The 47,063-nt window shown below is 65.1% G+C and carries 43 protein-coding genes and 1 tRNA gene; 24 read left to right on the top strand and 20 right to left on the bottom strand.

Features of this window, described 5'->3' with window-relative positions; translation table 11 throughout:
- Positions 1 to 37: 37 nt before the first annotated feature.
- The 3 genes from D619_RS0112885 to D619_RS0112895 all read right to left on the bottom strand — a co-directional run bounded on the left by D619_RS0112885 (position 38) and on the right by D619_RS0112895 (position 2,908).
- Positions 38 to 490 carry a tRNA (cytidine(34)-2'-O)-methyltransferase gene (locus tag D619_RS0112885; protein ID WP_017669012.1) on the bottom strand — a complete coding sequence of 151 codons (453 nt, stop codon included), beginning with the start codon at positions 488 to 490 and terminating at the stop codon, positions 38 to 40.
- 164 nt (positions 491 to 654) lie between these two features.
- Positions 655 to 1,857 carry a pyridoxal phosphate-dependent aminotransferase gene (locus D619_RS0112890; protein WP_017669013.1) on the bottom strand — a complete coding sequence of 401 codons (1,203 nt, stop codon included), beginning with the start codon at positions 1,855 to 1,857 and terminating at the stop codon, positions 655 to 657.
- A gap of 136 nt (positions 1,858 to 1,993) precedes the next feature.
- A complete protein-coding gene (locus tag D619_RS0112895; protein WP_017669014.1) occupies positions 1,994 to 2,908 on the bottom strand; it encodes a hypothetical protein in 915 nt (304 codons plus the stop codon).
- 166 nt (positions 2,909 to 3,074) lie between these two features.
- Between D619_RS0112895 and ccoN the strand changes: the two genes are divergently transcribed.
- From ccoN to D619_RS0112940, 9 genes are read left to right on the top strand one after another with little or no spacing between them, the layout of a single operon-like run.
- On the top strand, positions 3,075 to 4,724 hold the full coding sequence (gene ccoN, locus D619_RS0112900) for a cytochrome-c oxidase, cbb3-type subunit I (RefSeq protein ID WP_017669015.1): 1,650 nt from the start codon (positions 3,075 to 3,077) through the stop codon (positions 4,722 to 4,724).
- A 15-nt stretch (positions 4,725 to 4,739) separates the two neighbouring features.
- On the top strand, positions 4,740 to 5,486 hold the full coding sequence (gene ccoO / locus D619_RS0112905) for a cytochrome-c oxidase, cbb3-type subunit II (protein ID WP_017669016.1): 747 nt from the start codon (positions 4,740 to 4,742) through the stop codon (positions 5,484 to 5,486).
- A complete protein-coding gene (locus D619_RS0112910) occupies positions 5,483 to 5,644 on the top strand; it encodes a CcoQ/FixQ family Cbb3-type cytochrome c oxidase assembly chaperone (protein WP_017669017.1) in 162 nt (53 codons plus the stop codon). Before ccoO ends, D619_RS0112910 begins: the two co-directional genes overlap by 4 nt.
- Complete coding sequence (gene ccoP / locus D619_RS0112915; RefSeq protein WP_017669018.1) at positions 5,637 to 6,551, top strand: cytochrome-c oxidase, cbb3-type subunit III; 915 nt, start codon at positions 5,637 to 5,639, stop codon at positions 6,549 to 6,551. Before D619_RS0112910 ends, ccoP begins: the two co-directional genes overlap by 8 nt.
- A complete protein-coding gene (gene ccoG, locus D619_RS0112920) occupies positions 6,538 to 8,010 on the top strand; it encodes a cytochrome c oxidase accessory protein CcoG (RefSeq protein WP_017669019.1) in 1,473 nt (490 codons plus the stop codon). Before ccoP ends, ccoG begins: the two co-directional genes overlap by 14 nt.
- A gap of 14 nt (positions 8,011 to 8,024) precedes the next feature.
- On the top strand, positions 8,025 to 8,483 hold the full coding sequence (locus D619_RS0112925; protein WP_017669020.1) for a FixH family protein: 459 nt from the start codon (positions 8,025 to 8,027) through the stop codon (positions 8,481 to 8,483).
- Between the two features lie 32 nt (positions 8,484 to 8,515).
- Complete coding sequence (locus D619_RS0112930; RefSeq protein WP_017669021.1) at positions 8,516 to 10,603, top strand: heavy metal translocating P-type ATPase; 2,088 nt, start codon at positions 8,516 to 8,518, stop codon at positions 10,601 to 10,603.
- Positions 10,600 to 10,761 carry a cbb3-type cytochrome oxidase assembly protein CcoS gene (gene ccoS, locus D619_RS0112935; protein ID WP_017669022.1) on the top strand — a complete coding sequence of 54 codons (162 nt, stop codon included), beginning with the start codon at positions 10,600 to 10,602 and terminating at the stop codon, positions 10,759 to 10,761. Before D619_RS0112930 ends, ccoS begins: the two co-directional genes overlap by 4 nt.
- The gene (locus D619_RS0112940; RefSeq protein ID WP_017669023.1) at positions 10,748 to 10,948 is read left to right on the top strand and encodes a hypothetical protein; all 201 of its coding nucleotides are present in this window, start codon (positions 10,748 to 10,750) and stop codon (positions 10,946 to 10,948) included. Before ccoS ends, D619_RS0112940 begins: the two co-directional genes overlap by 14 nt.
- On the opposite strand, the gene D619_RS0112945 is transcribed toward D619_RS0112940, so the two are convergent.
- From D619_RS0112945 to D619_RS0112955, 3 genes are read right to left on the bottom strand one after another with little or no spacing between them, the layout of a single operon-like run.
- Positions 10,934 to 11,581 (bottom strand): response regulator, encoded by a 648-nt coding sequence (locus D619_RS0112945; RefSeq protein WP_017669024.1) that lies wholly within the window; start codon positions 11,579 to 11,581, stop codon positions 10,934 to 10,936. The genes D619_RS0112940 and D619_RS0112945 overlap by 15 nt on opposite strands.
- Positions 11,574 to 12,740: a PAS domain S-box protein gene (locus D619_RS0112950; RefSeq protein ID WP_017669025.1), complete on the bottom strand. Its 1,167-nt coding sequence runs from the start codon at positions 12,738 to 12,740 to the stop codon at positions 11,574 to 11,576. The genes D619_RS0112945 and D619_RS0112950 overlap by 8 nt, the downstream gene beginning before the upstream one ends.
- A 55-nt stretch (positions 12,741 to 12,795) precedes the next feature.
- A complete protein-coding gene (locus D619_RS0112955; RefSeq protein ID WP_017669026.1) occupies positions 12,796 to 13,608 on the bottom strand; it encodes a universal stress protein in 813 nt (270 codons plus the stop codon).
- A gap of 152 nt (positions 13,609 to 13,760) precedes the next feature.
- Between D619_RS0112955 and pyrC the strand changes: the two genes are divergently transcribed.
- Positions 13,761 to 14,798 (top strand): dihydroorotase, encoded by a 1,038-nt coding sequence (gene pyrC / locus D619_RS0112960; RefSeq protein WP_017669027.1) that lies wholly within the window; start codon positions 13,761 to 13,763, stop codon positions 14,796 to 14,798.
- A complete protein-coding gene (locus tag D619_RS0112965; protein ID WP_017669028.1) occupies positions 14,791 to 15,612 on the top strand; it encodes a DUF6671 family protein in 822 nt (273 codons plus the stop codon). Before pyrC ends, D619_RS0112965 begins: the two co-directional genes overlap by 8 nt.
- A gap of 131 nt (positions 15,613 to 15,743) precedes the next feature.
- Here D619_RS0112965 and D619_RS0112970 read toward each other — a convergent pair whose 3' ends face one another.
- Together D619_RS0112970 and D619_RS0112975 are read right to left on the bottom strand one after the other, a co-directional pair.
- On the bottom strand, positions 15,744 to 16,916 hold the full coding sequence (locus tag D619_RS0112970; protein ID WP_017669029.1) for an acyl-CoA dehydrogenase family protein: 1,173 nt from the start codon (positions 16,914 to 16,916) through the stop codon (positions 15,744 to 15,746).
- 10 nt (positions 16,917 to 16,926) lie between these two features.
- The gene (locus D619_RS0112975) at positions 16,927 to 17,604 is read right to left on the bottom strand and encodes a nitroreductase family protein (protein WP_017669030.1); all 678 of its coding nucleotides are present in this window, start codon (positions 17,602 to 17,604) and stop codon (positions 16,927 to 16,929) included.
- A gap of 129 nt (positions 17,605 to 17,733) precedes the next feature.
- Between D619_RS0112975 and D619_RS0112980 the strand changes: the two genes are divergently transcribed.
- Both D619_RS0112980 and D619_RS0112985 read left to right on the top strand, forming a co-directional pair.
- Positions 17,734 to 19,764, top strand: a complete 2,031-nt coding sequence (locus D619_RS0112980; protein WP_017669031.1) for a S9 family peptidase — start codon at positions 17,734 to 17,736, stop codon at positions 19,762 to 19,764.
- A gap of 8 nt (positions 19,765 to 19,772) precedes the next feature.
- Complete coding sequence (locus tag D619_RS0112985) at positions 19,773 to 21,881, top strand: penicillin acylase family protein (RefSeq protein ID WP_017669032.1); 2,109 nt, start codon at positions 19,773 to 19,775, stop codon at positions 21,879 to 21,881.
- Positions 21,882 to 22,073: 192 nt separating this feature from the next.
- On the opposite strand, the gene D619_RS16660 is transcribed toward D619_RS0112985, so the two are convergent.
- Both D619_RS16660 and D619_RS0112995 read right to left on the bottom strand, forming a co-directional pair.
- On the bottom strand, positions 22,074 to 25,478 hold the full coding sequence (locus D619_RS16660) for a TonB-dependent receptor (protein ID WP_081587168.1): 3,405 nt from the start codon (positions 25,476 to 25,478) through the stop codon (positions 22,074 to 22,076).
- Positions 25,479 to 25,733: 255 nt separating this feature from the next.
- Positions 25,734 to 25,808 (bottom strand) — tRNA-Val (locus D619_RS0112995).
- A 58-nt stretch (positions 25,809 to 25,866) separates the two neighbouring features.
- On the opposite strand from D619_RS0112995, the gene D619_RS0113000 reads away from it, so the two are divergent.
- The 8 genes from D619_RS0113000 (at position 25,867) to D619_RS0113035 (ending at position 32,797) form a co-directional block, all read left to right on the top strand.
- Complete coding sequence (locus D619_RS0113000; RefSeq protein WP_017669034.1) at positions 25,867 to 27,324, top strand: sodium/solute symporter; 1,458 nt, start codon at positions 25,867 to 25,869, stop codon at positions 27,322 to 27,324.
- Between the two features lie 25 nt (positions 27,325 to 27,349).
- Positions 27,350 to 27,571: a DUF6356 family protein gene (locus D619_RS0113005; protein WP_017669035.1), complete on the top strand. Its 222-nt coding sequence runs from the start codon at positions 27,350 to 27,352 to the stop codon at positions 27,569 to 27,571.
- A 31-nt stretch (positions 27,572 to 27,602) separates the two neighbouring features.
- Entirely contained in the window at positions 27,603 to 28,817 is a 1,215-nt protein-coding gene (locus D619_RS0113010) for a serine hydrolase domain-containing protein (protein ID WP_017669036.1), read from the top strand.
- A 122-nt stretch (positions 28,818 to 28,939) separates the two neighbouring features.
- Complete coding sequence (locus tag D619_RS0113015) at positions 28,940 to 29,293, top strand: YciI family protein (protein ID WP_017669037.1); 354 nt, start codon at positions 28,940 to 28,942, stop codon at positions 29,291 to 29,293.
- 4 nt (positions 29,294 to 29,297) lie between these two features.
- Positions 29,298 to 30,518, top strand: coding sequence for a DUF6596 domain-containing protein (locus D619_RS0113020; RefSeq protein ID WP_020480487.1), 1,221 nt, complete (start codon positions 29,298 to 29,300; stop codon positions 30,516 to 30,518).
- 191 nt (positions 30,519 to 30,709) lie between these two features.
- Positions 30,710 to 31,570 carry a glutathione-dependent disulfide-bond oxidoreductase gene (yghU, locus tag D619_RS0113025; RefSeq protein ID WP_017669039.1) on the top strand — a complete coding sequence of 287 codons (861 nt, stop codon included), beginning with the start codon at positions 30,710 to 30,712 and terminating at the stop codon, positions 31,568 to 31,570.
- Positions 31,571 to 31,710: 140 nt separating this feature from the next.
- A complete protein-coding gene (locus tag D619_RS0113030; RefSeq protein ID WP_017669040.1) occupies positions 31,711 to 32,139 on the top strand; it encodes a PaaI family thioesterase in 429 nt (142 codons plus the stop codon).
- A 229-nt stretch (positions 32,140 to 32,368) separates the two neighbouring features.
- Positions 32,369 to 32,797: a hypothetical protein gene (locus D619_RS0113035; RefSeq protein WP_017669041.1), complete on the top strand. Its 429-nt coding sequence runs from the start codon at positions 32,369 to 32,371 to the stop codon at positions 32,795 to 32,797.
- Positions 32,798 to 32,843: 46 nt separating this feature from the next.
- On the opposite strand, the gene D619_RS0113040 is transcribed toward D619_RS0113035, so the two are convergent.
- From D619_RS0113040 to D619_RS0113060, 5 genes are read right to left on the bottom strand one after another with little or no spacing between them, the layout of a single operon-like run.
- Positions 32,844 to 33,584 (bottom strand): hypothetical protein, encoded by a 741-nt coding sequence (locus D619_RS0113040; protein WP_017669042.1) that lies wholly within the window; start codon positions 33,582 to 33,584, stop codon positions 32,844 to 32,846.
- 53 nt (positions 33,585 to 33,637) lie between these two features.
- Positions 33,638 to 36,382, bottom strand: a complete 2,745-nt coding sequence (metH, locus tag D619_RS0113045; RefSeq protein WP_081587169.1) for a methionine synthase — start codon at positions 36,380 to 36,382, stop codon at positions 33,638 to 33,640.
- Positions 36,372 to 37,418 (bottom strand): homocysteine S-methyltransferase family protein, encoded by a 1,047-nt coding sequence (locus D619_RS0113050; protein WP_017669044.1) that lies wholly within the window; start codon positions 37,416 to 37,418, stop codon positions 36,372 to 36,374. Before D619_RS0113050 ends, metH begins: the two co-directional genes overlap by 11 nt.
- Positions 37,415 to 38,359, bottom strand: a complete 945-nt coding sequence (gene metF / locus D619_RS0113055; protein WP_017669045.1) for a methylenetetrahydrofolate reductase [NAD(P)H] — start codon at positions 38,357 to 38,359, stop codon at positions 37,415 to 37,417. Before metF ends, D619_RS0113050 begins: the two co-directional genes overlap by 4 nt.
- Complete coding sequence (locus tag D619_RS0113060; protein ID WP_017669046.1) at positions 38,359 to 39,315, bottom strand: metalloregulator ArsR/SmtB family transcription factor; 957 nt, start codon at positions 39,313 to 39,315, stop codon at positions 38,359 to 38,361. Before D619_RS0113060 ends, metF begins: the two co-directional genes overlap by 1 nt.
- Before the next feature lie 94 nt (positions 39,316 to 39,409).
- Here D619_RS0113060 and D619_RS16665 point away from each other — a divergent pair, with 94 nt between their 5' ends.
- Positions 39,410 to 40,201 (top strand): VacJ family lipoprotein, encoded by a 792-nt coding sequence (locus tag D619_RS16665; protein ID WP_017669047.1) that lies wholly within the window; start codon positions 39,410 to 39,412, stop codon positions 40,199 to 40,201.
- Here the strand turns inward: D619_RS16665 and D619_RS0113070 are convergent.
- Positions 40,191 to 40,820 carry a class I SAM-dependent methyltransferase gene (locus D619_RS0113070; protein ID WP_017669048.1) on the bottom strand — a complete coding sequence of 210 codons (630 nt, stop codon included), beginning with the start codon at positions 40,818 to 40,820 and terminating at the stop codon, positions 40,191 to 40,193. The genes D619_RS16665 and D619_RS0113070 overlap by 11 nt on opposite strands.
- Positions 40,821 to 40,876: 56 nt before the next feature.
- On the opposite strand from D619_RS0113070, the gene D619_RS18155 reads away from it, so the two are divergent.
- Complete coding sequence (locus tag D619_RS18155) at positions 40,877 to 41,023, top strand: hypothetical protein (RefSeq protein ID WP_017669049.1); 147 nt, start codon at positions 40,877 to 40,879, stop codon at positions 41,021 to 41,023.
- Between the two features lie 3 nt (positions 41,024 to 41,026).
- On the opposite strand, the gene D619_RS18375 is transcribed toward D619_RS18155, so the two are convergent.
- The 3 genes from D619_RS18375 to groES form a co-directional block, all read right to left on the bottom strand.
- Entirely contained in the window at positions 41,027 to 41,965 is a 939-nt protein-coding gene (locus D619_RS18375) for a PEPxxWA-CTERM sorting domain-containing protein (RefSeq protein WP_017669050.1), read from the bottom strand.
- Positions 41,966 to 42,264: 299 nt separating this feature from the next.
- Positions 42,265 to 43,911 carry a chaperonin GroEL gene (gene groL, locus D619_RS0113085; RefSeq protein ID WP_017669051.1) on the bottom strand — a complete coding sequence of 549 codons (1,647 nt, stop codon included), beginning with the start codon at positions 43,909 to 43,911 and terminating at the stop codon, positions 42,265 to 42,267.
- 52 nt (positions 43,912 to 43,963) lie between these two features.
- A complete protein-coding gene (groES, locus tag D619_RS0113090; RefSeq protein ID WP_017669052.1) occupies positions 43,964 to 44,248 on the bottom strand; it encodes a co-chaperone GroES in 285 nt (94 codons plus the stop codon).
- A 201-nt stretch (positions 44,249 to 44,449) separates the two neighbouring features.
- On the opposite strand from groES, the gene D619_RS0113095 reads away from it, so the two are divergent.
- Entirely contained in the window at positions 44,450 to 45,895 is a 1,446-nt protein-coding gene (locus D619_RS0113095) for a S41 family peptidase (RefSeq protein ID WP_017669053.1), read from the top strand.
- Between the two features lie 44 nt (positions 45,896 to 45,939).
- On the opposite strand, the gene D619_RS0113100 is transcribed toward D619_RS0113095, so the two are convergent.
- Positions 45,940 to 46,950 (bottom strand): NADP-dependent oxidoreductase, encoded by a 1,011-nt coding sequence (locus D619_RS0113100; protein ID WP_017669054.1) that lies wholly within the window; start codon positions 46,948 to 46,950, stop codon positions 45,940 to 45,942.
- Positions 46,951 to 47,063 lie beyond the last annotated feature (113 nt).

A 47,063-nucleotide genomic window follows, 5' to 3' on the forward strand; every position in this document is an offset into this window, starting at 1 on the left:
GGCAGGGACTGCGTCCCTGCCCGCCGGAGGCCCCTACTTACTTCGGCAACCCACCGGTCTGCCGCAGTGCCTCGCCCACGGCCAACCCGGCCGACATGGCGAGGTTCAGGGAGCGCACCTCCGCTCGCATCGGCAGGCGGATGCGGCCTTCGCAGGCGGCGTGGACGTGGGGTGGGGCGCCGGCGCTTTCCTTGCCGAACAGCAGGATGTCGTTGGGGCGGAAGGTGAAATCATAGGCAGAGATGCTGCCCTTGGTGGTGAGCAGCACCAGCCGGGCCGGGCCGATGCTGGCGTGGAAGGCGGGCCAGTCGGCGTGGCGGGTGATGGAGACGTGATCGATATAGTCCATCGCGGTGCGGCGGACGCGGGCATCGTCCCACGCGAAGCCGAGCGGCTCGATCAGATCGACGGGCACGCCCAGGCAAGCGCCGAGCCGCAGCACCGCGCCGACATTGCCGGCGATTTCCGGTTCATAAAGGGCGATGCGCATGGGCAAACCTTGGGGCGGGCCTTTATTGCAGGTTCAGGTGCGGGCCTGTCCTACACCGGCAAAGCCTGTCAACATGGCACTGTCTGGACGGGTGGCCCGCTTGGGTTTTGGGACGGAAGGCGGCGTTGCAACCATGCGAAATGCGGAAAAACTGTCAAAACCGGTCAACGCAGATTGCCCACCGCGCGCTGGATGCGCTTGCAGGCTTCTTCCAATGCCGCGTCGGAGGTGGCGTAGCTGATGCGGAACGCCGGGGAGCCGCCGAACGCCGCGCCGTGGACGACGGCAACGCCTTCGGCTTCAAGGAGATAGGCGGCGACGGCTTCATCGTTGGTGAGCACGGTGCCGGTGGGGGTGGTCTTGCCGATCAGGCCGACGCAGTCGGGATAGACATAGAAGGCGCCTTCCGGGCGCGGGCAGATCAGGCCGGGCGTCTGGTTGAGCATGGAGACGACAAGATCGCGGCGGCGTTGGAAGGCGGCGTTGCGTTCCGCCAGGAAGCTCTGATCGCCATTCAGCGCGGCGACGGTGGCAGCCATGGAGATGGAGCAGGGGTTCGACGTGCTCTGCGATTGCAGCTTGGCCATGGCCTTGATGATCCACGCCGGCCCGCCGGCAAAGCCGATGCGCCAGCCGGTCATGGCATAGGCCTTGGAGGCACCGTTGACGGTGAGCGTGCGATCGTAGAGGCCGGGCTCGATCTCGGCCAGGGTGCCGAAATCGAAATCGTCATAGACGATATGTTCGTACATGTCGTCGGCCAGCACCAGCACCTGGGGGTGACGCATCAGCACGTCGGCCAGCGCTTTCAGTTCGGCGCGGGTGTAGGCGGCGCCGGTCGGGTTGGACGGCGAATTGAAGATGAACCAGCGGGTGCGCGGCGTGATGGCGGCTTCCAGCTGGGCCGGGGTGAGCTTGAAGCCCTGCGCCACGCCGCAGTTGATCACCACCGGGGTGGCGCCGGCGAGCAGGACGATATCGGGGTAGCTCACCCAGTAGGGCGCCGGGATGATGACTTCATCGCCCGGATCAAGCGTGGCCAGCAAGGCATTGAAGATGGTGTGCTTTCCGCCCGAATTGATGCTGATCTGGTCGAGGCCATAGCTCAGGTTGTTGTCGCGCTTGAACTTGGCCTGCACGGCGGCCTTGCATTCGGGCGTGCCGTCGACACCGGTATATTTGGTCTGGCCGGCGCGGATGGCGGCAATGGCGGCTTCCTTGACGAAATCCGGCGTATCGAAATCCGGTTCGCCGGCGCCCAGCCCGATGATGTCGCGTCCCTGACGCTTCAACTCGGCCGCCTTGTTGGTCACCGCGATGGTGGGCGACGGCTGGATGCGGTTGATGGCGGCAGAGGTGCGGTTCATGAGGGCGTTCCTTTCGCAGGGCAGCCCTTAAGGGGGCAACTGCTGCGGTGCAATAATGGAGTGCGCTCTGAACGGTGTTGGCAGGTGTTTTATTCCCAAGGCGCCAACGGACGGGCAATTTTCGCTCGCCGCCGCTTCACCCACCCATACGGCGAATATGGTGCCACAGCCGTTCGACCAGCCGATCGTGCGGATCCCAGCCCAGGACATCCATCGGATTTTCCACGAAGGGCGAAAGGCCGTTGATGTCGTGGAAACGCGGCGTGCCGCAGACATCGTCGATCATATACTCGATGCTGCACACCTCCATGCCGGATTCGCGGGCCAGCATTTCGGCGGCGGCAATCAGGTTGGGCGGCGGTTCGGCACGGCGGCGGCGACGCTGGGCCAGGCGCTGCAAGCGGTCATCAGGGCTGGCCAGCATCAGCGCATCCTCGGCAGCGGCGACATCGACGCCATAGAGATAGCGGCCACCCAGCACTTCGATCCGGGTCGTGGTGCCACCGCGCGGATTGACCAGCGCCTGGCACAGCCACACGCCATTGGCCGACGGCGGCAACGTGCCGGCTTCAGCGGCTGCGGCGAGCGACTGCCGGTCGTCAAAGCGGGTGACGCCGGAGCCGAAGCCCGACACATCGGCCTTTACCACCACCGGAAAACCGATGGTTGTGGCCGCTGCCAGCAGCGCCGCCGTATCGTGCACAACCCGGGTGGCGGGCGCCGCCAGGCCGAGCCGGTTGATCAGCGCCAACTGCCGGGCCTTGCTGGCATCAATGGCCATGGCATCGGCGCCGTTCAGCACCAACGCCCCCTGCCCGGCCCAGTGATCGAGCAGCGCCATGGCATAATAGACCGGGTGATGCACGCCGTGGCGGGCGGAACTCATGGCGATGCGGTTGAAGACCACCGGCGCCGGCGGCTGGCCACCGATCGGATCAAAGCCGTGGCCGGCGGTGTGGACCGGCAGATAATCGATCCCGGCCCGCGACAGCGCTGCAAACAGCGGCTGGAAGCCATCGGCGTGATCATGAACAATTGCCAGTTGATGCATGCAGGACCCCGGCCTGCTGCACTGCACAGGCCATTTGTTGTTTCGCTGCCAGACTGGGAAAAAACGCCCTCCGTTGCAATACCTAATAGGGCTTGCCCGTATTCCCGCAGCGCAACACGGCGCGCCAAAAGGGCCAAAGCTGCAATAACCATTAGGGGGCAAACATATGCCGGCGACCCTGGCAAAATCAGGCGGCCTGTTTCTGGCCATGATCATCGCGTTGTTTGGCATGGCCCAGGCACAGGATACCGCCTTTGCGGTGCACATGGGCATCATGGCGCTGGCGGCACTGATCGCGGCGCTGGCGGTGATGAAGGGCGCCGATGTCGCCGGCCAGATGGGCCACGATGAAAGCGTGTATGACGATGCACCGGTGCGCTGGGGCGTGATCGCCACCACTTTCTGGGGTGTCGTGGGCTTGGCTGCCGGGCTCTTCATCGCCCTGCAGCTGGCCTACCCGGTGCTCAACCTGGGCCTTGAATATACAAGCTTCGGGCGCTTGCGGCCGCTGCACACATCAGCGGTGATCTTCGCCTTTGGCGGCAACGCCCTGCTGTGCACCAGCTTCTTCGTCGTGCAGCGCACCTGCCGGGCGCGGCTGGCCTTCCCCGGCATGGCCCGCTTCGTCTTCTGGGGCTATCAATTGTTCATCGTGCTGGCGGCCACCGGCTATCTGCTGGGCGTCACCGAAGCCAAGGAATATGCCGAACCGGAATGGTATGTCGATCTGTGGCTCACCGTCGTGTGGGTTGCCTATCTGATCGTGTTTGGCGGCACCATCATCAAGCGGCGCGAACCGCATATCTATGTCGCCAACTGGTTCTATCTCGCCTTCATCATCACCGTGGCGATGCTGCACATCGTCAACAACCTGTCGCTGCCGGTCAGCCTCGCCGGCTCCAAGAGCTATTCGGCCTTTGCCGGCGTGCAGGATGCGCTGACCCAATGGTGGTATGGCCACAACGCGGTGGGCTTCTTCCTCACCGCCGGCTTCCTGGCCATGATGTATTACTTCGTGCCCAAGCAGGCGGAGCGGCCGGTCTACAGCTATCGCCTGTCGATCATCCACTTCTGGTCGCTGATCTTCCTCTACATCTGGGCCGGCCCGCACCACCTGCACTACACCTCGCTGCCCGATTGGGCGCAGAGCCTGGGCATGGTGTTCTCGGTGATGCTGTGGATGCCGTCGTGGGGCGGCATGATCAACGGCCTGATGACGCTCAATGGCGCCTGGGAGAAGATCCGCACTGATCCGATCATCCGCATGATGGTGCTGGCGCTGGCCTTCTACGGCATGAGCACCTTCGAAGGCCCGATGATGTCGATCAAGTCGGTCAACTCGCTGTCGCACTATACCGACTGGACGATCGGCCACGTGCATTCGGGCGCGCTCGGCTGGAACGGCATGATCACCTTTGCCTGCATGTACTATCTGGCGCCGCGCCTGTGGAACCGGCAGCGCCTGTACAGCCTGCGGCTGATCAACGCCCACTTCTGGCTCGCGACCGCCGGTATCGTCTTCTACACCGCCTCGATGTGGGTGGCCGGCCTGACCCAGGGCCTGATGTGGCGCGAATATGGCGCCGATGGCTATCTGGTGAACAGCTTCGCCGAAACGGTCGCCGCCATCCGCCCGATGTTCCTGCTGCGGGCCTTCGGTGGCGGCCTCTACCTGGCCGGCGCGCTGGTATTCGCCTGGAACATCGCAATGACCATCGCCGGGCGCATCCGGGCGGAAAAACCGATGACCGAAACCCCCTACAACCCCGCTGCAGACCGACCCCTGCCCGCCGGCAATCTGCAGCCGGCCGAATGAGAGGGAGCATCAATCATGGCTTCGCAACCCGAAAAAACCGGCTTCTCCCACCGCACGCTGGAGCGCAACATCACGCTGCTTGGCCTCTGCTCGCTGGTTGCCGTCGCCATCGGCGGCATCGTCGAAATCGCGCCCCTGTTCTGGGTGGACAGCACCATCGAGAAGGTGGAGGGCGTCCGCCCCTACACGCCGCTCGAACTGGCCGGGCGCAACATCTACATGCGCGAAGGCTGCTATGTCTGCCACAGCCAGATGGTGCGCCCGTTCAAGGACGAGGTGGAGCGTTACGGCCATTACAGCCTGGCGGCCGAGAGCATGTATGATCACCCCTTCCAGTGGGGATCAAAACGCACCGGCCCCGATCTCGCCCGCGTGGGTGGCCGCTATTCCGATGAATGGCATGTCGGCCATCTGAAGAACCCGCGCGAGGCAGTGCCGGAATCGATCATGCCGCCCTATGCCTTCCTGGCCGAAAAGCCGCTGAACGCTGGTGACATGGCCGCGCATCTGAAGGCGCTGCGCGCCGTGGGCGTGCCCTATACCGACAAGGACATCGAGCAGGCCAATGCCGATCTGGTCGCCCAGGCCACGCCCGATGCCGATATCGCGGATCTGCAGGCGCGTTACCCCAAGTCGCAAGGGCGCGATTACGACGGCAACCCGGCCGTGGTGACCGAGATGGATGCGCTGGTCGCCTATCTGCAGATGCTGGGCACGCTGGTCGACTTCAAGGCGGGCGAAGCGCAGGAGCAGCCGAAATGAGCCGCTATGAACTGCTGCGCCAGTTCGCCGACAGCTGGGCGCTGCTGGGCATGTGCCTGTTGTTCCTCGGCTTTGTCGGCTGGACGTTCCGGCCCGGCGCCCGCCGCCACCATGACGAAGCTGCACAGCTGATTTTTCGGAGTGACAGTGATGACTGATCACAACAAACGCGTTGATGAAGCCACCGGCACCAACCTGGTGGGCCATGAATGGGATGGCATCGAGGAACTGGACACGCCGCTGCCGCGCTGGTGGGTCTATATCTTTGCCGCCACCGTGGTGTTTGCTGCGGGGTATGTGGTGGCCTACCCGTCCTTCCCCGATGTTGGCGGCACCACCGGCTGGTCCAGCCGCGGTGAACTGGATGATGCGCTGAAGGCGCAGACCGCCGCGCGTGCGCCCGTGGTCAGCGCCATCGCCGCCACACCGATCGAGCAGTTGGCGGCCAACCCTGGGCTGATGCGCAGCGCCATCGAGGGCGGCCGCGCCGCCTTCAAGGTGAACTGCGTGCAGTGCCATGGTTCGGGCGCCGCTGGCTCCAAGGGCTATCCCAATCTGAATGACGACGACTGGCTGTGGGGCGGCGACATTGCCGCGATCCAGTACACGCTGCAGCACGGCATCCGCAGCCCCGGCTCCGAAGAGGCCCGTTTCAGCCAGATGCCGGCCTTTGCCGATATCCTGTCCAGGGGCCAGATCAACGCGATCGTGTCTCACGTGCGGGCCATCTCCGGCCAGGGCAAGCCCAGTGCCACCGGCGCCCAATTGTTCGCCGAAAACTGCGCCAGCTGCCACGGCCCGGAGGGCAAGGGCATGCGCGAACAGGGTGCCCCCAACCTGACAGACGGCATCTGGCTCTATGGCGGCGACCGCGCCAGCCTGACCCAGACCATCGCCAAGGCACGTTACGGGGTGATGCCGCACTGGGCCGGCCGGCTGGATGATGCCACCGTCAAGATGCTGGCCGCCTATGTCCATTCACTGGGCGGCGGTGAGGCCAATCCGGCACCGGCTGCACCCGTCACGGCAGATGCCGCAACTGGCGAGGCCAATGTCGGCTCTTGATCTCATCAACCCGACCAGCGGGCTGTATCGCAAGCGTGAGCCGGTCTTTCCCCGTGTGGTGAAAGGCCGTTTCCGCCAGCTCAAATGGGCGGTGATGCTGCTGTGCCTGGCGGTCTACTACATCACGCCATGGATCCGCTGGGATCGCGGCGCTTATGCCCCTGATCAGGCGGTGCTGGTCGATCTGGCCAACCGCCGCTTCTTCATGTTCGATATCGAGATCTGGCCGCAGGAATTCTATTATGTTGCCGGCCTCTTGATCATGGCCGGCATCGGGCTGTTCCTCGTCACCTCCGCGGTGGGCCGCGCCTGGTGCGGCTATGCCTGCCCGCAGACGGTGTGGACCGATCTGTTCCAACATGTCGAACGCTGGATCGATGGTGACCGCAACGCGCAGCTGAAGCTGAACAACGCGCCGTGGAGCGCTGCCAAGCTCGGCCGCCGCCTCACCAAGTGGAGCATCTGGCTCGTCATCGCGATGGCCACCGGCGGGGCGTGGATCTTCTATTTCGCTGATGCGCCGACGCTGGCCGGCCAGTTCCTCAGCGGTGATGCGCCGTTCGTCGCCTATTCGACCGTGGGCGTGCTCACCGCCACCACCTTCATTTTCGGCGGTTTCATGCGCGAGCAGGTGTGCATCTACATGTGCCCGTGGCCGCGCATCCAGACGGCGATGCTCGATGAAAAATCGCTGATCGTCACCTACCGCGACTGGCGCGGCGAACCGCGCACGCAGGGCGTGAAGAAGGCTGCTGCTGCCGGCGAGAAAGTTGGTGACTGCATTGATTGCAATGCCTGCGTCTCCGTCTGCCCCACCGGTGTGGACATTCGCCAGGGGCCACAACTGGGCTGCATCAACTGCGCGCTGTGCATCGATGCCTGCGACGAGGTGATGGGCAAGTTGAACCGCCCACGCGGGCTGATCGACTATCTCAACCTCGACGATGAAAAGCATGAACGTGCTGGCGGTGCGGCCCGTCCGATCCTGAAGACGCTGCTGCGCCCGCGCACCCTGATCTATTTCGCCATCTGGGCCAGCATCGGGCTCGCCATGCTGTTCACGTTGGGCGAACGCGCCCGGCTGACCATCGACAGCGCCCAGGATCGCAATCCGGTGGTGGTCACCATGTCGGACGGGCAGGTGCGCAACGGCTGGACAATCAAGCTGCGCAACATGGAAAGCCGCCCGCGCAGCGTGGAATTGACCATGGCCGGCCTGCCCCAGGGCCGGATGTGGACCGATGCGATGGACCGCAAGGATGCCGCACGCAGCGTGCGGCTCAATCTGGCCGCCGATGCCACCACCCGCCTCCACCTTTATGTGGCAGCACCAGCCGGGCCGGCGGGCGAAACGCCGTTCGCGCTGGTTGCCCGCCCGCTGGATGCCCCCCTGAACAACGCCTCCGGCACCAACGATGGCCGCGAGGCCGCGCGTGACATCAAGTTCATCCGCCAATGAGGAACCCTTCGGACATGAACGGCACCGCTGCGCCCAAGCCCGCCTTCACCGGCCGCATGTTCTTGTGGATCATGGTTGCCTTCTTCGGCGTGGTGGTGGCGGTGAACATCACCATGGCGCGGCTGGCCAGCGGTACCTTCGGCGGCACCGTGGTCGACAACAGCTATGTCGCCAGCCAGAAATACAACGGCTGGCTGGCCAAGGCACGGGCGCAGGATCAACTGGGCTGGGCCACGCCGGTCAGCCTCGATGCCGCACGCCGCGTGGTGATCGCCGTGCCGGGCGCGGCCTTTGGGGCAAAGGGCACCGCCCATCACCCGCTGGGCCGCACGGCTGATGTGACGCTGAAGTTCGTGGCCGATGGGCAGGGCCAACTGGTCTCCACCACGCCGCTGCCGGCCGGACGCTGGCAGGTGCGGATCGATGTCCGCAGCGGCCGCGATGTGAAGCGACTGCTCGAGGTGCTGGCATGAACAGCCCTTCACCTCTGCACACAGGCGAGGCAATGGCGGTATCGCGCTTTGCCGTACCCGGCATGCGCTGCGCCGGCTGCATTTCCAAGCTGGAAAACGGCCTCGCCGCTGTCCCCGGCATCGCGGCGGCGCGGGTGAACTTCACCGCCAAACAGGTACAGATCAGCCACGATCCAGCGCTCTCCGCCCCGGCGCTGGTCAAGGCCTTTGCCGGCCTCGGCTTCGATGCAAGCCCGCTCGGCGATGCACTCGCCGGCCCTGATGGCGAAGCCCGGCAGTTGGTCAAGGCGCTGGCCGTGGCCGGCTTTGCCGCCATGAACATCATGCTGCTGTCGGTCTCGGTCTGGTCCGGTGCCGGCGGGTTGACGCGCGATCTGTTCCACTGGCTCTCGGCCCTGATCGCCCTGCCCACGGTCGCCTATGCCGGCCAGCCCTTCTTCCGTTCGGCATGGCGTGCCCTGAAGGCCGGCCACACCAACATGGATGTGCCGATTTCCATTGGTGTCACGCTGGCCACGGCGCTGTCGCTGTTTGAAACCATCACCCACGGCGCCCACGCCTATTTCGACAGCGCGGTGATGCTGTTGTTCTTTCTGCTCGCCGGCCGTTGGCTGGATGCGGTGATGCGCGATCGCGCCCGCGACGGGGTGTCGGCGCTGCTGAAGCACATGGCCGCCGGTGCGCTGGTGATGGGCGATGATGGCCAGAGCCAATGGATGAAGGCCGCCGATATCCGCCCCGGCATGAAGATGCTGGTGGCCAGCGGTGAGCGCCTGGCCGCCGACGGCGTGATCGTCCAGGGCCGCAGCCATTTCGACCAGTCGCTGATCACCGGTGAAGCCATGCCGGTGACCGTGGGCGTTGGCGGCAAGGTTCTGGCCGGAACGCTCAACACCGGCGATGCGGTGGAAGTCGCTGTCACCGCGGCCGGCGCCGATACCAGCATCGCCGATATCGCCCGGCTGATGCAGGATGCCGCGCAGGGGCGCTCCCGCTATGTCCGCATCGCCGACAAGGCGGCGCGCCTCTATGCACCGGCCGTCCACACGCTGGCGCTGTGCAGCTTCATCGGCTGGATGCTGGCCGGCGCCGGCTGGCATGAAAGCCTGCTGATTGCCGTCGCCGTCCTCATCATCACCTGTCCGTGCGCGCTCGGCCTCGCCGTGCCCGCTGCCCAGATCGTCGCGACCGGCGCACTGATGAAGGCCGGCGTGCTGGTGAAGGACGGCAGCGCATTGGAACGCCTGGCCGAAGCCGATGCAGCCGTGTTCGACAAGACCGGCACGCTCACGTTGGGCTCACCTGAACCTGTTGACCTGTCGGTGCTGGATGCAACGCAAGCCGGCATCGCGCTGGCGCTGGCCCAGTGCAGCCGCCACCCGCTCTCCGAAGCCCTGCGCGCCGCCCTCACCGCTGCCGGCACCGTGCCGCAACGGGTGACATTGGTCACGGAAACGCCCGGTGAAGGCCTTTCCGGCCAGTGGCATGGTCAGGTCGTCCGCTTGGGCCGCCCCGCCAGCAACGATGGCGACCTGATGGCCGCCGCCCTTTCCATCGGCGCGGCGCCGGAAATCCTGCTGCGCTTTGCCGATCCGCAGCGCCCAGCCGCTGCGGCCACCATCGCCGAACTGGCCGAATTGGGCCTGCCCGCCCGCATCCTGTCGGGCGATCGGCCTGGCCCGGTTGCCGCCGTGGCAGCGGCGCTGGGCATCAACGGTCAGGGCGGTCTGTCACCAGCCGACAAGCTTGCCGCGATCAAGGCGCTCAGCGCCGAAGGCCGCAAGGTGCTGATGGTCGGCGATGGCCTAAATGACGGCCCGGCGCTGGCCGCTGGCCATGTCTCGATGGCGCCGGGTTCGGCCGCCGATGCCAGCCAGAATGCTGCCGATGCGGTGTTCCTCGGCAGCAGCCTTGCGCCAGTTGCCACGGCCATCCGCGCCGCGCGGGCGACGCAAGCCGTGGTCCGTCAGAATTTCGCGCTGGCCATCGGCTACAACATAATCGCCGTGCCGCTCGCCATCGCCGGCCTCGTCACCCCGCTGGTGGCGGCGCTGGCCATGTCGGGCTCGTCGATCATCGTGGTGGCCAATGCCCTGCGCCTGAAGGGCTCGACGCGATGAACGGCATATTGTTCCTGATCCCGGTGGCGCTCGGCCTGGGCCTGCTTGGGCTGTTCGCCTTTTTCTGGGCGGTGGGGCGCGGCCAGTTCGATGATCTGGACGGCGCTGCCCTGCGCATCTTCATCGACGATGAGGAGCCGCGCGATGCTCAGGACTGAGCCGCTGGCCTATCTGCCCGCGCTGCTGGCCCTGGCGCTGGCCGCCATGTCGGTGACGGCCCGTGCCGAAGCGCCACTGATCAGCCTGTGCAGCGGCAAAAATCTGCCCCGTGAACCCAGCCGCGAATGTGACCAGGCCTGCCACATCGGCTGCAGCCGCGAAAAGCGCGGTTCAGGCCGGCTCTGACGGCGCCGGCGCTGCCCCGGCCAGATCGGCCATGCGCGCCGTAAAGGCGATCTTCAACGCGTCTGAAAGCGAGCCAACCCCCAGTTTCGACATCAGATTGGCGCGGTGGATTTCCACGGTGCGCGGGGAAATGCCCAGATCATAGGCAATCACCTTGTTGGACTGGCCTTCCACCAACCCGTTCAGCACATCGCGCTCGCGCGGGGTGAGCCCGTTCAACTGCGCACGCGCCTGATCAGCCAGGCGATTGAGCTCGGCACGGCCATCATTGTGCCGCAGCGCCTGTTCCAGCGATGCAATCACCGCCGCTTTCTCGAACGGCTTTTCGAGGAAATCCACGGCACCGGCCTTCATCGCCCGCACCGCCAGGCCCACATCGCCATGGCCGGTAATGATGATCACCGGCAGCACAACGCCCTTGTCCTTCAGGGCCTGCTGCACGGCCAGCCCATCCATCGCGCCCAGCCGCACATCCAGCAGCACGCAGCCCGGCGGCAGGTGCGGCGCCGCCTTCAGGAAGGCCTCACCCGATTCAAAGCTTTCCACTTCATAGCCAGAGGTTTTCAGCATGAAGCCAACGGAGCGGCGCACCGCTGCTTCATCATCCACCAGGTAAACACGCTTCTCAGCCATCCTGCGGCTCCTCTGCCAGTTCCAGAGTGAAATGAAAGGCGGTGCCGCCAAAGTCCGACGGTTCCGCCCAGATGCGACCGCCATGGGCCTCGACAATCGTGCGGCAGATCGACAGGCCGAGCCCCATGCCCTTTTCCTTGGAGGTGTTGAACGGCTGGAACAGCACTGCCGCGACCTCCGGCGCCAGCCCGGACCCGGAATCGGACACCACCACCTCCACCAGGCCTCTGCCAGCCGGCCGGCTGCGGACTTCCAGATATTGCCGCACCGAACGCTGCATGGCTTCCACCGCGTTGCGGATCAGATTGAGCAGCACCTGCTGGATCTGGATCCGATCGCACAGCACCAGATCAACCGAAGGATCCAGCCTTATCTCGAAATCCATGCCCGTGTGGCCAGCGCCGGTCAGCGCCAGCGCGGCGGCCTCGGTCACCAGCCGACGGAGTCGTTCCACGCGCCGCTCGCTCTCACCGCGGCTGATGAATTCGCGCAAACGGCGCACGATCTGCCCGGCACGCAGCGCCTGCGCGCCGGCTTCCGTCAGGGCCTCGCGCACCATGTCGATATTGTCCTGCGTCGGTGTCCCTCTATCCCTCAGCAGCGCCAATGCGCCTTCAGTATAGCTGGCAATGGCGGTGAGCGGCTGGTTCAGTTCGTGGGCCAGCGCACTGGCCAGGCTGCCCATCGCCGACACCCGACTGATGTGCGAAAGTTCGCCCTGCAGATCGTTCAGCCGCCGCTCCGTGCGCTGCATTTCGGTCAGGTCGCGGATGAAGCCGGTGAACAGCCGGCCATGTTCGGTCTGCGCCTCGCCAATCGCCAGCTCGATTGGAAAACTGCTGCCATCACGCCGGCGCGCGGTCGTCACCCGGCCGATGCCGATGATATGGGCCACTCCCGTTTCCATATAGTGACGCATGTAATCATCGTGGCGATCGCGATCCGGATTGGGCATCAGGATCTTCACATTCTTGCCCACCACATCATCGTCATAGCCGAACATGCGGTGGGCGGCTTCGCTGAACAGCAGAATCGTGCCGGCCTCGTCGATCACGATCATGGCGTCGGGAACGGTGGCCAATATGGTGTTCTGCAGCGCCTCTGCGCTGTGCAGCAGGGCCGGGCTGGCTGGCGGCTGGTTGGTGATGAACGGGCACACAGGCAAAGATAGTGGCGCAAATGCCGGCAATTTCAACGCCCGATTGCGCCAGCGTTCAATGCGCCAGCAGCAGCGGCAGGTTGGCCGAGGCGATCAGTTCGCGCGTCACCCCGCCCAGCACGGTTTCGCGCAACCGGCTGTGGCCATAAGCACCCATCACCATGTAACGCGCCGACAATTCGGCCGCTGCATGCAGCAGGGCCACACTCACCCGCCGCCCCTTGGCCGGCCATTCATGCACATCTGCGGCTATACCATGGCGAGAAAGCCACTGCGCCGCCTCGCGCGCGGCCAGGCCAGGCACATCGTCGCTCACTTCCACCAGGTGCACCGCCCCCGCCCGCTTCAGCAGCGGCAGCGCCAGCCGCAGGGCGTGGGCGGCTTCTGCCGAACCATTCCAGGCCACCACCACTTGCCCGGCCAGATCAAGCTGCTCCACGCCGTGCGGCACCATCAGCACTGGGCAGCGCGTGTACATCACCACATCCCCCACGATGGCCTGCGGCTGGCGCAGTCCCCGGCGTTGCTGGGTGCTGGGTTGGCTGAGCACGACCAGATCAGCAAGCGACGATTGGTCGATCAGCGTTTCCACCGGATTGCCATCGTAACTGCGCCAATCCCACGGAACCCCGCTGCTGTTCAGCCGGGCTTCGATGGCAAGGCGCAGCGCCTTGTCCTGATCATGGATCGTGTCGATCAGGGCCGCCATGCCGAACATGCCGCCATAGGGATCGGCAGCATAGGCTTCCACCGGCGTCACCTGCACGCAGGTCAGATGCCCGCCGGTTTGTCGCGCCACATCCAGCGCCACCGCCAGCCGGCCGGACTGGGCATCATCATCATGGATGTTCAGCAGGATATTCTTCATGCGACGCCAATCCGAAAGGCCGATTGCCGGCCAGCCTCCATCCCTGCCTTGCTTTTACGCCGCAGCCCGCGCCAAGGCTTTACGCAACATTCCGGAGTGTCCCTGTTTCGAAGGGCTTTTCCGGGCGCAATGAACGGCGTAACAGGCCGGACATGAGCGCAACCCTGACCATCCGCCGCCCCGATGATTGGCACGTCCATCTGCGCGATGGGCCAATGCTGGCGGCCGTGGCCGATGCCACCGCCCGCCAGTTTGCACGCGCCATTGTCATGCCGAATCTGAAGCCGCCGGTGACGACGGCTGCTGCCGCCGCCGCCTATCGGGATCGCATACGCGCCGCGGTGTCGCCGGGCCTGACGTTCGAACCGCTGATGACCTGCTATCTGGTCGATGGCATCGATCCGGACGAGCTGGTGCGCGGCCACGTGGAAGGCATCTTCACCGCCGCCAAGCTCTACCCGGCGCACGCCACCACCAACAGTGCCCACGGCGTCACCGATGTGCGCCACATTTATCCGGCGCTGGAAGCCATGCAGCGGACAGCCATGCCGCTGCTGATCCATGGCGAGGTGACCGATCACTCGGTCGACATCTTCGACCGCGAGGCGGTGTTCATCGAAACCATCCTCAAAGCCGTGGTCGCCGATTTCCCGGCGCTGAAGATCGTGTTCGAACATATCACCACCAAGGATGCTGTGGATTTCGTGCGCGACAGCGGCCCCAACATCGCCGCCACCATCACGCCGCACCATCTCGCCATCAACCGCAACGCCATGTTCGAAGGCGGCATGCGCCCGCATTTCTATTGCCTGCCCGTCGCCAAGCGCGAACTGCACCGCCAGGCGCTGCGGGCGGCGGCCACCAGCGGCAATCCGAAATTCTTCCTGGGCACCGACAGCGCGCCGCATGCGGTGGAAACCAAGGAAAGCGATTGCGGTTGCGCCGGCATCTATTGCGCGCCCTTTGCCATCGAAGCCTATGCCAAGGTGTTCGACGAAGAAGGCGCATTGGGCCGACTGGAAGGCTTTGCCAGCGAACATGGCCCGCGTTTCTATGGCCTGCCGCTGAACGCCGATTTCATCACGCTGGAACGGGTGGCCACACCGGTGCCGGCGCGCATCCCGGCGGCGGGCAGCGAACTGGTGCCGTTCCACGCTGGCGAGGTGCTGGACTGGCGCTTCGTTGCCTGATCATCCCTATTCAGGCCTGCGCGTCTCACTGGCCACGCAGCATGGCAAGGCGCGCGCGCTGGCGCCGCCGCTGGCCCGCCGGCTGGGCCTGATCGTCGAGCCCGTCGCCATCGCCACCGATGCCTTCGGCACCTTCACTGGCACCACGCTGCGCGCCGGCACCGCGGCCGAGGCCGCACTGGCGAAGGCCCGCGCCGGCATGGCGGCATCCGGCCTTGATCTGGGCCTGGCCAGCGAGGGCAGTTTCGGGCCGCACCCGTGGCTGCCGTTCGGCGCCGGCGGGGTAGAAACCCTGGCCTTCGTCGACGCGCCGCGCGGCCTCGAACTCACCCTCTCCGCCGTTTCCCGCCGCACCAATTTCGCCCAGCACGAGGTGACGGATGGCGGCGACATCGCTCCCTTCCTCACCCGCATCGGCTTTCCCTCCCACGCGCTGGTGGTGAAGGGGCCCGATGGCGCCGTGCTGGCCACCGGCGTGCAGGACATGGCAACACTGTCGCCCCTGGCCTGGCCCGGCAACCGCCTCGAAACCGACATGCGCGCCCACATGAACCCCACCCGCATGGCCGCAATCCGCGCCTTGGCCGGCAGGCTCGCCGCGCGGCTGGGCACGCGCTGCCCGGCTTGCGGCGCCCCCGGCTGGGGTCAGGTCGATCTGTTGCGTGGCCTGCCCTGTTCGTCCTGCAATCAGCCAACGCAAGGCGTGCTGGCCATCATCGACGGTTGCGGCGTGTGTGCGCATCGCGGAAAGCGCCCCCGTCCCGACGGCGTGACGGCGGCGAGCCCGGCGAGCTGCGACTGGTGCAATCCCTGACCCCACCCCCGACCCCTCCCCTGAAGGGGAGGGGAGCAGAGTGCCGCTGCCTCTAACCTCTCCCCTCCCCTTCAGGGGAGGGGTCGGGGGTGGGGCCGTTCGACAGCACTACCCTCTGCTCCCCCTGCTTCTCACCCCAGCCCCATCTGCCGCCCGGCCAGATCGAGCATGATCTCTTCGGAACCACCGCCGATCGCGTTCACCCGCACTTCGCGGTAGATGCGCTCCACCTTCGATCCGGTGATGAAGCTGGCGCCGCCCAGCACCTGCGCCGCCTCACGCGCCACATGTTCCAGCATACGGGTCGCCTGCACCTTCAGCATGGCATAATCCGCCGGCACGCCCACGCCCTGCCGATGCTGGTGCGCGCACAGATCGACCCAGGCCTGCGTCGCCTGGATCTGCCGCGCGCAATCGGCCAGCTTGATGCGGATCGATTGATGCGCGCCCAATTTCTTGCCGAACGTCTCGCGCTGCTGCGCCCAGTCCATCGCTTCCTTCAACGCCACTCGCGCCATTGAACAGCAGCCGTGGGCCATGCCCAGCCGCTCGCTGTTGAAATTGCGCATGATGCCGATGAAGCCGCCATTTTCCGGCCCGATCATGTTTTCCGGCGGCACCTCGACATTGTCGAAATACACCGCCGCCGTGTCCGAACAGCGCCAGCCCATCTTGTCGAGCCGGGTGCGGCTCACGCCTGGCCGATCGGTTTCGATCAACATCAGCGAGATGCCTTTCATCCCCGGCCCGCCGGTGCGCACCGCCACCGTCATGTAATCGGCGCGCATGCCGGTGGTGATGAACATCTTCTGGCCGTTCACCACATATTTGTTGCCCACTTTCTCGGCGCGGGTCTTCAATTGCGCCACATCCGATCCGCCCGAAGGCTCGGTGATCGCCAGGCTGATCAATTTCTCGCCCGCCAGCACCGCCGGCGCGATGCGGCGCTTCATCTCGTCACTGCCCAGCGCCAGGATCGGCGGCAGGCCGATGCCGTGCGTCATCAGGCTGGCACCCAGCCCGCCAGCGCCGGCGGCGGCCAGTTCTTCCGACTGGGTCAGCCCGTGGAAGACATCAAAGCCTTCGCTGTGGCCGCCATATTCCTCCGGATAGCCAAGGCCCAATATGCCGGCGTCGGCCGCCTTCTTGTGGAGTTCGCGCGGCAGTTCGCCTGTCGCTTCCCACTGGTCGATATTGGGCAACACTTCTGCCGCCATGAAGCGGCGCACGCTGGCCGACACGGCTTCATGGGTTTCGTTGTAGAAGGGCGAACGCGCCCGCCATTCGTCGAAGCTGATGCTCATGTCCGGGTCCTCACAGGAATGCGGCGATATCGTCCAGCGGCTTCTTGATCAGCGCGTGGACAGGAACAGTGGCGGTGGCCGCCGGATAGCCGGCCACCAGCAGCAGCCAGGGTTTCTCATCATCCGGCCGCCCGCAGATGCGATTCAGGAATTGCATCGGGTTGGGCGTGTGGGTCAGCGTCGCCAGCCCGGCCTGGTGCAGCGCGGTGATCAACATGCCCGTGGCGATGCCCACGGATTCGTTGATGTAGTAATTCTTCTGCCTGTCGCCCGCCCTGGGCCCGCCGCGGCGCTGGGCAAAGATGGCGATCAGCCAGGGGGCGGTTTCCAGATAGGGCTTGTTGGCATCGGTGCCCAACGGGGCCAGCGCGGCCCGCCAATCCTCCGGCGCCTTGCCCTCGTCGTAAAAGCCGCGCTCTTCCACTTCGGCGGCGGCACGCACCTGCGCCTTCAGTTCGGGTGAGCTGATGGCAGCGAAAAACCATGGCTGGTGATTGGCGCCGCTGGGCGCCGTGCCTGCCGCCCGGATGCAATCGGCAATGATGGCCTGTGGCACAGGCGTATCGGCGAAATCGCGGCAGCTGTGGCGGCGGGCCATGAGCGCGTGGAAATCCCGCGCCCGCGCCCGCATTTCAGCCTCGGCCAGCGCCTCGAAATCGCGGAATGGCACCTGATCGTGCGGCTGCATGGTTCGCCTCCTCCCCCCGTTATGGCGCGGGAGCTTGGCCGCGACCAGCCTGTTGCAATTTGCGGGGGCAGCCCTTGCAGTTGCGTCGCGGCCCGACCAAGATTGGCGCTTCAATTGGGGGAACACACCATGCACCGCCTCATCGCCGCCGGCCTGTTGCTGGCCAGCACCGCCCTTCATGCCGCCAGCCCGGTGGAACCGGCCGATCTCTACCGCATCAGCATGACCGACGCCGTGAAGACGTCGCCCGATGGCAACCATGTGCTGTTCACCCGCATGCAGTTCGATATCCAGACCGACCGGCGCACCACCGAATGGTGGCTGGCGGCGGTGGGCAAGACCAGTCTCGACAAGCGCCTGCTGATCCCCGCCCAGACCGGTGCCTCGGGCGCGGTATGGGCGCCGGATGGCAAGCGCATTGCCTATGTGGCCAACTGGCTGGGCAAGCCGCAGATCTGGGTGATGGATGTGGCCGACGGCGTGGGCAAACCTATCACCAGCGGCAACATCGCGCCGCGCGGCCTGGCCTTCAGCCCGGATGGCCGTTCCATCGCCTTCACCGGCCGCGCCGAAGCGCCAGCGCCCAGGATTGCCGGTATGCCCGAGGCCCCGGCCGGCGCCAGCTGGGCCGCGCCGGCCCGCGTCATCACCGACTGGAGCTATCGCACCAACGATGGCGGCTACAACAAGCCCGGCGCGGATCAGCTTTACGTTGTGGCCAGCAGCGGCGGCGCACCCACCCAGCTGACCAAGGGCGACAGCGACCAGATCGAAGGCAGCGCCAATTGGGCCCCTGATGGCCAGAGCCTTGTCTATGCCGCCGCCGTGCGGCCCGGCAACGACCGGCTGGCCGGCGAATCCGATCTCTACCGGATCGCGGCCAGTGGCGGCGCGCCTGAACGACTCACCAGCATCGACGGCAGCGAGTCCAATCCCCGCCTCTCCCCCGATGGCCAGTGGCTGGCCTGGACCGGCTGCCCGAAAACCACGAAATTCTATTGCCAGCCCGGCCTGTGGCTGCGGCGGCTGAGCGGCGGCGATCCGGTGCAGCTGTCGGCAGCGCTCGATCGGCCGGTCGGCGCATTTGAATGGGCAAGGGACGGCAAGGCGCTCCACGTCGCCTATGGCGATGTCGGCATCGTCAGGGTGGCCGCCATTCCGGTAGGCGGCGGCGCGGCCAAGACCATCGTTCCGGCCATCGGCGGCACCCGCCTCTATCTCCCGTCGTCTGGCGGCGACTGGAGCAGCAATGGCGAGACCCATGCCTTCACCACGGTAGAGGCCGACCGCCCCGCCGCGCTGGGCGTGATGCGCGCCGGCAAGCTGATCGGCAAGATCGACTTCAACGAGAAATGGCGGGCCGAAAAGCAGATCGGCGCCATGGAACGGCTGACCTGGCAGGCGCCTGATGGCCTGACCATCGAAGGCTGGCTGCAATATCCGCCCAATTTTGATCCGACCAGGAAATACCCGGTCGCGCTGGAAATCCATGGCGGGCCGAACGGCGATTACGGCCCCTATTTTTCCATCACCCACCAGCTTTATGCGGCAGCTGGCTATGTCGTGCTGTGGTCCAACCCGCGCGGATCAACCGGTTATGGCGAAAAGTTCGCCAATGGCATCACGCCCGAATATGGCGGCGAATATCCCGGACCCGACCATGGCGACCTGATGGCCGGCATGGACGAAGTGCTGAAACGTCCCTGGGCCGATGCCCGCAACCAGTTCATCGGCGGCGGCTCCGGCGGCGGCGTGCTCACGACCTTTGCCATCGGCCAGACCGACCGCTTCAATGCGGCCGCCGCCCTGCGCCCGGTCACCGATTGGTCGATCCAGGCGCTCACCTCCGATCTGCCGGCGCTCACCCTGTCCAACTGGGTCGTCGGCAATCCGTGGGACAATCGCGACCTTTACTGGCGGCGCTCCACCTTCAGCCTTGTCGGCAAGGTCAAGACCCCCACCATCCTGATCACCGGCGAAGAGGATTATCGCACCCCCATCGCCCAGACCGAGGCCTATTATCAGGCGCTGCAGGTGCGCGGCATTCCGGCCATGATGGTACGCCTGCCAGGCGCCAACCACGGCATGGGCCGACCATCGCAATGGCTGCAGTCCAACCTGGCGGTGATCAACTGGTACAATCGGTTCAAGAAGAATTGAGGCCCGCCATGAAGCTTGCCGTGTTTGCCCTGCTGCTGGCCAGCGCCACCCCGGCCCTGGCTGATGAAGTGCTGTGGGATCGCTATGGCGTGCCCCACATCCATGCCGACAGTGAAGCCGGCGCCTTCAAGGGCTTTGGCTGGGCGCAGGCGGCCAGCCACGGCAATATCCTGCTCAGGATGTACGGCGAAAGCCGGGCGCGGGCGGCCGAATATTGGGGCGCGGACTATGCCGCCCTCGATCGCTACCTGATCGCCCACGACGCGCCGGAGCGCAGCAAGGCCTGGTACAAGGCGCAAACACCGCAGATGCGCGCCAATCTCGATGGCTTTGCCGCTGGCATCAACGCCTATCTCGCCGCCCACCCGGATCATGTGCCGGCCGAACTCAAACGCGTGCTGCCCATCACTGGGGTGGACGTGATGGCCCACGCCCATCGGCTGATGCAGTTCCTCTATGTTGCCCCCATGGGCCGCATGCTCACTCCGCCGGCGGATTTCAAGCCAACCGGTATCGGTGATGCCAACAATGGTGATGGTGGCGACGGTGATGCCGGCGGTTCCAACGGCTGGGCCGTTGCGCCGCAGCGGACGAGCGATGGCGCGGCGATGCTGCTGGCCAATCCACACCTGCCATGGGCGCCGTCGCTGCTCACCTACTACGAGGCGCAGATCACCGCGCCGGGCTACAGCGTCTATGGCGCGACGCAGGTCGGCCTGCCGGTGCTGCGCTTTGCCTTCAACAACAATCTGGGCTTCACCAACACCGTCAACAACATGCTGGGTGCGACGCGCTTTGCGCTGGAAGAAGCGCCCGGCGGCTACAGGCTCGACGGCAAGGTGATGGCCTATCGCCGCGTCACCAGATCGCTGCTGATCCGCCAGAGCGACGGCAGCCTGAAGCGCGAAAGCTTCATCCAGCGCCACAGCGTGCACGGCCCGGTGTTCGATGTGGACGGCAAGCCGATTGCCGTGCGCATCGCCGGCCTCGATCGCCCCGGCGTGCTGCAGGCCTATCTCGACATGGGCAAGGCGCAGGATTTCGCCGGCTTTGAAGCAGCGCTGAAGCGGGTGCAGATCCCCAGTTTCAACATCGTCTATGCCGATCGCGCCGGCCATGTGTTCCACATTTCAAACGGCATCCTGCCTCGCCACAAGACGGGCGGGACGCACGCCTTCTGGGCGGGCATCGTCCCCGGCAACCGCAGCGACCTGATCTCCACCGAGATCGAACCCTATGAAAGCCTGCCCAAGGCGCTCGATCCGCCGGGTGGCTTTGTCCAGAACGCCAACGACACGCCATGGGTCAACAGCCTGCCGCGCGTGATCGATCCCAGGGACTATCCCGCCTACGTCGCACCGCTTGCACCAACGAGTCTGCGGGCCCAGATGTCGGCCCGGCTGCTGGCTGGTTCCGACAAATTGTCCTTCGCCGAGTTCCAGCGCCGCAAGCTCACCACCACCAGCCTGATGGCGGAACGCATGAAACCCGCCCTGCTGGCCGCAGTCGCCAGCAACCCTGACCCGGACATTGCCGCCGCGCGCGACCTGCTGACAGGATGGGACAATCGGTTTGAACCAGACAGCCGCGCCGCCATCCTGTTCGAGGAATGGGCCACGCGCTTCGCCGGGCCCGATTTGAATGATCAGGCCAACTACGAACGCCGCTGGACCCTGGATGATCCGGTGAACACGCCATCCGGCATCAGGGACAATGCGGTCGCCACCGCCATGCTGAAAGCCGCCGCGCAGGCCGTGATGGCGCGGCACGGCCGGCTTGATCCCCGCTACGGAGACGTTTCGCGTTTCAGCGCAGGAGAAAGCATCACCTTCCCCGGCCATGGCGGTGCAGGCGGCCTCGGCCTGTTCCGCACCATCAGTTGGTGGCCCTGGAAGGACGGGAGCCGCACGCCACAAGCCGGCGAAACCTGGGTCAACCTGATCCAGTTCACCACGCCAATGAAGGCCATCGCCACCATGAGCTATGGCAACAGCAGCCAGCCGGGCTCCCCGCACCGGAGTGACCAGCTGGAGGCCTTGAGCGAAAAACGCTTCCGCCAATTATGGCTGACACGGGCGGATGTTGAATTGAATCTGGAGAAGCGGGAAGCATATTGAGAGCTGCCGAGTCCGCTGAGGATGCCGAAGGCAGAAGGAAGAAAGAGCGCGGCAAAGCTGCAATGCCCGCCCCGGACCTGATCCGGGGTCGGACAAATCAAAAAGGGCGGCCCTGAGGGGCCGCCCTTTTCATTTGCCGTCCGTGCTTGTCGGGCGCGCGGATAGCTGCGCTATCCGTGCGCCCGACGGCGCTTAGAACTCGACCCGTGCGCCAACCCGCAGCGTCCAGGCCGACTGCCGCTGGAAGGTTTCCAGCGCCGGCACGTTGAAGTTGGAGTAGCGGTAGGAGGCGCAACCCTGGGCAAGCGTACCCACGGCACCGGTCGAATTGATGCAGGCGACGTCGACGATACGCGCCTGCTGGGCGCGGCCCGACAGTTCGCGGAAGGCAAACTTGTCGCTGAGCAGGTTCAGGAAATTCTCCATGTCGGCAAACACGGTCAGCTTGCTGCTGCCCACGAACAGCGGCACCTGCTGCGAGACGTGCAGGTTCACCGTGTAGAAATCGGGGTTCTTGGCAATGCCGCGACGAGCGATCTGGCCCTGATAATCAGCCAGTTCGGTGCCCAGGATGAAATCCCGGAACGCCGTGAGCTGGGCCGGCGTGCCATTGAACTGCACGATGGAATCGATGGTGGTATTCACCGCCGCCGTGCCGGTCGGGATCGCCAGGTTGGCGACATTCGGCACATACAGCAGGTAACGGCTGCCACCGGTGGTGCCGAACACGCTGCCACGGCCCGCACCCGGATCGTTGAAGGTGTAGCTGTAGCGGCGACCCTGGCGATAGAGACCGAAGATCTGGATGTTGGTCTCGTTGTCACCAAAGAAGTTGTTGCGATAGTTCAGCGTCAGGCGAACCTGATTGCCGACCTGCAGCGTGGAGGTGGCCGCATCCGGCTGGTTGGGATCACGCACGACCACGTTGTACGAACCGGCGGCCGTGGTGCCGCCCGTGTCGGTCAGGAAATCGGTGATGCGCTGGCGCGTGTACGCCGCCTGGATGCTGAAGCCATTGGTCCATTCCTTGGCCACCGAGCCGGCGATCACGAACGCCTTGCCGCCGCTCACCGAGCGCAACTGCAGATCGTTGCCAGCGCTGCCCGCAATGCCCTGATAGCGCGGACGGCCATCCGGCAGGGTGCCGTTCGGGATCGCCCGCAGATCGATCATGGTATAGCTGTTGCGGTTCCAGGTGTGGGCCGCATCGACGCGGAACACCCACCCATCGCCGAGGAAGCCAAGATCGGCATTATATTCGGCGCTGAGGTTGGCGCGGACCACCGAATTCATCTTGAAATCAGGCGAGACGGTGTTGGTGGTGGCCTGCGCCAGCGAGGCGACGTTGGTGGCCAGATAGTTGTTGACCACCGGATTCTTCTGCAGACCGAAGCCATCGACATTGTTCAGCGCCGCCGCACCAGCCGCGTTGATCTGCGCCTGCACCAGCGGGTTGGTGGTCGCATTGTTGCGGTCGATGAAGTTGCCTGTCGCCACACCGTTCACGAACTGGCGTTCCAGATCGATGGTGTTGAGACGGGTGCCATCGTTGGCCAGGCTGTTGGAGAACAGCACCATCGGCACACCGCCGCTGAAGATGCCGACGCCGCCCGAAACGCGCACGCGCTCTTCCGGCTTCCAGTTGAACGCGAAGCGCGGCTGGAACACCGAAACACCGTTGATCGACGTGGTGTTGCGGAAGCCATAGCGGTTGACGAAATTCTGGTTGAAGGTGATCTGGCTGTCGTCGAACGAGAAGGCGTCGAAGCGCGCGCCGATCAGCGCGGTCAGCTCCGGCGTCACGCGCCATTCATCCTGGATACCAACGGCATAGGAATAAAGCGTGAAGCGGGCGGCGCCACCCGAATTGGGATCGCCGTTGATCGCGTTGGCAAAGGTCACGCGGTTGGCATTGCCGGCGTTGAAATCGGCGACGGAGTCGAAATAGAAGTTGCCGCGCGAGTTGGGCACGAAGATGTTGTTCACCTTCTGGCGGACACCTTCAACCTGGAACTTGATGCGGTGATCGCCCGCATTGTAGCGCATGTTGAACTGGAAATTCAGGTTGCTGGTCGCCAGCGAGTTCGAGTGACGGAACGAGTCCGTGCCGAAGGTCACGCGGGCGTTGGTGCCGCAGTTGATGTTGTTGTTGGTCGGGTTGCTGCCAGCCGCAATGCTGTTCGGATTGGTGCAGACCTGGAACTGGGCAAAGCCTTCATCGTTGTAGCCGACCTGGCCGCGCACATAGTCACGATAGCTGACACGCAGTTCGGTCGACAGCTTGTCACTCCAGGTCGAGTTCAGCTGACCGGTATAGACCTTGGTCGATTCCGTGCCTTCATAGCTGTTGGACTGCAGGCCAACGTTCGGCGCCGTGTTCGAGTTGCTCGAACCACCGCCCGGCAGCGGCACCGAGTTGAAGTGATCGATGTACGTGAACGAGAAGCGCTGACCGTCGGTGATGTTCCAGTCGATCTTGCCCGAAATCTTGCGGTCGCGTTCCGAAATCTGCTGGAACGTGTCCAGCGGATCATAGCGATAGCGGCTTTCGGTGGTGGCAATGATGCCGTTGACGATGGAACGGTCGTCGGACGTGGACGAGGAATCGCCGATGTTCGGAATGGCGTTGGCAAAGCCTTCGCCGGCGATACCCGACGAGATGATCTGGGCACCTTCGGTCAGCCGCTCATAGTTCAGGGCGACGAACAGCGTATCCTTGATGATCGGGCCCGAGGCGAAGAAGCCATAGTTGCGGAACGGCAGCGCCTGCGGGATGATGGCGCCGCGCACTTCGCGGCCGGTCAGGCCCTTGCCGCCGATGCTGCCATAGGCGACGGCGTGATAATCATTGGTGCCCGACTTGAGCACGGCGTCGATGGCGCCGCCGGTGAAATTGCCCTGGCCGACGTCGAACGGCGCCGACTTCACCGCCAGCTGGCCGATGGCTTCGAGCGAAACGATGCCGCGCAGCGACGGCAGACCGCCGAGGTTGAGGCCGAAATCATCCTGCACCGACACACCGTCGATGGTGAAGCGGTTGGCGCGGGCCGAAGCACCGGCGATCGACACGCCGCGCAGCACCGGATCGAAGCTGGTCAGCGGATCGCGGGCCGCGGCGTCGCGGATGTCGCGGTTCACCGAGGTGACGGAAGCGATTTCCTTGGCCGACAGCACGGTGGCCGAACCCGTGGTCACCACACCGGAACGGCGCAGCGAGCTGGCGGTGACGACGATGGTCTCTGCCGTGTCCGACGGCTCCAGCGCGGCGGTGACGCTGAAATTTTCACCGGAACCAACGGTGATGTCTTCGATGGTCTGGCCCTGGTAACCCGGCGCCTTCACGGTGACCGAGAACGGGCCGCCAACGCGCAGACCGGCGGCGGAGAACTGGCCGTTCGCACCCGACGTGACCGTGACGCGCGTGCCGGTCGGCGTGTGCAGGATTTCGATTTCAGCGCCGGCAACCGGGGCGCCATCCTTGCTCAACACGGTTCCGGAGATCGCGGAGCTGACTTCCTGGGCCTGCACGGCAGCCGGAATGAGAGCAGCCGGAACGGCAAGCGCGGCAAGCGCAACACCAAGACGAAGATGACGCATGTGAGGGGCCCCTTTAGAGAATGGGAATGCAATGACAGCGCAAATGGCGGGAATCACTTCCCGCACCTGAGACTGCGTTCGCCTCTGCCGGGGAAATGTGACGCTTCTGTTACAGCTTCATGGCCTGTTCATGACGGAGCAGCAGGGCGGCCAGTTCGCGGGCCGGTGTTGCAGTGCAGCAACACCGCATCGCCGGCAGCCAGCCCGGCCTTGCGCGAGTCCGCGCGAAGCACGCACGCTGGCCGGGCTGCGGCGTGGTGGGCGCTGAGGGTTTCGAACCCCCGACCCTCTCGGTGTAAACGAGATGCTCTACCACTGAGCTAAGCGCCCACGCCGCAGCCACTGCCGCCCCTAGCGGCGCGCAGCGGTTCGTGCAACCTAGGCGGCAATGGCCACGCTCGACACGACCCAGACTGCCGTCTTCATCGCGCTCACCCTTGCCATGGCACTTGCCACCATCTGGCAGGTGCGGCGCATGGGCCGCAAGCAGGGCAAGCGCTCTGCCGCGGCAGACAACCGCGAATATTTCCTCGCCGGCGGCGGGCTCACCTGGCCGTTCATTGCTGGCTCCATCACGCTCACCAATCTTTCGACCGATCAGCTTGTGGGCATGAATGGCCAGCAGATGCTTCTGCTGGCCTGGTGGGAGCTTTCGGCGGTGGCCGGCCTTGCCATCCTCGCGCTGGTCTTCCTGCCGGTCTATTACCGGGAAGGCTGCACCACCACGACCGAGCTGCTGCAGAAACGCTACAACTCGCCCGCCCTGCGCGCCCTGGTTTCGGCGCTGTTCCTGGCCGGCAATCTGCTGATCTATTTGCCGATCACCCTCTACACCGGCGCCCTGTTCCTGCGGACGGTTTCGGGCACCGATCTGCCGCTGCTGCCGCTGGCGGCCGTGCTGGGAGTCGCGGGCTCGCTCTATGCCATCCTCGGCGGCCTGCGCGCCGTTGCCGTTTACGATACGATCGCCGGGGTTGGCGTGCTCGGATCGGCACTGGCCATCGTCTGGCTGGCCCTGCAAGCCATCGGCTGGGATTTCTCCGGCATCCCCGCTGAGCGCCTGACCCTCGTCGGCGGGCCACAGAGTCCGATCCCCTGGCCCACCCTGCTCACCGGCATGATCTTCATCCAGACCTTCTACTGGTCCACCAACCAGAACATCACCCAGCGTGCCATGGCCGCGCCCAGCTTGCGCGAAGGCCAGAAAGGCGTGTTCGCCGCCGGGCTCATCCGCCTCGCCATCGTGCCGGCCATCGTCGTGCTGCCCGGCATCGCCAGCTACAAATTGTTCGGCCCGCTGGGAGACACCGCTTATGGCCGCATCGTCGCCGAGGTGATGCCCACCTGGGCTTCGGGCGCGTTTGCGGCCTTCATGGCGGCGGCCGTGCTCACCCACTATACCTCCATCCTCAACAGCACGACAACGCTGTGGGTGTGCGACATCCATGAAGCCTATATCAACCGCAACCCCAATGTCGGCCGGCTCAACACGTTCATCTCATTGGGGTTCGTGGCCATCTCCATCGCGCTGGTGCCACTCTACAGCGGGGCCGCTTCCATCATCAATCTGGTGCAGCAACTGAACGGCCTGCTCTCCATGCCGATCCTCGCCGCCTTCATCTGCGGGCTGCTGTTCAGCGGCATCCGCGCCGCCGCGGTGATGCTGGCGCTGCTCTTCGGTGTTGGCCTCTATGCCGTCTTCACCTGGATGTGGACGCCCGCCCACTATATCCACCTGATGCTGGTGACGCTGCTGGCCACGATCGCGGTGGCGCTGGCGATCAATCGCCTGATGGGCGGCACGGCACGGTTGCGGCATCGCGCGGCTGCGGCCAATATGGCCTGACTGATTCCCGGCTGACGAGGTCCGCATGTTCACCCGCCTGTTTCTCGAACACCCGCGCGTGGTCAACGAAAGCTATACCGAGCATATGGGCGCCGCCTTTGGCGTGGGTGGCCGCATGTTCGTCGCCAGCCTGAAATGCTTCGTCCACGGGCTGGTGCCCGGCCTCTACAAGACGGCCGGTTCCGATGCGATCTGCGAACTGCACCGCCAGGTCGCCCCGCGCAAATACGACCAGCCGACCTTCTGATCGGCCACAACAAACTGGGGGGATGCACGCGATGACCGATACCTTGGGGCTGTCGCCGGCCCGGCTTGCCCGCCTCGATGCGCATCTCGCCGAAAAATACATCGCCACCCGCCGCCTGCCCTGCACCCTGTCGCTGATTGCCCGCCATGGCGAGATTGCGCACAGCCACGCGCAGGGGCTGGCCGATGTCGAACGCGGCATTCCGTGCCGCGAAGACACGATCTTCCGCATCTATTCGATGACCAAGCCGATCACCTCGGTGGCGCTGATGATGCTGGTCGAACAGGGCAAGATCGCGCTGGATGATCCGGTCGCCCGCTATATCCCGGAATGGAAGAATCTCGGCGTGTTCGTCGCCGGCACGCACAAATTGGGTTTCCAGACGCGGCCCTGCACCCGCCCGATGCAGGTGGTCGATCTGTTCCGCCACACTGCTGGCCTCACCTATGGCTTCCAGCTGCGCACCAATGTCGATGAAGCCTATCGCCGCGAGAAGATCGGCGAGATCGAGAAGGCCGGCACGCTGGAGGGCATGATCCAGGCCCTGGCCAGGCTGCCGCTGGAATTCTCACCCGGCGACGCCTGGAACTATTCGGTGGCAACCGATGTGCTGGGCTGGCTGGTGCAGGTGGTTTCCGGCCAGAAATTCGAGGATTATCTCGCCGAACACATCTTCCAGCCGCTCGGCATGGTCGATACCGGCTTCCACGTCCGCGAAGGCCAGGCCCACCGCCTTGCCGCCTGCTATCAGCCCGACAAGACCGGCACCATCACCCTGCAGGACGATCCCGCCACCTCGTCCTACCTCAAGCCGCCCAGCTTCATTTCCGGCGGTGGCGGGCTGGTGTCCACGGCGCAGGATTATCTGCAATTCTGCCGGATGCTGCTCAATGGCGGCACGCTGAACGGCCACCGCATCATCAGCCGCAAGACGCTCGATCTGATGACCGCCAATCACCTGCCCGGCGGCGGCAGCATCGCCTCCCTGTCCAAATCCCTGTTCAGCGAAGCCGCCTATGATGGCGTCGGCTTCGGCCTCGGCTTTGCCACCACCATGAACGCCAGCCAGACGCTGATGCCCGGCAGCAACGGCGATTATTTCTGGGGCGGCGCCGCCAGCACCTTCTTCTGGATCGATCCCGAGGAAGACCTGATCGGCATCTTCATGACCCAGCTCATCCCGTCGAGCACCTGGCCGGTGCGCAAGGAAATGCGCACCATGGTCTATGCCGCGCTGGACGATTGAAAGGGCCGCGACGCAAGCCAACCCGGCCAAAAATATTTTGCGCCACTGTCGATTTGCGCGATGCTCACCGCTCATCATCCAGAACCCGCCATCCCGGCCCGGTTCGTTGATGGAGCCATGCCATGCAATTTGCCCTGATCTATTATCAGACCGCCGCCGATTTCGCCCGCGAGCAATCGGAACCTGAAGCCTATTGGGGCGCATGGAGCGCCTACATGGGTGCCATGGGTGCCGCAGGCATCATGCGCGGCGGCGCAGGCCTGATGCAGCCGCCAACCGCCACCACCCTGCGCATCAAGGCCGGCGAATGGCAGGTGGAAGACGGGCCCTTTGCCGACACCAAGGAAATGCTGGGCGGCATGGCGTTGATCGAGGTCGAGGATCTCGATGCCGCGCTGGCCTGGGCGGCACGCGCACCCTGCGTGGTCGATGGATCGGTGGAAGTGCGCCCGACCATTCCGCCCGATCTGGTCTGATCCCGTGAACAGCGCTGCCGCTTCCCCCGCTCACCGGGCGGCCGAAGTGGCGGCGCGCACGTCCTATGGCCGGTTGGTCGCGCTGCTTGCCCGCGACAGCCGCGACATTGCCGCCGCCGAAGACGCGCTGGCCGACGCGCTGGCCAGGGCGCTGGCGCATTGGCCGGATGATGGCGTGCCGGCCAATCCCGATGCCTGGCTGCTCACCGTCGCCCGCCGCCAATTGGGCCATGGCCGCGCCAGGGCTGCAACGTGCGTCGCTGCCACGCCGGCGCTGGCCCTGCTTGATGCGGAGCGCGCCGAAACGCCCGACACCGATCTGCCCGATGAGCGGCTGAAACTGCTGTTTGTCTGCACCCACCCCGCCATCACGCCGCGCGTGCAGGCGCCGTTGATGCTGCAGGCGGTGCTGGGGCTGGATGCGGCCCGGATCGCGGCGGCCTTTCTGGTGTCGCCGTCGGCCATGGCGCAGGCGCTGGTGCGGGCCAAGGCGCGCATCCGCGATGCCGGCATCGCCTTCACCGTGCCGCAACTGGTGGAGCGCCCGGCCCGTCTGGCCGCCATCCGCACCGCCATCTACGCGGCCTATGGCGCCGGCTGGGATCAGCTGGAAGGCGATTCCCCATCCGATCTTGCTGCCGAAGCCCTGTTCCTTGCCCGGCTGGTGGCTGGCCAGGCCCCGGATGATCCGGAAAACGCCGGCCTGCTGGCGCTGATCCTGCTGTGCGAGGCGCGGCGGCCAGCGCGGCGCGATGCCAGCGGCGGTTTCGTCCCGCTCGATCGGCAGGACTTCAACCTGTGGCACCGCGATCTGGTGCGCGAAGGCGAGGCAGCCCTGCGCCAGGCCGCCCAACATGGCCAGCCCGGCCGCTTCCAGCTGGAAGCCGCCATCCAGTCGCTTCACAATCAGCAGCGGCTGACCGGTGCCGATCTCTCCGCGCCGCTGATCGGCCTTTATGATCGCCTGCTCGACATTGCCCCCAGCATTGGCGCCCTGGTGGCGCGCGCGGCCGCCCTCACCGCTGCCGGTGCCGCCCCGGCGGCGCTGGCCGCGCTCGATGCGGTCGCGGCACGCTGCAGCGATCATCAGCCGTGGTGGGCGGTTCGCGCCGAGGCACTGGCGGCCCTGGGTGATCAGTCCGCTGCCCGCGCCGCCGCCCGCCGCGCCGCCGGCCTGACCAGCGATCCCGCCGTTCGCGCCTTCCTGCTGGCCGGTCGGGCCTGACCAGGGGATGAAGGCCCCGCCTGGGCTGTTCCGCCGCCCGGCGATCCCGCAATCGGCAGGAAACGTCAGAACGGGAAAAGCCAGTCCCACCCTTTGCCTTGCCGGCCCCCAAGATTTTCTCGCCAAGCTGATGGGTTGGCAAAGCCCCAGCCAGCCGCCACAACAGCGCCACCCCCGTCAGGAGACGTGACATGACTGACTATGTGCCGCCAAAAGTCTGGACGTGGGACAAGGAGAGCGGCGGGCGCTTTGCCGCTATCAACCGCCCCATCGCGGGCCCCACACATGACAAGGACCTGCCGGTCGGCAAACATCCGATCCAGCTCTACAGCCTGGGCACACCCAATGGCGTGAAGGTGACCGTCCTGCTGGAGGAGCTGCTGGCGCTGGGCCATGCAGGGGCGGAATATGATGCCTGGCTGATCAACATCGGCGCGGGTGACCAGTTCGGATCCGGCTTTGTGGCGATCAATCCCAACAGCAAGATCCCGGCGATGGTGGACCACAGCACCACCCCGGCCACCCGCATCTTCGAAAGCGGCGCCATGATGGTCTATCTGGCGGAAAAATTCGGTGCCTTCCTGCCCACCGCCCTGCCGGCCCGCACCGAGGCGTTGAGCTGGCTGTTCTGGCAGATGGGTTCCGCGCCGTTCCTAGGCGGCGGCTTCGGCCATTTCTATGCCTATGCCCCCACCAAGCAGGAATATCCGATCAACCGCTATGCCATGGAGGTGAAGCGGCAACTGGATGTGCTCGACCGGCATCTGGCCGAGCATGAGTATATGGCGGGCAGCGAATACAGCATTGCCGACATGGCGATCTGGCCCTGGTATGGCGCACTGGCGCTGGGCCTGCTTTATGACGCCGGCGAATTCCTCGATGTGGCGAGCTATGCCAATGTCATCCGCTGGACGAAGCAGATCGGCACGCGCCCGGCCGTGAAGCGCGGCCGCATGGTCAACCGCGCCTTTGGCGATCCGGCCAGCCAGCTGCACGAACGCCACGACGCCAGCGATTTCGAGACGAAAACGCAGGACAAGATTGGCAAATGAGCGAGACCCCTCTCCCGGGCCGCGCCGAGGGCGCGTCTCTCGACCTCTCCCCGGCGGGGAGAGGTGATGCCGCCTCTTCACCTCTCCCCACCGGGGAGAGGTCGACTCGCGGCGCAGCCGCGGCGGGAGAGGGGCTTGCCATGCCCCAACCGCCCGACACTGGCCCCGAAGGCTCCCTGCCCCACAGTCTCGCGCAGCGCCGCATCGTCCGCTTCGAACCCGGCCATGCGGTGATCGAATATGAAGTGCTGCCGGCCATCTGCCACAGCGGCGGCGTGGCGCAGGGCGGCTTTGTCGCCGGCTGGATCGATGCCGCCATGGCCCACGCCGTGATGGCAAAATTCGGCTTTGAACGCGTGCCGATCAGCCTGGAGATCAAGGTCAGCTATTTCGCGCCGGCCAATCCCGGCCGTGTGCTTGCCGAAGCCTGGATCGAACGGGCGGGTGGGCGGACATTATTTGCCGAAGGCCGGCTGACGACACTGGATGGCAAGGTGCTGGCCAAGGCCAGCAGCACCATCACGCTGATCGACGCCAACAAGGTGCAGCGATCGATGACCGGTGGCTGAAGCCGGTCCCGGCAATCTATTGGCATGCAAGCTGCTCATAAATAACTGTTAATTTTTTCGTTCGACAGGCCTGCCTGAACGGCCCACACTTTCCCTACTGCGAGTCCCCAATTTGGCTTTGGGAGCAATCCAGCCCCTTTATCCAAAAAGCAGACCCGCAGAAGAATGACAGCACATGAGTGACTGTCTTTGGGGGAGGAAAGCCATGAAAACACGAGTTTTCGGGATTATGTCGCTTGCCTTGTTGGCCAGCGCCAGTGTCGCCAGTGCGCAAAGCTTCACCTATGTTTCCACATCCAGCGCGCCCAGCACGCTCGTGGGCGGCGCCGGGCCTGATGGCCGGCCGTTCGGCGCAGCGGCCTGGTCTGGCACCAGTGAACTGATGATGGACGGCAAGAAGGTGATGTCGAACTTCACCTGCGTGTCCATGACTCAGCCGAACAATGCCAAGGTCTTTGATCAGCACATGATCTGCAATGGCGGTGATGCCGGCGGCACCTGGACCTCGACCTGGGGCTGCGCCGGCGCGCAGGCGACCGGCATGTCGTGCTGGGGCCATTTGCAGGGCCTGACCGGTGGCTATGCGAAACGCATCGGCGTCATCTCCGGTTCGGGCAAGGGCACGATGCAAACCGGTTCCGGACAGTGGAACCCGTGATGCAATCGGTTTGAGATGGTGGGGCCGGCGCGGTCGTGCCGGCCCCTCACTCGGTCGGCGAGATGTGGATCTTGATGCTCACCCACGTCCCCACCTGATAAACGCCGTTCACCCGCGGCGGCTTCACGCGGAACTGCCAGGCGGCCTCGTTCACCGCGTAGCCCATGCCGGAACCGGGCGATTCCCCGATCGGCCGGCAATCTTCCACCTTGAACCGCGGCGCGGTGCGGCAGGCGATCAGGCCATAGGCCCCCGGCCCGGAATAGCGCGCCTTCCTGATGTAGAAAGCGAGTTCCGCATCGGTGGGTTCGCGCTGCCATTCGGCGGCGTAGAGCTTTGACCCATCGGGCGCGACGCCCACCACCGCGCTGTCAGGCGGGCCGGCTTCGGCCATCTGGGCCGGCGCGCTGTCGGCCGGCGGCAACTTGCTGAGATCAAAATCCCTGAGCGCCGGATCACCAAAACTCCACTTGGCCGGCGGGGCATCGGGCACGGTCACCAGCGGTTTGGGCTGCGGATTGCTCGGCGCCTTCTCTGCCCGTTTCTGCTGCTGCGGCTTGGGCTGGGCACGCTGCGGCCTGGGCGCGGCGACATTCACCGCCACCATGCTGGTCACGCCCGGCTTGCCCTTGGGCAAGGGCGGCGCCAGCAGCAACAGCAGCAGGATAAGCAGGACATGCAGCGCGATGACGATGGCCAGCACCGGCACCCGCCGCCAATCCGGCAGCAGGCCGCGCTGGCGAGCCAGATAGCCGGCTGGAGCCGGGAAGGAGGCGGGGGCGTTCACAGGGCGGGCAAAGGGCAGGGACGCCTTCCCTACCTCGCGCAAGCCCTGCCCGGCTAGTCGAGATTTGGCCGCAGCAACTGGGTGGCCCGCTCGCGGCTTACCCCCAGCCGGGCGGCATAATCCTCCAGCTGGTCCGGCCCCACCCGCGCCACGCCAAAGTAGGCGCTTTCGGGATGGGCAAAATAGAAGCCCGAAACGGCGGCTGTCGGCCACATGGCGAAACTGTCGGTCAGCGTGATGCCGGCGCGCGCTTCCACGTTCATCAGGTCGAACAGATGGGTTTTCAGGCTGTGTTCCGGACAGGCCGGATAGCCCGGCGCCGGGCGGATGCCGGTGTAGCGCTCGCGGATCAGATCCTCGTTGGACTGTTTGTTGCCCTTTTCATGGCCCCAGATTTCACGGCGCACGCGCTCGTGCAGATATTCGGCAAAGGCTTCGGCCAGCCGGTCGGCCAGCGCTTTCAGCAGGATATCGTTGTAATCATCATGCCCGGCCTTGAAGCGGGCCAGTTGCACATCGATGCCCTCGCCCGCCTGCACCGCAAAGCCGCCCAGCCAGTCGGCTTCAGGGTGGATGAAGTCGGCCAGGCACATGTTGGCGCGGCCATCACGCTTGGCGATCTGCTGGCGCAGGAACGGCAGGCGCTTGACGGCGCTGCTGCGGCTTTCATCAGCGAACAGCACGACATCATCACCTTCGCGCCGGGCTGGCCAGATGGCGATCACGCCCTTGGGATGCAGCCAGTTTTCGGCCACGATGGTTTTCAGCATCACCTGCGCGTCGGCAAACAGGCTGGAGGCGCTGGCGCCCACCACCTCGTCGGTGAGGATCGCCGGATAATTGCCGTGCAGTTCCCAGGCGCGGAAGAAGGGCGTCCAGTCGATATAGGGGATCAGCATCTCCACCGTCACATCGTCGATGGTCATCGTGCCGACGAAATTGGGCTTCACCGGCGGGTGCGCGATGAAATCGGTGGGGAAGGCGTTTTCGCGGGCCTGCGCCAACGGCACCAGCGCCGATTGGCCGCCGCCAGCGCGCTGGATGCGGATCTTCTCATATTCGGCCGCCGTTTCAGCCACCAGCGCCGCTTTCAGCGTATCCGAAACCAGCGTGCCCGCCACACCCACGGCGCGGCTGGCGTCGAGCACATGCACCACGGGCCCCTCATAGGCCGGCGCAATGCGCAATGCCGTGTGCACGCGGCTGGTGGTCGCGCCGCCGATCAGCAGCGGCATGGTCATGCCCGCTCGGCTCATCTCGCTGGCCACATGCACCATCTCATCCAGGCTGGGCGTGATCAGGCCGGACAGGCCGATCATGTCGGCATCATGTTTCACCGCCGCGTCCAATATGGTCTGCGCCGGCACCATAACGCCCAGATCGATCACCTCGAAATTGTTGCACTGGAGGACAACGCCGACGATGTTCTTGCCGATATCGTGCACGTCGCCCTTCACGGTCGCCATGATGATGCGGCCCTTCGACGATGCGCCTTCGGTCTTTTCGGCTTCGATATAGGGCAGCAGGTGCGCCACCGCCTTCTTCATGACGCGGGCGGATTTCACCACCTGCGGCAGGAACATCTTGCCGCTGCCGAACAGATCACCCACCACGTTCATGCCGGCCATCAACGGGCCTTCGATCACCTCGATCGGCCGCGCCACGGTCAGCCGCGCTTCCTCGGTGTCCACTTCAACAAACGCGTCCATGCCTTTGACCAGCGCATGTTCCAGCCGCTTTTCCACCGGCCATGTCCGCCACAATTCGGCAGCCGGATCAGCCGCCTTCTGTGGGCCGCCCTTGAACTTGTCTGCCACCGCCAGCAGGCGATCGGTCGAATCCGCGCGGCGGTTGAGCACCACGTCCTCGACGAGCTCGCGCAGTTCCGGATCGATGGCGTCATACACATCAAGCTGGCCCGCGTTGACGATGCCCATGTCCATCCCCGCCGCGATGGCGTGATAGAGGAACACCGAGTGCATCGCCCGGCGCACCGGCTCGTTGCCGCGGAAGCTGAACGACAGGTTGGAGACACCGCCCGAGACATGCGCGTGCGGGCAGCGCTTGCGGATTTCGCGCGTCGCCTCGATGAAATCGACGCCGTAACCATTGTGCTCCTCGATCCCCGTGGCGACGGCAAAGATGTTGGGATCGAAGATGATGTCTTCCGGCGGGAAACCGATGCCGGTGAGCAATTTGTAGGCGCGTTCGCAGATTTCCACCTTGCGCTGCGCCGTGTCGGCCTGGCCCTGTTCGTCGAACGCCATCACCACCACGGCCGCGCCATAACGCAGGCACTTCCTCGCCTGAGCGAGGAACGGCGCTTCGCCTTCCTTCATGCTGATCGAATTGACGATGCCCTTGCCAACCAGGCACTTGAGGCCCGCTTCGATCACACTCCATTTCGATGAATCGACCATCACCGGCACCCGCGCGATGTCGGGCTCGGCCGCAATCAGGTTCAGATAGGTGACCATGGCCGCTTCGCTGTCGAGCAGGCCTTCGTCCATGTTCACGTCGATGATCTGCGCGCCATTTTCCACCTGCTGGCGCGCGACTTCCACGGCCGCGGTGTAATCGCCGTTCAGGATCAGCTTCTTGAATGCGGCCGAACCGGTGACATTGGTACGCTCACCGATGTTGATGAAGGAAGCGCTGGCCAGCCCCTCTCCCGGGCCGGCTGCGCCGTCGCTCGACCTCTCCCCGGCGGGGAGAGGTGAAGCACCATCACCGCTCCCCGCCGGGGAGAGGTCGACTCGCGACGAAGGCGCGGCGGGAGAGGGGTTCTCACGCTGCATAGCGGTGCGCCTCAAGGCCCGTCAGATACAGGGCCGTTTCGGGATGGGGAATGATGCGCGGCGGCAGGCCCGCCACTTGCCGCGCCATGGCGGCGATATGCTCCGGCGTGTTGCCGCAGCAGCCGCCAACGATGTTGACCAGGCCTTCGTCCGCCCAACCACGGATGAAGCCCGCCGTCGTTTCCGGCTGTTCGTCATAGGCGCCCAGATCGTTGGGCAGGCCGGCGTTGGGATAGGTCATGATCAGTGTATCGGCCTGCCGGGCCAGCGCCTGTACGTGCGGGCGCAGTTCAGTGGCGCCGAACGAGCAGTTGAGGCCGACGGCCACCGGCTTCACATGGCGGATCGAGTGCCAGAAGGCCTCCACCGTCTGGCCGGAAAGATTGCGGCCCGACAGATCGGTGAGCGTCATCGACAGCATCACCGGAACCTCGCGGCCCAGGGCGTCAGCCGCCTCGGCGGCGGCAAAGGCGGCGGCCTTGGCGTTGAGCGTATCGAACACCGTCTCGATCAGGATGAAGTCCACCCCGCCATCCAAGAGCGCATCGATCTGCTCGCGATACACATCCTTCACGCCATCGAACGTCACTTCGCGATAGCCGGGGTCAGACACGCGCGGGGAGAGTGACAGCGTCTTGTTGGTCGGCCCCAGCGAGCCCGCTACCCAGCGCTGGATGCCATCAGCCGCGATGGCGGCGTCCACGCAGTCGCGCATGATGCGGGCGGCGGCGAGGTTGATCTCGCGCACGCGGTCTTCCATGCCGTAATCGGCCTGGCTGATGCGGTTGGCGTTGAAGCTGTTGGTGGCCAGCAGCCGCGCACCCGCCGCGATATAGCGGTTGCAGATACCGGCGATGGCATCGGGCCGCGTCAGGTTCAGTATGTCGTTGTTGCCCTTCTGATCATGATTGCTGGCAATCTGGCCGGCATAATCCGCGGCAGTGAGGCCCAGATTCTGGATGGCGGTGCCATAGGGGCCATCCTTCACGATGATGCTGGTGGCAGCAGCGGCACGGAGCGATTCAGCGGCGGTCATGCGTGGGTCTCCTGCACCGGCCGCACGCCCAGCAGATGGCAGATGGCGTACGACAATTCGGCGCGGTTCAATGTGTAGAAGTGGAAGTGCCGCACGCCGCCGGCATAGAGCCGACGCGACATTTCGGCGGCCACGGTGGCGGCGACCAGCTGGCGCGCAGCGGGCTTGTCATCCAGACCGTCGAACAGGCGCCCCATCCACTCCGGCAGATGCGTGCCGCAGCTCACCGCCATCTTCTTCAGATTGGCATAATTGCTCACTGGCAGGATGCCCGGCACCAGTTCGATATCGAGGCCGGCGGCGGCCACCTGATCGCGGAAGCGGAAGAAGGTATCGGGTTCAAAGAAGAACTGGCTGATCGCCCGCGTCGCGCCGGCGTCGTGCTTGGCCTTCAACGCGTCCAGATCGGCCTGGGCGTTGGCGGCTTCCGGGTGAGTTTCCGGGTAGCAGCTTACCGAAATCTCGAAATCATGGCGGCGCTTGAGGGCGGCAACCAATTCGGCGGCGCTGGCGTAACCACCGGGCACGGGCTGGAATTTCGCCTCTCCACCCAAGGGCCCCTGGGGCGGATCACCACGCAGCGCCACGATATGGCGCACGCCAGCGGCCCAATATTCATCCGCAATCTGATCAAGTTCCTCGGCCGTGGCGTTCACACAGGTCAGGTGCGCGGCAGCCGGGATTGGCGTTTCCTGCACGATGCGCGCGACCGTGGCGTGGGTGCGTTCCCGAGTCGAACCGCCGGCGCCATACGTCACCGACACAAAGCGCGGGTTCAGCGGCACCAGTGTTTCCACGGCCTGCCACAGGCTTTCCTGCATAGCCGGGGTTTTCGGCGGGAAGAATTCAAAGCTCACCGCCAGATCGCCGGGCAGATCGGCAAACAATGGGCCGTTCAGCGCCCGCGCGGCTTCGGCCATCTGATTGAGAGTCAGGTTCATCACTTCACCCTTACGGCCGGCTTGGTTGCCAACCACATCGTCACGCCGAGTTGATCCGCGGCTTCCGCCGGCAGCCGCCGCGCGACTTCGCCCGCCAGCCCGGCATCGGCCATCCAGCCCAGCACCGCCTCATCAGCAAAGCCCAGGCGCAGGTGGCGGCGTTCCACCCGCAATTCCTCGCGATTGTGCGGCATCAGATCGATCACCAGCAGCCGGCCACCGGGCCGCAGCACGCGCGCGGCCTCGGCAATGGCGGCGGCGGGATTATCGGCAAAATGCAGCACCTGGTGCAGCACCAGCGTATCGGCACTGGCAGGGCCAAGCGGCATTTCATACATGTCACCGGCCTGCACGCGGGCGCTCGTCAGGCCCGCCGCTTCCAGCCGGTTGCGCGCCAGGCGCAGCATTTCCGGGTTGCGGTCCAGCCCCAAGGCAGAGCGGGCGCGCGGGCCGAGCAGTTCCACCATGCGCCCGGTGCCAGTGCCGACATCGACGAGATCACCCAGATCACCGGCAAGCGCAGCGACGATGGCCTGTTCCACCCCGGCTTCGCGGGTGTGCAGGCTGCGTTCCTGTTCCCATTCGCCGGCGTGTGCGGCGAACCAGCTGTCCACCGCCGCTGCCCGGTCGGCGCGCACCTGGCTGAGCCGGGCCCGATCGCTGGCGCCCAGATCGGCGGCGCCGGGAACGACGCTGGCCAGCGCCTCGATAGCCGCCAGCGCGGGGCCGCTGATGGCCACCGGCCCCAGCCGCACGAACACCCAGGCGCCTTCGCGCACCCGTTCCACCAGGCCCGATTCGGCCAGGATGCGCAGATGGCGGGACACGCGCGGCTGGCTTTGTTGCAGCACCTGGGCAATTTCGCCCACGGCCAGCTCCATGCCCTTCACCAGCAGCAGGATGCGCAGCCGGCTGGGATCTCCAATGGCGCGGAATATGGCGAGCAGCGGCTCCATGACCGGCCCTTTACACGCATTTAAAGACATAAAGCAATCTTTATGTGATGCCATTCGATTGAATAAGGATGGCTGTCATGCCAAGCTTCCGGCCATGCGCTCCCTGCCCCCGCTCGCGCTCCTCGCCCTGCTGCTCACCGGCTGCGCCAGCACCGGCAGCACCGATCTTGCCCGTGCCGAAGCTGATCCGTGGGAGAAGAGCAACCGCCGCGTGTTCGCCTTCAACAAGGGGCTGGATCGCTGGGTGGTAAAGCCCGTCACCAGCGGTTATCGCGCCGTCACGCCCAAGCCGGTGCGCACCGCCGTTTCCAATGCCTATGGCAATTATGGCGAGCCGGCCAATTTCCTCAACAGCGTATTGCAGGGCAAGTTCGCCCAGGCCTTCCGCACGCTCGATCGCTTCCTGCTCAATTCCACATTGGGCGTGGCCGGCGCGATGGACGTCGCCACCGATCTCGGCCGCCCGCGCGAGGCCGAGGATTTCGGCCAGACGCTGGCGCGTTGGGGCGTCAAATCCGGGCCCTACGTGGTGCTGCCGCTGTTCGGCCCCTCCACCTTGCGTGATGGCATCATGACTCCGGTGGACTTCTTCGTTGATCCCGCCGATTTTGCCCGCAACGCCTGGCTCAGCCCCGGCTGGGACGTGCGCATCGGCATGGCGGGCGGGCGCATCATCAATTTCCGCAACACGCTGATCGAAACCGGCGCAGACAAGTTGCTGGCCGACAGCCTCGATGATTACACGCTGGCCAAATCCGCCTATCTGCAGCGCCGCCGCCTGCAATTGTTCGACGGCCAGTTGCCGGCCGAGGAAGACCCGTTCGCGGAGCCGGCCGAGGAAACGCCGCCCCCCGAACCCCCGAAGGCCGAACCGCCTAAGCCTTGATGGCGCTGCCCATCACCAGCGGGGTGAGTTTCTTCAGCGCGCCGAAGGCATGTTCCTCCTCCTGCACCGGCATCGGATCGAGCGTGAAGCCGGCATCGCGCACCAGCTGCGCCGATGGCCGATTGAGATTGCAGCCCACGCCCACCACTTTCTGGATCGGGTTCAGCCGCTGCTGCCAGCGCTGCCGTTCCGGATCGTCGGACAACACATGCTCCATGAACAGGAATCGACCGCCGGGCTTCAGCACCCGCCGCACCTCGGCCAGCACCTGCCCCACATCCTGCACGCTGCACAGCGTCAGGCAGCACACAACCGTATCGAAGCTGGCATCGGCAAAGGGCAATTTCTCACCGGCACCGGGCACGGACTTGATCGGCACCGGCGATCCCGCCAGATGCGCCGCCGCGCGCCGGTTCATGCCCTCCGAAGGCTCCACCACGGTCAGGCTGATCACCTGCGCGGGATCATAGAAGGGCAGGGTCGCGCCGGAACCAAAGCCAATTTCGAGCACGTCACCCGTGGCCTGGCTCACCAGCGCCTGGCGCCGTCGCATGATGTTGGGATGGCCCAGCGCCCGATCGAGCAGCCACGGGAAGATAGTTTCGGAATAAAGGCCCATGTCGGCGATGTTTGCACGGGGTTGGCGCGCTGGCCAGCACTGGTTATCGTCAGGGAATGCGGATCACCCTTGCCCTCGTCGCCCTTTTGCTCGTTTCGTGCAGCAAGGACGCGGCTGCGCCCGCCGGCAATGAGCAAGCGGTCATCGACAAGGCCAATGCCGACGTGATGGCGGCCGAGGCGGAGGCTGGAGCCGCGAAGTGAGGTTCAGGCGGGCAAGGGCCGACGGCGGCGCTGCATGGCCCCAACCAGACCAAAGCCCGTGATCAGCATCGCCCAGCTCGCGGGTTCGGGCACCGATAGGCCAAAGGTACCATTGGCATTGCGGTTAAGAATGCCGCCATCATCCGTCAACAGCCCGAACTCCGGCGCCAGATCAATGGTGAGCAGTCGGGCGGTGTGATAGAAATCACTTTGGCCGCTGGTTTGACTGCTCATGAAGCCGACGATGAAATAATTCTCGCCCACGTCCATGTCGAAACTCATGGACAGCCGGTCATCGAAACTGCCGCCCGCCGAACAGCGCGTATCCGCTCCGAAACAGGCGGCCCGCCCGATGAACTGCGGCTGCAGCGTGTTGATATAACCCGGCGAGTTCGGGCTCTTGATCAGCGTGATGTCGCCGGCCGTGCTTTCGAACAGGATATAGCTGCCGTTGGCGTCCGAGAGAGCGGTGAACCCCTGCGCCACCCCGCGATAGGCGAGGAAATAATAAGTGAAATTCTGCGGGGCGGCGATCTCCGGTGGCAGATACTGATCGGCCGGTCCTGGCGCAAAGTTACCGGTGAGCCGGAAATCATAGGTCAGCCGCGCCGTCGTGCCGGGTGTGCCGGTCACCGTCTGGTTCACCGCCCACACGCTGGTCCCAGCGCCATAGACAAAACCAGCCGAGGCGTCCGACGCGATCCCGAGCTTGTTCAGCCACGGGCTGGATTGCACCTTCACATTGTTGGCGGTGCCCGGGCCCTGATTGCCGGTGAGATCAATCACACCAGCACCGGCAATCGATGTCTGTTGCAGATTGCCGGCGATTGGCCCGCCCTTGTCGGCATCAACAAAGGTGACCCCGAAACTGGCCGACGTCGCGCCGGCTGCAAATGCCGGCGCAGCCAGCACAAATGTGGCGGCGATGAAAAACAAGCGCATGACAACCCCCGTTGCTAACCCTCATCAAAATATTGTTTCATGGGCAGGGGCGATTGTAAATGTGGGATTTGGCAATTCGGATGTCAGATGCGTGGGGCAGCGCTGGTGGGCGCGGCCGGCGGCAGAGCCGCCGAGTCCGCTTGGGCTACCAAGAAATAAAGTAAGCAAGGAAGATCGTGGCGGAGCCACGCCGTCAGACGAATCAAAAAGGGCGGTCCTGAGGGACCGCCCTTTTCGTTCGCTGGCCGGATCTCGCCGAGTCTGGCCGCAACGCGCTGCGTTGCGGCCAGCCGTCTCAATCAGAAATCCATGCCGCCCATGCCGCCCATGCCACCCGGCATGCCACCGGCACCGCCCTTGTCGTCAGCCGGCAGATCGGTGATCGCGGCTTCCGTGGTGATCAGAAGCGAGGCCACCGAAGCGGCATCCTGCAGCGCGGTGCGGACGACCTTGGTCGGATCGATCACGCCGGCCTTGACCAGGTTTTCATAGACTTCGGTCTGGGCGTTGAAGCCGATGGTGGCATCATTGCCTTCCAGCAGCTTGCCGGCCACCACGCCGCCATCGTGGCCGGCGTTGACGGCGATCTGGCGCACCGGGGCCTGGATCGCGCGGCGCACGATGTCGATGCCGCGGGTCTGGTCGTCGTTGGCGCCCTTCATGCCGTCCAGCGCGCGGGTGGCATAGAGCAGCGCGGTACCACCGCCCGGAACGATGCCTTCTTCCACCGCGGCGCGGGTGGCGTGCAGGGCATCATCAACGCGGTCCTTGCGCTCCTTCACTTCCACTTCGGTGCTGCCGCCAACCTTCAGCACGGCAACGCCGCCCGCCAGCTTGGCCAGCCGCTCCTGCAGCTTTTCACGGTCGTAATCGCTGGTGGTGATTTCGATCTGGGCACGGATCTGTTCCACGCGCGCCTTGATCGCATCGGCCGAACCTTCGCCATCAACGATGGTGGTGTTGTCCTTGTCGATGGTGACGCGCTTGGCCTTGCCCAGCATGGCCAGCGTGACGTTTTCCAACTTGATGCCCAGGTCTTCGCTGATCATCTCGCCGGCGGTCAGCGTGGCGATATCTTCCAGCATCGCCTTGCGACGATCGCCAAAGCCCGGCGCCTTGACGGCGGCAACCTTCAGGCCACCGCGCAGCTTGTTGACCACCAGGGTGGCCAGCGCTTCGCCTTCGATGTCTTCCGCGATGATCAGCAGCGGACGGCCCGACTGCACCACGGCTTCCAGCACCGGCAGCATCGCCTGCAGGCTGGAAAGCTTCTTCTCGTGGATCAGGATATAGGGGTTGTCGAGCTCGACCTGCATCTTCTCGGCATTGGTGATGAAATAGGGGCTCAGATAGCCACGGTCGAACTGCATGCCTTCGACCACGTCCAGCTCGCTGTCCATGCCCTTGGCTTCCTCGACGGTGATCACGCCTTCCTTGCCAACCTTTTCCATCGCCTTGGCGATCATGTCGCCAATCTCGCTTTCGCCGTTGGCCGAAATCGTGCCGACCTGGGCGATTTCCGACGAGCCCGAAACCGGCTTCGAACGCGCCTGCAGATCCGCAACGACCTTGGTCACGGCCAGATCGATGCCGCGCTTCAGATCCATCGGGTTCATGCCGGCAGCGACCGACTTCATGCCTTCGCGCACGATGGCCTGGGCCAGCACGGTGGCAGTGGTGGTGCCGTCACCGGCAGCGTCGTTGGTCTTGGAAGCGACTTCGCGCACCATCTGCGCGCCCAGGTTCTCGAACTTGTCCTTCAGTTCGATTTCCTTGGCCACCGACACACCGTCCTTGGTGATGCGCGGGGCGCCGAAGCTCTTTTCGATGACGACGTTGCGGCCCTTGGGACCCAGCGTCACCTTCACGGCATCAGCGAGGATATCAACACCGCGGATGATGCGTTCACGCGCATCACGACCAAATTTCACGTCCTTGGCAGCCATTTGCCTTGCTCCTTTGAATTTCTAATGGATTCAGCGACTTGAATTTCCGGGATTACATGATCCCCAGAATATCGCTTTCCTTCATGATCAGCAGGTCTTCGCCGTTCAGCTTGACCTCGGTGCCGGACCACTTGCCGAACAGGATGCGATCGCCGGCCTTCACTTCCAGCGGCGTCACGGTGCCATTGTCGGCGCGGGCACCGGTGCCAACGGCGACAACTTCGCCTTCCTGCGGCTTTTCCTTGGCGGAATCGGGGATGATGATGCCGCCGGCAGTCTTGGATTCGGCTTCGACGCGGCGAACCAGCACGCGGTCATGGAGTGGACGGAATGCCATGTTTCCCTCTTTCGATTTGCAGTGTTTGCACAAATTCCCGCCGCTGTTGGCACTCACCCAAAGCGAGTGCCAGCGGCTGAGGAGGCATATGGGTCCCTGCCCCGACGCCGTCAAGGGTTTCGCAGCAACAAGAACGCCCTGTCGCGAGAATGTCATCTTGTCATCTGGACAAAGCCGGTGCCGCACCGCCACAACAGGGCGATGCCCCGTTTGCGCTCCGCCCTGTCTGCCACGCTGGCCGCCGCCCTGTTGCTGAGCGGCTGTGGCGGCGGCGGTGGCAGCAGCAGCGGGCCGATTGCAGTGACCCCTGCCCCCACGCCAACGCCCACACCGCAATGCACGCTGCGTGATCGCCAGCTCTGGGCCGAAGCGCAGATCCGCGAATGGTATCTCTTCCCCGAAGACCTGCCGGCCAGCCTGTCGCCCGACGGCTTTGCCACGGTGCAGGCCTATATCGACGCGCTCACCGCCAATGCGCGCGCCGCGGGCAAGGATCGATTCTTCACCTATGTGACCAGTATCGCCGAGGAGAACGCCTTCTTCTCGCAAGGCCAGACGGCGGCCTTCGGCATCCGGCTGGAACATGACAGCAATGCCCGGCGCACCTATATCCTCGACGTGTTCGAAACCGGCCCCGCCTTTGCCGCCGGCTTTGATCGCGGCGCCGAAATCCTTGCCATTGGCACCAGCCCTGACAATCTTGTCCCGGTCACCACCCTGTTTGTGCAAGGCGGGTCTGCGGCGGTGTCCGATGCGCTGGGGCCTTCCCAGGTCGGCGTCACCCGCACGATCCGCTTCACGCTGAACGGCACGGAGCGTACCGTCACCATCAGCCGCGCCGAATTCAACATCCCGCCGGTGTCCAGCCGCTTTGGCGTGCAGAGCTATGATCAGCCGGGGCTGGGCCGGGTTGGCTATGTCAATCTCAGGAGCTTCATCAGCACCGCCGAAACCCCGCTGCGCGATGCCTTCGCCCGCTTCCGCAGCGAAGGCGCCACCAACATCATCGTCGATTTCCGCTACAACAGTGGTGGACTGGTGCGCATCGCCGAAGTGATGGGCGATCTGATGGGCCGCGATCGACTGGCCAGCGACGTGTTCAGCTTCACCACCTATCGCGCGTCGAAATCGGCCGAAAACGAAACCCGCCTGTTCCGGTCTGACGCGCAGGCGGTGGCGCCAACCAACCTCGCCTTCATCGCCACCGATGCCAGCGCGTCTGCCAGCGAGCTGGTGATCAATTCGATGCTGCCCTGGCTCCAGAACCGGATCACGCTGGTGGGCGAGAATACATCGGGCAAGCCGGTGGGCCAGATCGCCATCGATCGCGCCGCCTGCGATGATCGCTTGCGCATCGTTGCCTTTGCCACCCAGAACGCCAGCCGCCAGGGCGATTATTTCAATGGCCTGGCCCCCTATCTGCCGTCACGCGGCGGGCGAACCTGCGCTGCCAGCGATGATTTCGGCCGTGTGATGGGCAACCCGGCCGAGGCGTCCACCGCGCGCGCCATCGCCTCGCTGCGCGGCGAGAACTGCGCCGCCATTGCCGCGGCGGCGGGCGACATCCGCGAACAATCGCTGGGCCGCCAACCGCTGCTCGCCCGCACGCCAAACGCAGCCCAGCGCGAGATGCCGGGCACATTCTGAGCCATTCTTCGTCACCCCGGTAAAAGCCTGGGTGACGTATTGCTTCAAACCTTCAGCAACTGCTTGCCGAAATTCTTGCCCTCGAACAGCCGGCGCAGCGTCGCCGGGCAATTCTCGAAGCCATGCGCCACGTCTTCGGCGGTCTTCAGCTTGCCGGCCGCCATCAGCTTGGCCAGTTCGGCTACGCCCTCGCCATAGCGCTTGGCGAAATCGAGGATGATGAAACCCTCCATCCGCCCGCGCATCACGGTCAGGCTCATGTAGTTCCGCAGGCCCGGCGTGCGATCTTCGGCGGTATCATTGTAGCTGGAAATCCCGCCGCACAGCACGACCCGCGCCCTGAGCGCCAGGTTGGCCAACGCCGCATCCAATATTTCGCCGCCGACATTTTCAAACACCACGTTCACGCCCTTGGGCGCATGTTCGCGGATCTGGCGCGCGACGTTGCCGGCGCGATAATCGATACAGGCGTCCGCGCCGGCCTGTTCGACCACCCAGCCGCACTTTTCCGCGCCGCCAGCGATGCCGATCACCTTGCAACCCAGGGCTTTCGCCACCTGCACCACCACGCTGCCGGTAGCGCCCGCGGCGCCCGATACCAGCACCGTGTCGCCCGCCTTGGGCTGGCCGATTTCGGTGAGGCCGAACCAGGCGGTGAGACCCGTCACCCCGAACACGCCGAGCGCCTGTTCCGGCGTGATGCCGCCGCGCAGCTTGGTCACCGGGCCGGTCTCGGTGCTGCCATCGCCCAGCCAATGTTCCTGCCAGCCAAAGGTGCCCTGCACCACGTCTCCGACCGCGAAGCCGGAGTGCTTGCTCGCCACCACTTCGCCGATGCCGCCAGCGCGCACCACGCCGCCAATCGGCACCGCCGGCAGATAGGTGTCACCGCCCAGCCAGCCACGCTGGGTGGGATCGAAGGAGAAATGGGTAAGTCTGACGAGAAACTGGCCCTCGCCCACGTCGGGCATCGGCACCGAGACCAGCTCGAAATCACTGTCCTTCAATGGGCCGTTCGGGCGCGATTTCAGCAGCCATTTGCGTGTGGTGGTCATGTGTGTCTCCTTCCATCTTCTCCCCTCCCTTGCAAAGGGAGGGGCCGGGGGAGGGTGCTTGCCACCAGGACGATCCCCTGCGGAGAGGAAACCCCCCCCCCCCCCCCCCCCCC

Origin of the sequence: Sandarakinorhabdus sp. AAP62 (genome assembly GCF_000331225.1) — a bacterium.
GTDB lineage: Bacteria > Pseudomonadota > Alphaproteobacteria > Sphingomonadales > Sphingomonadaceae > Sandarakinorhabdus.

What these genes read in the sequence shown, in the direction of transcription:
- D619_RS0112885 (WP_017669012.1), bottom strand. Translation starts at nt 490, where the DNA reads ATGCGCATCGCCCTTTATGAACCGGAAATCGCCGGCAATGTCGGCGCG.
- D619_RS0112890 (WP_017669013.1), bottom strand. Translation starts at nt 1,857, where the DNA reads ATGAACCGCACCTCTGCCGCCATCAACCGCATCCAGCCGTCGCCCACC.
- D619_RS0112895 (WP_017669014.1), bottom strand. Translation starts at nt 2,908, where the DNA reads ATGCATCAACTGGCAATTGTTCATGATCACGCCGATGGCTTCCAGCCG.
- ccoN (WP_017669015.1), top strand. Translation starts at nt 3,075, where the DNA reads ATGCCGGCGACCCTGGCAAAATCAGGCGGCCTGTTTCTGGCCATGATC.
- ccoO (WP_017669016.1), top strand. Translation starts at nt 4,740, where the DNA reads ATGGCTTCGCAACCCGAAAAAACCGGCTTCTCCCACCGCACGCTGGAG.
- D619_RS0112910 (WP_017669017.1), top strand. Translation starts at nt 5,483, where the DNA reads ATGAGCCGCTATGAACTGCTGCGCCAGTTCGCCGACAGCTGGGCGCTG.
- ccoP (WP_017669018.1), top strand. Translation starts at nt 5,637, where the DNA reads ATGACTGATCACAACAAACGCGTTGATGAAGCCACCGGCACCAACCTG.
- ccoG (WP_017669019.1), top strand. Translation starts at nt 6,538, where the DNA reads ATGTCGGCTCTTGATCTCATCAACCCGACCAGCGGGCTGTATCGCAAG.
- D619_RS0112925 (WP_017669020.1), top strand. Translation starts at nt 8,025, where the DNA reads ATGAACGGCACCGCTGCGCCCAAGCCCGCCTTCACCGGCCGCATGTTC.
- D619_RS0112930 (WP_017669021.1), top strand. Translation starts at nt 8,516, where the DNA reads ATGGCGGTATCGCGCTTTGCCGTACCCGGCATGCGCTGCGCCGGCTGC.
- ccoS (WP_017669022.1), top strand. Translation starts at nt 10,600, where the DNA reads ATGAACGGCATATTGTTCCTGATCCCGGTGGCGCTCGGCCTGGGCCTG.
- D619_RS0112940 (WP_017669023.1), top strand. Translation starts at nt 10,748, where the DNA reads ATGCTCAGGACTGAGCCGCTGGCCTATCTGCCCGCGCTGCTGGCCCTG.
- D619_RS0112945 (WP_017669024.1), bottom strand. Translation starts at nt 11,581, where the DNA reads ATGGCTGAGAAGCGTGTTTACCTGGTGGATGATGAAGCAGCGGTGCGC.
- D619_RS0112955 (WP_017669026.1), bottom strand. Translation starts at nt 13,608, where the DNA reads ATGAAGAATATCCTGCTGAACATCCATGATGATGATGCCCAGTCCGGC.
- pyrC (WP_017669027.1), top strand. Translation starts at nt 13,761, where the DNA reads ATGAGCGCAACCCTGACCATCCGCCGCCCCGATGATTGGCACGTCCAT.
- D619_RS0112970 (WP_017669029.1), bottom strand. Translation starts at nt 16,916, where the DNA reads ATGAGCATCAGCTTCGACGAATGGCGGGCGCGTTCGCCCTTCTACAAC.
- D619_RS0112975 (WP_017669030.1), bottom strand. Translation starts at nt 17,604, where the DNA reads ATGCAGCCGCACGATCAGGTGCCATTCCGCGATTTCGAGGCGCTGGCC.
- D619_RS0112980 (WP_017669031.1), top strand. Translation starts at nt 17,734, where the DNA reads ATGCACCGCCTCATCGCCGCCGGCCTGTTGCTGGCCAGCACCGCCCTT.
- D619_RS0112985 (WP_017669032.1), top strand. Translation starts at nt 19,773, where the DNA reads ATGAAGCTTGCCGTGTTTGCCCTGCTGCTGGCCAGCGCCACCCCGGCC.
- D619_RS16660 (WP_081587168.1), bottom strand. Translation starts at nt 25,478, where the DNA reads ATGCGTCATCTTCGTCTTGGTGTTGCGCTTGCCGCGCTTGCCGTTCCG.
- D619_RS0113000 (WP_017669034.1), top strand. Translation starts at nt 25,867, where the DNA reads ATGGCCACGCTCGACACGACCCAGACTGCCGTCTTCATCGCGCTCACC.
- D619_RS0113005 (WP_017669035.1), top strand. Translation starts at nt 27,350, where the DNA reads ATGTTCACCCGCCTGTTTCTCGAACACCCGCGCGTGGTCAACGAAAGC.
- D619_RS0113010 (WP_017669036.1), top strand. Translation starts at nt 27,603, where the DNA reads ATGACCGATACCTTGGGGCTGTCGCCGGCCCGGCTTGCCCGCCTCGAT.
- D619_RS0113015 (WP_017669037.1), top strand. Translation starts at nt 28,940, where the DNA reads ATGCAATTTGCCCTGATCTATTATCAGACCGCCGCCGATTTCGCCCGC.
- yghU (WP_017669039.1), top strand. Translation starts at nt 30,710, where the DNA reads ATGACTGACTATGTGCCGCCAAAAGTCTGGACGTGGGACAAGGAGAGC.
- D619_RS0113030 (WP_017669040.1), top strand. Translation starts at nt 31,711, where the DNA reads ATGCCCCAACCGCCCGACACTGGCCCCGAAGGCTCCCTGCCCCACAGT.
- D619_RS0113035 (WP_017669041.1), top strand. Translation starts at nt 32,369, where the DNA reads ATGTCGCTTGCCTTGTTGGCCAGCGCCAGTGTCGCCAGTGCGCAAAGC.
- metH (WP_081587169.1), bottom strand. Translation starts at nt 36,382, where the DNA reads ATGCAGCGTGAGAACCCCTCTCCCGCCGCGCCTTCGTCGCGAGTCGAC.
- D619_RS0113050 (WP_017669044.1), bottom strand. Translation starts at nt 37,418, where the DNA reads ATGACCGCCGCTGAATCGCTCCGTGCCGCTGCTGCCACCAGCATCATC.
- metF (WP_017669045.1), bottom strand. Translation starts at nt 38,359, where the DNA reads ATGAACCTGACTCTCAATCAGATGGCCGAAGCCGCGCGGGCGCTGAAC.
- D619_RS0113060 (WP_017669046.1), bottom strand. Translation starts at nt 39,315, where the DNA reads ATGGAGCCGCTGCTCGCCATATTCCGCGCCATTGGAGATCCCAGCCGG.
- D619_RS16665 (WP_017669047.1), top strand. Translation starts at nt 39,410, where the DNA reads ATGCGCTCCCTGCCCCCGCTCGCGCTCCTCGCCCTGCTGCTCACCGGC.
- D619_RS0113070 (WP_017669048.1), bottom strand. Translation starts at nt 40,820, where the DNA reads ATGGGCCTTTATTCCGAAACTATCTTCCCGTGGCTGCTCGATCGGGCG.
- D619_RS18155 (WP_017669049.1), top strand. Translation starts at nt 40,877, where the DNA reads ATGCGGATCACCCTTGCCCTCGTCGCCCTTTTGCTCGTTTCGTGCAGC.
- D619_RS18375 (WP_017669050.1), bottom strand. Translation starts at nt 41,965, where the DNA reads ATGCGCTTGTTTTTCATCGCCGCCACATTTGTGCTGGCTGCGCCGGCA.
- groL (WP_017669051.1), bottom strand. Translation starts at nt 43,911, where the DNA reads ATGGCTGCCAAGGACGTGAAATTTGGTCGTGATGCGCGTGAACGCATC.
- groES (WP_017669052.1), bottom strand. Translation starts at nt 44,248, where the DNA reads ATGGCATTCCGTCCACTCCATGACCGCGTGCTGGTTCGCCGCGTCGAA.
- D619_RS0113095 (WP_017669053.1), top strand. Translation starts at nt 44,450, where the DNA reads ATGCCCCGTTTGCGCTCCGCCCTGTCTGCCACGCTGGCCGCCGCCCTG.
- D619_RS0113100 (WP_017669054.1), bottom strand. Translation starts at nt 46,950, where the DNA reads ATGACCACCACACGCAAATGGCTGCTGAAATCGCGCCCGAACGGCCCA.